Annotated in this window: 55 protein-coding genes and 4 pseudogenes (1 of these 59 only partly in view); 24 read left to right on the top strand and 35 right to left on the bottom strand. The window is 59.5% G+C overall.

Translation table 11 applies throughout. The features are described 5' to 3' along the window. Nucleotides 1-186 carry the beginning of a DUF748 domain-containing protein gene (locus tag V5B40_RS09975; RefSeq protein ID WP_332354358.1) on the bottom strand. The gene continues 3,195 nt to the left of window position 1, outside the view, so the window shows 186 of its 3,381 coding nt (coding positions 1-186); it begins with the start codon at nt 184-186; the stop codon falls past the left edge of the window. A gap of 114 nt (nt 187-300) precedes the next feature. Next, on the bottom strand, nt 301-1,062 hold the full coding sequence (gene gloB / locus V5B40_RS09970) for a hydroxyacylglutathione hydrolase (RefSeq protein ID WP_332354357.1): 762 nt from the start codon (nt 1,060-1,062) through the stop codon (nt 301-303). 27 nt (nt 1,063-1,089) lie between these two features. Between gloB and V5B40_RS09965 the strand changes: the two genes are divergently transcribed. The 4 genes from V5B40_RS09965 to V5B40_RS09950 all read left to right on the top strand — a co-directional run bounded on the left by V5B40_RS09965 (nt 1,090) and on the right by V5B40_RS09950 (nt 3,890). After that, nucleotides 1,090-1,812 carry a class I SAM-dependent methyltransferase gene (locus V5B40_RS09965; protein ID WP_332354356.1) on the top strand — a complete coding sequence of 241 codons (723 nt, stop codon included), beginning with the start codon at nt 1,090-1,092 and terminating at the stop codon, nt 1,810-1,812. Then, the gene (gene rnhA / locus V5B40_RS09960; protein WP_332354355.1) at nt 1,805-2,260 is read left to right on the top strand and encodes a ribonuclease HI; all 456 of its coding nucleotides are present in this window, start codon (nt 1,805-1,807) and stop codon (nt 2,258-2,260) included. The genes V5B40_RS09965 and rnhA overlap by 8 nt, the downstream gene beginning before the upstream one ends. Nucleotides 2,261-2,376: 116 nt before the next feature. Continuing rightward, on the top strand, nt 2,377-3,096 hold the full coding sequence (dnaQ, locus tag V5B40_RS09955) for a DNA polymerase III subunit epsilon (protein WP_332354354.1): 720 nt from the start codon (nt 2,377-2,379) through the stop codon (nt 3,094-3,096). Continuing rightward, nucleotides 3,069-3,890, top strand: a complete 822-nt coding sequence (locus tag V5B40_RS09950; RefSeq protein WP_332354353.1) for a NosD domain-containing protein — start codon at nt 3,069-3,071, stop codon at nt 3,888-3,890. Before dnaQ ends, V5B40_RS09950 begins: the two co-directional genes overlap by 28 nt. A 685-nt stretch (nt 3,891-4,575) precedes the next feature. Here V5B40_RS09950 and V5B40_RS09945 read toward each other — a convergent pair. The 9 genes from V5B40_RS09945 to ylqF all read right to left on the bottom strand — a co-directional run bounded on the left by V5B40_RS09945 (nt 4,576) and on the right by ylqF (nt 13,557). Next, a complete protein-coding gene (locus V5B40_RS09945; RefSeq protein WP_332354352.1) occupies nt 4,576-4,962 on the bottom strand; it encodes a hypothetical protein in 387 nt (128 codons plus the stop codon). Nucleotides 4,963-4,984: 22 nt separating this feature from the next. Continuing rightward, on the bottom strand, nt 4,985-5,188 hold the full coding sequence (locus V5B40_RS09940; protein ID WP_332354351.1) for a SlyX family protein: 204 nt from the start codon (nt 5,186-5,188) through the stop codon (nt 4,985-4,987). Nucleotides 5,189-5,287: 99 nt separating this feature from the next. Then, on the bottom strand, nt 5,288-7,534 hold the full coding sequence (locus tag V5B40_RS09935; RefSeq protein WP_332354350.1) for a metallophosphoesterase: 2,247 nt from the start codon (nt 7,532-7,534) through the stop codon (nt 5,288-5,290). Between the two features lie 116 nt (nt 7,535-7,650). Beyond that, nucleotides 7,651-8,913, bottom strand: a complete 1,263-nt coding sequence (locus tag V5B40_RS09930) for an inorganic phosphate transporter (RefSeq protein ID WP_332354349.1) — start codon at nt 8,911-8,913, stop codon at nt 7,651-7,653. Between the two features lie 109 nt (nt 8,914-9,022). Then, nucleotides 9,023-9,865, bottom strand: coding sequence for a TIGR00153 family protein (locus tag V5B40_RS09925; protein WP_332354348.1), 843 nt, complete (start codon nt 9,863-9,865; stop codon nt 9,023-9,025). A 340-nt stretch (nt 9,866-10,205) separates the two neighbouring features. Further along, nucleotides 10,206-10,664 carry a hypothetical protein gene (locus V5B40_RS09920; RefSeq protein WP_332354347.1) on the bottom strand — a complete coding sequence of 153 codons (459 nt, stop codon included), beginning with the start codon at nt 10,662-10,664 and terminating at the stop codon, nt 10,206-10,208. A 233-nt stretch (nt 10,665-10,897) separates the two neighbouring features. Then, nucleotides 10,898-11,578, bottom strand: a complete 681-nt coding sequence (locus V5B40_RS09915) for a hypothetical protein (RefSeq protein ID WP_332354346.1) — start codon at nt 11,576-11,578, stop codon at nt 10,898-10,900. Continuing rightward, nucleotides 11,578-12,294 (bottom strand): AAA family ATPase, encoded by a 717-nt coding sequence (locus V5B40_RS09910; RefSeq protein WP_332354345.1) that lies wholly within the window; start codon nt 12,292-12,294, stop codon nt 11,578-11,580. The genes V5B40_RS09915 and V5B40_RS09910 overlap by 1 nt, the downstream gene beginning before the upstream one ends. A gap of 297 nt (nt 12,295-12,591) precedes the next feature. After that, on the bottom strand, nt 12,592-13,557 hold the full coding sequence (ylqF, locus tag V5B40_RS09905; protein ID WP_332354548.1) for a ribosome biogenesis GTPase YlqF: 966 nt from the start codon (nt 13,555-13,557) through the stop codon (nt 12,592-12,594). Between the two features lie 191 nt (nt 13,558-13,748). Between ylqF and V5B40_RS09900 the strand changes: the two genes are divergently transcribed. The 3 genes from V5B40_RS09900 to galU all read left to right on the top strand — a co-directional run bounded on the left by V5B40_RS09900 (nt 13,749) and on the right by galU (nt 15,903). Further along, entirely contained in the window at nt 13,749-14,570 is an 822-nt protein-coding gene (locus V5B40_RS09900; protein WP_332354344.1) for a class I SAM-dependent methyltransferase, read from the top strand. Nucleotides 14,571-14,649: 79 nt separating this feature from the next. Next, the gene (locus tag V5B40_RS09895) at nt 14,650-14,967 is read left to right on the top strand and encodes a hypothetical protein (protein ID WP_332354343.1); all 318 of its coding nucleotides are present in this window, start codon (nt 14,650-14,652) and stop codon (nt 14,965-14,967) included. A 30-nt stretch (nt 14,968-14,997) separates the two neighbouring features. After that, nucleotides 14,998-15,903: a UTP--glucose-1-phosphate uridylyltransferase GalU gene (gene galU / locus V5B40_RS09890; protein ID WP_434735865.1), complete on the top strand. Its 906-nt coding sequence runs from the start codon at nt 14,998-15,000 to the stop codon at nt 15,901-15,903. Here the strand turns inward: galU and V5B40_RS09885 are convergent. From V5B40_RS09885 to V5B40_RS09875, 3 genes are all read right to left on the bottom strand, one after another. Further along, nucleotides 15,900-16,604, bottom strand: coding sequence for an RES family NAD+ phosphorylase (locus V5B40_RS09885; RefSeq protein WP_332354341.1), 705 nt, complete (start codon nt 16,602-16,604; stop codon nt 15,900-15,902). The genes galU and V5B40_RS09885 overlap by 4 nt on opposite strands. Further along, on the bottom strand, nt 16,604-17,041 hold the full coding sequence (locus V5B40_RS09880; RefSeq protein WP_332354340.1) for an antitoxin Xre/MbcA/ParS toxin-binding domain-containing protein: 438 nt from the start codon (nt 17,039-17,041) through the stop codon (nt 16,604-16,606). Before V5B40_RS09880 ends, V5B40_RS09885 begins: the two co-directional genes overlap by 1 nt. An 83-nt stretch (nt 17,042-17,124) precedes the next feature. Then, complete coding sequence (locus tag V5B40_RS09875) at nt 17,125-17,607, bottom strand: ecotin (protein WP_332354339.1); 483 nt, start codon at nt 17,605-17,607, stop codon at nt 17,125-17,127. A gap of 153 nt (nt 17,608-17,760) precedes the next feature. Here V5B40_RS09875 and V5B40_RS09870 point away from each other — a divergent pair, with 153 nt between their 5' ends. Continuing rightward, nucleotides 17,761-18,930 carry a hypothetical protein gene (locus tag V5B40_RS09870; protein ID WP_332354338.1) on the top strand — a complete coding sequence of 390 codons (1,170 nt, stop codon included), beginning with the start codon at nt 17,761-17,763 and terminating at the stop codon, nt 18,928-18,930. A gap of 63 nt (nt 18,931-18,993) precedes the next feature. On the opposite strand, the gene phoR is transcribed toward V5B40_RS09870, so the two are convergent. The 4 genes and pseudogenes from phoR to V5B40_RS25240 form a co-directional block, all read right to left on the bottom strand. Then, a complete protein-coding gene (phoR, locus tag V5B40_RS09865) occupies nt 18,994-19,824 on the bottom strand; it encodes a phosphate regulon sensor histidine kinase PhoR (RefSeq protein ID WP_332354337.1) in 831 nt (276 codons plus the stop codon). Between the two features lie 608 nt (nt 19,825-20,432). Continuing rightward, a pseudogene (phoB, locus tag V5B40_RS09860) lies at nt 20,433-21,155 on the bottom strand (phosphate regulon transcriptional regulator PhoB). Further along, the gene (locus V5B40_RS25245; protein ID WP_434735864.1) at nt 21,061-21,474 is read right to left on the bottom strand and encodes a PhoU domain-containing protein; all 414 of its coding nucleotides are present in this window, start codon (nt 21,472-21,474) and stop codon (nt 21,061-21,063) included. Before V5B40_RS25245 ends, phoB begins: the two are co-directional and overlap by 95 nt. Nucleotides 21,475-21,516: 42 nt before the next feature. After that, complete coding sequence (locus V5B40_RS25240; protein WP_434735863.1) at nt 21,517-21,744, bottom strand: phosphate signaling complex PhoU family protein; 228 nt, start codon at nt 21,742-21,744, stop codon at nt 21,517-21,519. Nucleotides 21,745-22,302: 558 nt separating this feature from the next. Between V5B40_RS25240 and V5B40_RS09850 the strand changes: the two genes are divergently transcribed. The 11 genes and pseudogenes from V5B40_RS09850 to V5B40_RS09800 all read left to right on the top strand — a co-directional run bounded on the left by V5B40_RS09850 (nt 22,303) and on the right by V5B40_RS09800 (nt 30,776). Next, complete coding sequence (locus V5B40_RS09850; RefSeq protein ID WP_332354336.1) at nt 22,303-25,110, top strand: monovalent cation/H+ antiporter subunit A; 2,808 nt, start codon at nt 22,303-22,305, stop codon at nt 25,108-25,110. Beyond that, on the top strand, nt 25,110-25,436 hold the full coding sequence (locus V5B40_RS09845; RefSeq protein WP_332354335.1) for a Na+/H+ antiporter subunit C: 327 nt from the start codon (nt 25,110-25,112) through the stop codon (nt 25,434-25,436). The genes V5B40_RS09850 and V5B40_RS09845 overlap by 1 nt, the downstream gene beginning before the upstream one ends. Further along, nucleotides 25,433-26,947: a monovalent cation/H+ antiporter subunit D gene (locus tag V5B40_RS09840; RefSeq protein ID WP_332354334.1), complete on the top strand. Its 1,515-nt coding sequence runs from the start codon at nt 25,433-25,435 to the stop codon at nt 26,945-26,947. The genes V5B40_RS09845 and V5B40_RS09840 overlap by 4 nt, the downstream gene beginning before the upstream one ends. Beyond that, a complete protein-coding gene (locus V5B40_RS09835; RefSeq protein WP_332354333.1) occupies nt 26,947-27,435 on the top strand; it encodes a Na+/H+ antiporter subunit E in 489 nt (162 codons plus the stop codon). The genes V5B40_RS09840 and V5B40_RS09835 overlap by 1 nt, the downstream gene beginning before the upstream one ends. Beyond that, entirely contained in the window at nt 27,429-27,698 is a 270-nt protein-coding gene (locus V5B40_RS09830; RefSeq protein WP_332354332.1) for a K+/H+ antiporter subunit F, read from the top strand. Before V5B40_RS09835 ends, V5B40_RS09830 begins: the two co-directional genes overlap by 7 nt. Continuing rightward, nucleotides 27,695-28,048 (top strand): Na+/H+ antiporter subunit G, encoded by a 354-nt coding sequence (locus V5B40_RS09825; RefSeq protein ID WP_332354331.1) that lies wholly within the window; start codon nt 27,695-27,697, stop codon nt 28,046-28,048. The genes V5B40_RS09830 and V5B40_RS09825 overlap by 4 nt, the downstream gene beginning before the upstream one ends. Nucleotides 28,049-28,234: 186 nt before the next feature. Then, nucleotides 28,235-28,498, top strand: a complete 264-nt coding sequence (locus V5B40_RS09820; RefSeq protein ID WP_332354330.1) for a hypothetical protein — start codon at nt 28,235-28,237, stop codon at nt 28,496-28,498. Between the two features lie 131 nt (nt 28,499-28,629). After that, nucleotides 28,630-29,020 (top strand): annotated as a pseudogene (locus V5B40_RS09815) (type II toxin-antitoxin system VapC family toxin). 251 nt (nt 29,021-29,271) lie between these two features. Then, the gene (locus tag V5B40_RS09810) at nt 29,272-29,553 is read left to right on the top strand and encodes a toxin-antitoxin system TumE family protein (RefSeq protein ID WP_332354329.1); all 282 of its coding nucleotides are present in this window, start codon (nt 29,272-29,274) and stop codon (nt 29,551-29,553) included. After that, nucleotides 29,546-29,923 (top strand): hypothetical protein, encoded by a 378-nt coding sequence (locus V5B40_RS09805; RefSeq protein WP_332354328.1) that lies wholly within the window; start codon nt 29,546-29,548, stop codon nt 29,921-29,923. The genes V5B40_RS09810 and V5B40_RS09805 overlap by 8 nt, the downstream gene beginning before the upstream one ends. A 499-nt stretch (nt 29,924-30,422) precedes the next feature. Next, nucleotides 30,423-30,776: a BrnA antitoxin family protein gene (locus V5B40_RS09800; protein ID WP_332354327.1), complete on the top strand. Its 354-nt coding sequence runs from the start codon at nt 30,423-30,425 to the stop codon at nt 30,774-30,776. A gap of 267 nt (nt 30,777-31,043) precedes the next feature. Here V5B40_RS09800 and V5B40_RS09795 read toward each other — a convergent pair whose 3' ends face one another. From V5B40_RS09795 to wecB (V5B40_RS09785), 3 genes and pseudogenes are all read right to left on the bottom strand, one after another. Further along, nucleotides 31,044-31,487 carry a TA system VapC family ribonuclease toxin gene (locus V5B40_RS09795; RefSeq protein ID WP_332354326.1) on the bottom strand — a complete coding sequence of 148 codons (444 nt, stop codon included), beginning with the start codon at nt 31,485-31,487 and terminating at the stop codon, nt 31,044-31,046. Further along, complete coding sequence (locus tag V5B40_RS09790) at nt 31,487-31,723, bottom strand: hypothetical protein (RefSeq protein WP_332354325.1); 237 nt, start codon at nt 31,721-31,723, stop codon at nt 31,487-31,489. Before V5B40_RS09790 ends, V5B40_RS09795 begins: the two co-directional genes overlap by 1 nt. Nucleotides 31,724-32,013: 290 nt before the next feature. Then, nucleotides 32,014-33,107, bottom strand: a pseudogene (wecB, locus tag V5B40_RS09785) (non-hydrolyzing UDP-N-acetylglucosamine 2-epimerase). 436 nt (nt 33,108-33,543) lie between these two features. Here wecB (V5B40_RS09785) and V5B40_RS09780 point away from each other — a divergent pair. Continuing rightward, nucleotides 33,544-34,011: a hypothetical protein gene (locus V5B40_RS09780; RefSeq protein ID WP_332354324.1), complete on the top strand. Its 468-nt coding sequence runs from the start codon at nt 33,544-33,546 to the stop codon at nt 34,009-34,011. 115 nt (nt 34,012-34,126) lie between these two features. On the opposite strand, the gene V5B40_RS09775 is transcribed toward V5B40_RS09780, so the two are convergent. After that, a complete protein-coding gene (locus V5B40_RS09775; protein WP_332354323.1) occupies nt 34,127-34,528 on the bottom strand; it encodes a hypothetical protein in 402 nt (133 codons plus the stop codon). A gap of 718 nt (nt 34,529-35,246) precedes the next feature. Here V5B40_RS09775 and V5B40_RS09770 point away from each other — a divergent pair. Beyond that, nucleotides 35,247-36,245 carry an IS110 family transposase gene (locus tag V5B40_RS09770; protein ID WP_332354322.1) on the top strand — a complete coding sequence of 333 codons (999 nt, stop codon included), beginning with the start codon at nt 35,247-35,249 and terminating at the stop codon, nt 36,243-36,245. 416 nt (nt 36,246-36,661) lie between these two features. Beyond that, nucleotides 36,662-37,885: an IS4 family transposase gene (locus tag V5B40_RS09765; protein ID WP_332354547.1), complete on the top strand. Its 1,224-nt coding sequence runs from the start codon at nt 36,662-36,664 to the stop codon at nt 37,883-37,885. A 437-nt stretch (nt 37,886-38,322) separates the two neighbouring features. Here V5B40_RS09765 and V5B40_RS25235 read toward each other — a convergent pair. From V5B40_RS25235 to V5B40_RS09740, 5 genes and pseudogenes are all read right to left on the bottom strand, one after another. Next, nucleotides 38,323-39,199: pseudogene (locus V5B40_RS25235) on the bottom strand (IS66 family transposase). Between the two features lie 819 nt (nt 39,200-40,018). Continuing rightward, complete coding sequence (locus V5B40_RS09755; protein WP_332354321.1) at nt 40,019-41,134, bottom strand: glycosyltransferase family 4 protein; 1,116 nt, start codon at nt 41,132-41,134, stop codon at nt 40,019-40,021. Continuing rightward, entirely contained in the window at nt 41,131-43,095 is a 1,965-nt protein-coding gene (gene asnB / locus V5B40_RS09750; RefSeq protein ID WP_332354320.1) for an asparagine synthase (glutamine-hydrolyzing), read from the bottom strand. The genes V5B40_RS09755 and asnB overlap by 4 nt, the downstream gene beginning before the upstream one ends. Nucleotides 43,096-43,370: 275 nt before the next feature. After that, nucleotides 43,371-44,477, bottom strand: a complete 1,107-nt coding sequence (locus tag V5B40_RS09745; RefSeq protein WP_332354319.1) for a glycosyltransferase family 1 protein — start codon at nt 44,475-44,477, stop codon at nt 43,371-43,373. 340 nt (nt 44,478-44,817) lie between these two features. After that, nucleotides 44,818-46,050, bottom strand: coding sequence for a glycosyltransferase (locus V5B40_RS09740; protein WP_332354318.1), 1,233 nt, complete (start codon nt 46,048-46,050; stop codon nt 44,818-44,820). Between the two features lie 154 nt (nt 46,051-46,204). Here V5B40_RS09740 and V5B40_RS09735 point away from each other — a divergent pair, with 154 nt between their 5' ends. Beyond that, nucleotides 46,205-47,191 (top strand): IS5 family transposase, encoded by a 987-nt coding sequence (locus tag V5B40_RS09735; protein WP_332354317.1) that lies wholly within the window; start codon nt 46,205-46,207, stop codon nt 47,189-47,191. 134 nt (nt 47,192-47,325) lie between these two features. Here the strand turns inward: V5B40_RS09735 and V5B40_RS09730 are convergent, their stop codons facing one another. Further along, nucleotides 47,326-48,465 (bottom strand): hypothetical protein, encoded by a 1,140-nt coding sequence (locus V5B40_RS09730; protein WP_332354316.1) that lies wholly within the window; start codon nt 48,463-48,465, stop codon nt 47,326-47,328. Nucleotides 48,466-48,893: 428 nt separating this feature from the next. On the opposite strand from V5B40_RS09730, the gene V5B40_RS09725 reads away from it, so the two are divergent. Next, nucleotides 48,894-50,177 carry an IS4 family transposase gene (locus V5B40_RS09725; RefSeq protein ID WP_332354546.1) on the top strand — a complete coding sequence of 428 codons (1,284 nt, stop codon included), beginning with the start codon at nt 48,894-48,896 and terminating at the stop codon, nt 50,175-50,177. A 133-nt stretch (nt 50,178-50,310) separates the two neighbouring features. Here V5B40_RS09725 and V5B40_RS09720 read toward each other — a convergent pair whose 3' ends face one another. From V5B40_RS09720 to V5B40_RS09690, 7 genes are all read right to left on the bottom strand, one after another. Continuing rightward, the gene (locus tag V5B40_RS09720) at nt 50,311-51,549 is read right to left on the bottom strand and encodes a lipopolysaccharide biosynthesis protein (RefSeq protein WP_332354315.1); all 1,239 of its coding nucleotides are present in this window, start codon (nt 51,547-51,549) and stop codon (nt 50,311-50,313) included. 216 nt (nt 51,550-51,765) lie between these two features. Next, complete coding sequence (gene wecB / locus V5B40_RS09715; RefSeq protein WP_169068275.1) at nt 51,766-52,845, bottom strand: non-hydrolyzing UDP-N-acetylglucosamine 2-epimerase; 1,080 nt, start codon at nt 52,843-52,845, stop codon at nt 51,766-51,768. Next, nucleotides 52,842-54,413 carry an aminotransferase class I/II-fold pyridoxal phosphate-dependent enzyme gene (locus V5B40_RS09710; protein ID WP_332354314.1) on the bottom strand — a complete coding sequence of 524 codons (1,572 nt, stop codon included), beginning with the start codon at nt 54,411-54,413 and terminating at the stop codon, nt 52,842-52,844. Before V5B40_RS09710 ends, wecB (V5B40_RS09715) begins: the two co-directional genes overlap by 4 nt. Beyond that, entirely contained in the window at nt 54,400-54,735 is a 336-nt protein-coding gene (locus V5B40_RS09705; RefSeq protein ID WP_169068277.1) for a hypothetical protein, read from the bottom strand. Before V5B40_RS09705 ends, V5B40_RS09710 begins: the two co-directional genes overlap by 14 nt. Continuing rightward, on the bottom strand, nt 54,726-55,319 hold the full coding sequence (locus V5B40_RS09700) for an acyltransferase (protein WP_169068278.1): 594 nt from the start codon (nt 55,317-55,319) through the stop codon (nt 54,726-54,728). The genes V5B40_RS09705 and V5B40_RS09700 overlap by 10 nt, the downstream gene beginning before the upstream one ends. A gap of 2 nt (nt 55,320-55,321) precedes the next feature. Then, a complete protein-coding gene (locus V5B40_RS09695) occupies nt 55,322-55,525 on the bottom strand; it encodes a hypothetical protein (protein ID WP_169068279.1) in 204 nt (67 codons plus the stop codon). 280 nt (nt 55,526-55,805) lie between these two features. Next, nucleotides 55,806-56,858: a Gfo/Idh/MocA family protein gene (locus V5B40_RS09690; RefSeq protein WP_332354313.1), complete on the bottom strand. Its 1,053-nt coding sequence runs from the start codon at nt 56,856-56,858 to the stop codon at nt 55,806-55,808. Nucleotides 56,859-57,111 lie beyond the last annotated feature (253 nt).

The raw sequence follows: 57,111 nt of genomic DNA, 5'->3' as shown, positions 1-57,111 counted from the left end.
GCTTTCCACTGCCACCGGCCGCTGCAAGGCCTTGCTCAGCTGGTCGACTAGTACCCACTTGGCAAGCAGCGGCAGAGCGAGAAAACCGAGCACGCTGAAAACGAGCATGGCAAGCGCGAGGCGCAGCGCGTATTTCTTCAGTTCGATGGAAGCCGTAGGCTTGGCAGTATCTGTTGTTTCGGTCATGGCAGCAGGCCGCAAGCTGGCTGGAAGAGGCGCGAATTTAGCACGAAGGCGAGCTTCCCGCATTCGCCGCGGCCATGAAAGTACCGCAACAGCCGAACCCAGCGGAAGGACGATTCAGAAGCTGTTCTTCCATTCGCGCAGCGCGGCAAACACGGCGACCTCATCGGCCGCCTTGGGTGCCCGGCGCCGCGCCGACGCGACCACTTCCGGCTCGGCGCAGCGCAGGAAGGGATTGCTTGCCTTCTCGATCGCGATCGTCGATGGCACCGTCGACCACCCCTTGGCGCGCGCCACCGCGACTTCATTGACCCGGCTTTGCAGACAGTGGTTAGCGGGTTCCACCGCCAGTGCAAAGCGTAGATTCGCCTCGGTATATTCATGCGCGCAATAGACCGCTGTCTGGTCGGGCAAGCTGGCCAACCGCGATAGCGAGTCGAACAGTTGCGCTGCGCTGCCCTCGAACAGACGTCCGCAACCGCCGGCGAACAGGGTATCGCCACAGAACAGACAGCCTGCGCCATAATAGGCGATGTGCCCAAGCGTGTGTCCGGGGACCGCGAGGACCTGGAACTCGACATCGCAGAAAGCCGCGCGAATCCTTTCTCCACCGTGCAAGGGTTTGGTCACGCCAGCAATCGATTCTGCCGCGGGTGCAAACACCTCGGCCGGGTGATGGGCAAGAAGACTCATCACCCCACCCTGATGATCGGCGTGGTGATGGGTGACGAAAATGGTGCGCAGCGACAGGCCTTCACGCTCAAGAACCTCGAGCACCGGGCGTGCATCACCAGGATCAACCACGGCCGCTGACGCGCCTTTGCGCAACAACCAGATGTAGTTATCCTTGAAGGCTGGAATGCGGATGACGTCGAACATCGCTCAATTTTGGAAGAACTGCGGAAAATGTCAATTGCTGGCCTCGACGCCTGGCTTCAAACGCCGCAGGGACGGTACGTCATGTCCTGGGAACAGACCACTGTCGACAAGATGGTGGCCGATGTGTTCGGCTACAATGCGATTCAGTTGGGCCTGCCACAATTCGACCTGCTCGCGCAGAACCGCATCCCCCTCCGCCAACTGGCGCACGACTCGGGCCAGGTCGACGTCCTCTGCGACCTGCGGCAACTTCCCTTCGCCGCTCACAGCATCGATCTGGTGGTCATGGCACATAGCCTTGAGTTCGACGACGACCCGCACCAGATTCTACGCGAGGTGGAACGTGTTCTGATTCCCGAGGGTGAAGTAATCATTGCCGGTTTCAATCCGATCTCGATCTGGGGCCTGCGTCGCCGGCTACCCAACTGCCCGCAACACTTTCCCTGGAACGGTCGCTACCTCTCGCTGCCGCGCCTCAAGGACTGGCTGCAATTACTCGGCTTTGAGGCCGAGCACTGTAGCTTTGGCTGCTACGCCCCACCCTTCCGAAACGACCGCTGGCTCAAGCGTTGGCATTTCCTGGAAGCCAGCGGCCAGCGCTGGTGGAATTTTGCCGGCGGCGTCTACGTACTGCGCGCGGTCAAGCGCGTGCATAGCATGCGCCTGATCCTGCCGAGCTGGAAACAAAAGGCCGCGCCGCGCAAGGCGCTTTCGGTGCTCAGAAAAAAGGAAATAGCAAGACATGAATGATCAGCAAGTGGTTATCATCCACGCCGACGGCGGCTGTCGCGGCAATCCCGGGCCGGGCGGCTGGGGCGCGCTCCTGCAGGCCGGCGAGAAAACGAAGGAACTGTGGGGCGGGGAGCGAGACACGACCAACAACCGCATGGAACTGACCGCCGCCATTTGCGCCCTCGAGGCGCTTAACGGACCCGCCACGGTGCACCTGCACACCGACTCACAGTACGTGCAAAAAGGCATCAGTGCCTGGATTCACAACTGGAAGCGCAATGGCTGGCGCACCTCGGACAATAAACCGGTGAAAAACGCCGACCTCTGGCAACGTCTCGATGAAGTGGCCAGCCGGCACCAGATCAAGTGGTTCTGGGTCAAGGGACATGCCGGGCATGCCGGCAACGAACGTGCCGACATACTCGCCAATCGCGGCATGGACGAACTGCGTACCAAGACCTCCTGAGCACTGACCTGCGCTCGGCTGCCGCCTGCCCAAGTGCCCGCACCAGCCCCCGCCCGCCCGCGCCGACCACAGAATCCGCGACATCGCGGGCTCTTCACCAGCAATGGACAATGCCCATGCGCCAGATCTTTCTCGATACCGAAACCACCGGCCTGGAGCACAGGCTTGGCCACCGCATCATCGAAATCGCAGGCGTCGAGATGTGCAACCGACGCCTGACCAATCACCATTTCCACCGCTACCTGAATCCCGAGCGGGATATTGACGCCGGCGCCCTGGCGGTGCACGGTATCAGCCGTGAATTCCTGCTCGACAAGCCGCATTTTGCCGACGTTGCCGCCGAGTTTCTCGATTTCGTGCGCGGCGCAGAGCTGGTCATCCACAACGCCGCTTTCGACCTTGGCTTTCTGAACGCTGAACTGGCCATGCTCGACATGGCTCCGCTGGATACCGTCTGTCACGCCGTCTGCGACACTCTGCGCATGGCCAAGGATCTGCACCCCGGCAAGAAGAACAACCTCAACGCGCTGTGCGACCGCTACGGGGTCGACAACTCGCACCGGACCCTACACGGCGCCCTGCTCGACGCCGAAATCCTCGCCGAAGTCTATCTGGCAATGACCCGCGGCCAGGAAAGTCTGATCATCGATCTCGGCGATGACAGCGCCAGCCGCATCGCAGCGGCCCGCCCGCTGCCCTCCTCGGGCGGGCGCAAAGCCCAGGTGGTCAGGCGCGCCAGCGACGAAGAAATCGCTGAACACCAGCAAGCGCTGGCAGACCTTGACGAAGCAAGCAAAGGCAAATGCCTGTGGCTGCATTTGGAGAGCAGCAGCTGATTCAACCCATTCAACCCATTCACCACCTTCACCGCATTCGGCACCTGCTCTTGCTCTCTGCGCGCGTGCGCAGCTTCCTGCTCGCAGCACTGCTGCCCCCTCTTCTCGCCTCGCTTGTCGCCCCGCATTTCTCAGCATTGCGCGCCGCGCACGCGGCGTTGACCGTGGCGCTGCCGCCGCTGCAAACCTGGATCGACCTCACCCCGACAGGGGGCCGCTTGCGAGCACCACCGGGCACCTATGCTGGCCCGACCGTGATCAGCCGCGCGATCATGCATTCCGTGGACGCCAGCGGTGCCGGCATCGCTCTCAAGGAAAGCGGCACGACGCTGGTTGAAGGCAATGAAATCATTCACCGTGCGGTTGGCCTGATGTCCGATTCGCCGACCCATCCGATCAACCGCATCACGGTGATCGACAATCGCATCGCCCACAACTTCACGGGAATCAGCTTCTACGGCGAGAGAGGCGGCCATCTCATCCTGCGCAACCGCTTCGAACACAATCTCTGGCCGGCACTGGTCGGCGAAAGTGGCCAAGTCGATCACAACGAATGGCGGGGAAACTACTGGGACAACTACCAGGGCTTCGACCGGAACGGTGACGGTGTCGGTGACAGCGCACACGAAATCTGGGCCTACGCGGACCAGCTCTGGATCGAAATGCCGATGGCCAAGTTCTTTAGTAACTCACCGCTGCTCGAACTACTCGATTTCCTCGAGCGCCTGGCACCGTTTTCTTCGCCGAAGCTGGTCCTGCGCGATCCGCAACCGCAAGCTCACCGGCAGCAATAGCTGCGGCAGGGAAATCTGGCGACAAACGCGCTGCAGACGCAAGCATCGACCGCGCAAGCGACCGCAACGGGTATCGAAGGTATCAGCTGTCGCTGGGCGTCTCGGGTGGACGTCTGGGCCGCCGGCCATGCCGCTTGGGGGTCGCCCTGGAATCGGGCGAACGCCCTTCAGGCGACGACGCCCCATCCGTGGCGCTTTCTGCCCGCGCGGCCGGCTGCCGCTGCTCCTGCTGGCGCGGAGGCCCAGCCGGGCGCGGGCCGGTCGGGCCGTTCTTGCGTTGCTCTGGTCGACGACCTGGCCCGGAGGCATTCTGGCGCTTCTCCGGTTGCCCTGGCAGGCGGTCGGAATTTCGATCGGACTCACGGTTTCCCGGAGCCAGGGTAATTTCGAGCTCGATAATTTCATCCCATTGCGGATCGCTGCGATCGCGCTCGGGGATGGAGAGAAGTTCACGGAGCCGACGACGCGGATCCTGGGGAGGTGATTCGTTCATTCCAGCATTATGACTCACAGCGCCGCCATCGTCCAACAACAAGCTTGCGCAGCCTCTCGGTGTCGGCTGTGGAAATGGCAGCCAGGAAAAAAAAGCCCGCCGCAGCGGGTCCTTCTTTCGTCCTCACACTGGACTTGATCAGCGCTAGGCAGACACGGCCAGCACGGACTTGAGCGTGGCAAGAACGGGCGGCTAGTGCTCGGCCCGAAGGCTGGCGGCAAAGGAGCTTTCCAGATTTGCCGGGAACTCGAAGCGGGTGAAAGCGCTGTGGATATCGGCGTCGTTGACGCCGCTGCTGGGGTCCTGAAAGCGAATCCCCAACTGGCGGCCATTGGCAGCCAGCGTGGCGAACGCGAAACGCCAGCGCTGGGCTTCTGCCAGGCGCTCACGCAACTCACGCTCGTTGCTGATTTCAACCCCGGCCTCTTTCAATGAATCCAGGAACTGGTCAAAAGACTCTTTGCTCACGCTACCCATTTTGTTCTCTCCTGTAGAAGGTTCGTTCTTGCGTCCCGCCCATGCAGCGCATAACGCTTGCTTGGGAGAGCGGTTGACACGAATCAACAAGAAACCGGCCATCTCACAGGCACACAGCTTTGAATCAGTAGTGCGGCGGGATTTCCTCGTCCGCACTGCGCTTCTCGAGCGCAGGCGGAGCCTCCTGCATTTGCCGGTAAAGGTGGCGCAACTGCTGCTGCAAGAGATCAATCTGCTGCTGCTGTCGATAGACAGTCAGGTTCAGCGCCTCGACCAGCTCTTCGGCAAGGTTTAGCCGTACTTCCAGCTCGACAAGGCGATGTTCCAAATTTGACTCCGCTGATTCTGTGGGCCCGGACGGGTAGTTGACAGACGATTAGGCGTTTGCCGCACGCATGGCCAGCCAGAAAGGCAGCTAGACCACAGGCTAGGTACCGCGCCGCCATCGTCTGGCAACGGCTTGCTGCTTTACTGCTGGTTCCTGATCTGAGCCGTCAGGCTCGACGCTGACCTCGCTGGGGTCGCCGGCCTCGGTCGGTTCGGCGGCTTTCCTGAATGCCATGGCGTTCAGGATCGGGGTCAATTCGTCCACCGGATAGGTCAATGGCACCATGACCTCCCCGACGAGGGTGAAGACGCCGACCTGTTTAGGGTTGGCACTGAACAGGACATGGTGATTGTCAATACCATCGACGTTCAGCCACAGGGTCTCCTCACGGTCCATTGGCGTGTGGCCGACGATGAAGGGAGCCTCCCGGTCAAGGTTCAGGTTTTTTCTGAAGCGCTTGACATCGCGCCGGCTGTAGCCTTGCGGTCGACTGGCCTTTTGCAGGCGGTTGTTGATCAGTTCGAGGATGAGTTCGGGTCGCTGGTAGAGCTGCACCAGGATTTTTTTGCTGACCTTGCTCTTTGGCGCAGCGGCATGGCAGGCGAAAAAATCCGGGGACATGACCACGTAGGGCAACAGGCGGTAAAAGTCGCCCATGGCCCTTTGATAGACCGCGCCGCGCAGCTCGCTCAGCTCCCTTGCCCACAGCAGGCCTTGCGGAACCCCTTCCTTGGCCAGATCCTCTGAAAACGAATCATGGTTGCCGCGGACGTAAAACACCTGCTCCGGAAAACGAAGCTTAAGGCGAAAGATGAGGTCCATCAGGATCATCGAGCTTTCCATCGCCCGCAGCTGACCGTCCACCTCGCAATGCACGGCATCGCCGAGAATCACCAGGGCGCCAGTTCCATCCTCCAGCGCTTCCAGGAACGCGTTCTGGGTCAAGACGGTGAGCAGGTTATCGATCTGCGCATGCATGTCCGCGATCACAATCGGAATCAAGCCGCGCGGCAGCACGAGCAATCCGCCAGGCAAGCCTCTATCGTCCCTGGGCCGATAGACCTCGTTCTGCATCAGCCGATTGACCTCATTGATGAGGTCCAGAGCCTCATCCCGCGGCACCAGGGTAATCGGCCCGCCGAAGATCGTGCGCAAGCGCTGCAACCTGTTCATGCGCAGCGCCCTGGCTTTGTCGAGCATCGGTGCTATCGGGATACCCTGGTCGAGCAGCCGGCTACGCTTGCGCAGCCGCCGCAAGCGCTTCAGGCGGATCACTTTTGGCTGTTCGACGATCGGCGCGATGGTCGTACCGGCGTCGCTGAGGTTGCGGAATACCAAACCGTCGCGGCCGTGGATCAAGGCCAGATGATGCCCGTCCACCGGTTCCGGGTAGTCGAATATTGCTTGCTGGACGCGGTCGTCCGAACCGAGGACCAGCCAGTTCCTGGGGCTCAAGCGCAGAAACCCGCCAATCTGGCGAAAGTGGGTGGCGGGGTCGACAATAACGAAACTGCCGACTTTGATCGCCTCTCCCAAGTGATTGATGCGCGTCTCGGGGTAGAGTCGGAGGCGCTTGTCATCCAGACCAAGGGTGATTTCGATGGGCAGACCGTCGAGCGTCACGCGGACTTTGCTGTCTCCCAGGCGATAGGCACCGCGCAAGCGGAGGTGACGACCAACGCCAAAGCCCAATCGCGCCGAGACCGCCTTCAGCCGGGAAAGGGCGTTCGCCAGGGAGAATCGGCGACGTCTGGGAGCGGCGCTTGCCGCCACGCCCGAGGAATCGACGAAGCGTTGCGGGACGCTTTCGACCGCCTCGCGAACGTAGACGTTGAAGCCCTTGCGGTGCAGGTAGTCGGCAACCTGGCGAAAGACTTCGATCTGTGCCGCGCAGATCTGCAGGCTGAGCCGCTCGTCTACCGGGTGCGTACTTTGCCGTGCGCGCATGCTGCGGCGCTGAAAGACCAGCTCAGGCGGAGGCAGCAGAAAATCAAAAATATAGCGTCGATACCAGTCGACGGAGAGGAAGAAAAGTTGCCGGGGCGGCAGGGCGATGCGCGCCAGGTCGACGCTCGGCAAGGGATCACAGTCGAGAAACTTGGCGTCATAAACCGACACCGCGTCGGCGAGACCGACCATGGGCAGACCCAGATGAATTTCGCGCGGTCGCACTGAAAGCATTTCGGATCGCCACCAGTATTTCCGGCTGATGTCCAGGTAGCCTTCCTCGGACCAACCGCCGAGGCGACGGATCATGGTGCTCTTGCCAGAGCCGGGAGGGCCGGTCACCAGGATCTGGCGAAAGCGGACATCGCTCGGGAAGGCGATCCCTTTGAAGTGCTGCAATGATTCTACGGGCTCGGTAGGCGGTTCCGGCATAGTTGGAAGTTGCAATCGAATCCTTGAACAAAAACCAGGCGGCGCCCCGGGAGGAGGCGCCGCCTGGAAGAGTTGCTATGAGGCTAGATGAAAATTGCTTTCAAGATGAAGAAAATCCCGGCCGCCAGGATAGCGCCAACCGGCACGGTAATGAACCACGAGAGAATGATACCGCCAATCACTCGCAGGTCCAGCGCACCAATGCCGCGCGCCAGGCCGACGCCCATTACCGCACCGACGGCGATGTGGGTGGTCGATACCGGCAGTCCCAAACCGGAAGCGAGCACCACCACGAAGGACGCGGCGATGGTCGCGCAATAACCGCGGGTCGGAGTCAGCTCGGTGATCTTGTTGCCGATGGTGGCCATCACCTTGTAGCCATAGGTCGCCAGACCGACGACGATACCGACGCCACCGACGAACAACATGAACGGCGTCACCGCCGACTTGGAAGACACCTGCCCGGTCTCGATCAACTGAATCACTGCGGCCATCGGGCCAATGCCGTTGGCAACGTCGTTCGAACCGTGCGCGAAAGCCATGGCAGCTCCCGTGAACACCATCAGCGGAATGAACAGTTTCTCGACGCTGGCGTAGTGGAAGTCCTTGTCCGCGCGCTCGTCGGTCTTGATACGGTTCATCATCATCTTGGCGACAATTGCCAGGGCAACGCCGATGACGACCGCCAGAATCTGACCTTCGGTTGCACCAAGATGGATGTTGATGTGCTTGAGGCCTTTGGTGATGGTCACCAACGACACCAGCCAGCCAACCAGGAAGGCGTAGAACGGTCCCCACTTGCGCGCCTGACTGATCGGGTCTTCGGTGTTGAGAATCAGCTTGCGAATGCTCAAGGTCAGCAGCAGAGCGAAGAAGCCGCCGAGCACCGGCGAGACGAACCAGCTGGCGACGATCTCGCCCAACTTGTCCCACTGCACGGCGTCCGTGCCGATCGCCGCGACGCCGACGCCGACAACGGCGCCGACGATCGAGTGCGTGGTCGACACCGGCCAACCGCGCATGCTGGCGACCATCAGCCAGATGCCGGCTGCCAGCAGCGCGGCAAGCATGCCGAGCATGAGCAGTTCCGGCACCGGCTTGAAGGCGTCGCCGTCGATAATCCCCTTCGAGATCGTCGAGGCGACCCCACCGCCCGCGAGATAGGCGCCAGCGAACTCCATGATGCCGGCGACGACGATCGCCTGCTTGACGGTCAAGGCGCCTGAACCGACCGAGGTACCCATGGCATTGGCCACGTCGTTGGCGCCGATCCCCCAGGTCATGTATAGGCCAAAGCTATAGGCCAGGATTAAGAAGATGGTTTGGTGCTGCGCAATGATTTCCATGTTTACGAACCTTAACTGTAGAGTCTGCTAGTGGCCATGCGAACGGAATGCCCTGGATCGGCAAGGCCGGGATGGCCAGGTCGTTTGCGACGCGCTCGAACGGCGGTGCTCAGCGAGCAATCAGCAAGCGCAGGCGGTCGCCGACCTTCTCGGCGTTGTCGGCGAGATTGCCAATCCACTGGATCAACTGGTACCAGAACATCACCGACACCGGTTTGATGCTGTCTTCCTGGGCAAAGAGGACGCCAGTCAGCGCCATGCCCATCACATCGGTATCGCTTTCCATGTGGCCAAGTTCCAGCACCATGGCGTTGACCTGGTCGACTTCACGGCCTCGAAAACCCATTTCCAGCAGTTCATCGAGCTCCTCGATGATTTTGTGCGCTTGCTCACAGGTTTCCACACAACGCGTCACGAAACGCATCAGTGGTTCGGCCATGCCTTCGGGCACTTCCATCTTGCGTTCGACCAGCAGGCCTGCGATATCCTGCGCGGTGTCGGCGATGGAATCCTGCATCGACAGCAGTTCCAGCAGGTCGCGCCGGTCTACCGCGAGCATCATGCTTTTCGGCAAATGGTCACGCAGATCATTCTTGAGTGCGTCGGCCTCACCCTCCTTGACGAAGATGCGGTCCTTGTGGGCTTCGAGCTTTGCGACATCCTGCTCGATGACGGCATTGAAAAGCCCCGGCATTTCTGCCACGCACTCGCAGACGATGCGCATATGTTGTTGCATTGGCTTGAAAGGCGACTTGCCGAACAAGGCTGCAATCGGATTGGTGGATAACATTTGTCCTCCGGTGTGGTTGTAAAAAAAAAAACGAAAAACACGACACAGCTCGGTTTTCGACACCCACGAAGACAGTTGCTTAGCCCCCGTGAAGCGCCCCTCCGCGCCTCTGAACCCTGGGCAAATTGTAGCCCTAAACACATCGAAAAGAGCAGGTGTCAAGTGGGTTTTCTAATGCAAGTACCCGAAATTGCAACTTTTTTTGATCATGCGCAGAGTCGGGCGATTTAGCGGTAGACGGGCATCGAGCACACCGTGTGGGTACCCGAACGACACGCAAGACGACGATCGACGCAACTGCCGTTGGACAGGCGTGGCCATACGCGGCGGACGCCGCCTGGTGGCATGCACGAAACGTACGGAGGAGGTGCTGCTTGGCGGAGAGGCAGGGTCAGGACGAGCCTGTTTGCGGACGAATTTCGCACTTTCTGGAGAGCCTGTCGGATTACCCGCCAGGCGAGCCGCATAGGGAGCGGATCATCGCCAGGCTGCGGCCGACGGCTCAGGGCATCAGCTTGCCCGGCAGCGCATCCTGCAAGCACTCGGCCAGACGGTCCAGATCCTGATAGCCCTCGAGGCGGATTCCCCGATTGTTCTTGAGAACCAACTGGATGTGCCGTAGCTTACCCCAGCGCCGGAACAAACGCAGCGCGCTCACCTGCTCAAACTCAAGTTCAGAGCATTGCCCGGCGGTCAGGAAGCGCAGCTTGCCAGCCACCACTTCCAGACAGTGATCGTCAATCAAACGCAGATAGCGCACGAGAAACACCAGGCTGCCCAAGTTGGCCGCGCCGAGGACCGAGGCCACAGACCACAACAAGAAGCTGCTATAGCGCGCCGGGTCGTGTTGGTGCTCGAAGGCAACCGTCGCAACCATCGCGCCACTGAACAGCAGACCCCAGCCAACGTTGATCCAACGCCGACGCTTTTCCTCTCTCCCGACTACGAAGCGTTCCGTCATTGTCCTGCTCTCGTCCATGGATCGTACAAGCGTCGCCATCGCGCAGCCACTCCGCCACCCGCGCCTCAGCTCAGCCGGCTTTGCAGCCACCAGGCGGTCGATCCGCAAGCAGCGACGACTTGCCGACCGGCAGCAGCGAAACGCTGCTCACCCTCCCGCACCGGAAAGTACCGCGCGGGCAACACTCACAGGCGGTGAGCCTCACCGCCTGTTTCGAGACCCGCGCCTGATTGTCAGCGCTTCTTTTTCTTCTTGTCTTTCTTCTTGGCCTTTTTCGCCGTCTTGGCATCCACAGCCGTGGCCAGCGAGCCGAGCAAGGCCTGCATTTGCTCCAGCTTCTGCTCCGCGAAGATCTGCACGCCAGCGCGCAGAATATCGGACTTGGTCGCCGCCCAACCGGCCACCCTGGACAGCTCATCGCGCAAGGCGTCGATCGCTGCTTCCTCACTCTTCAACAACTTCACCGAGTAACTGACCAGCTTGTCGCCTTTCTGCCTGGCCACTTTCTCGAGCATCGCGACCGTTCCCACGGGCTTGGCGGCCCTTGCCTTTGGCTGAGCACCCGTCGCGGCGGCTTTCCTGCCGCCGGCTGGCTGCGCCTCTGGCGCCGCGGCAGGCTCGGCCGCCGACGCCTGTACTGGCGGTTTTCTGGGGGTCGCAGGCCGCTTGGCAGCAGGCGCCTTGGCTACCGTCGCCGACCGTGGTGCTGCAGCCGGCCGCGCCGGAGCGCCGGGAGTGGCAGTAGCAGTGGCGGCGGCGCTGGTGGAAAGATCGAGGTCGGAAACATCGGTCTGATTCGTGGCGCCAATGGGAGCCTCGGTGCCCGCCAGCCGATCGGCCAGCGAATCGTCTTCCTTCTTCAGACTGGCCCGCAACGCGGTCTTGTTGCTGCTCGGAGGTGAGGATGTCGTCATTAGTTTTCTTCCAATTGTTTAAGAACGGCGGTGATTAGCTTGCGGACTTCGCCCTGGGCGGCGTCAGCACCCGATCCCAGCTGAAAAACAGAGGCACCGATCACCGCACTTTGCGCATAGGCGTTGCGCTGGCAAAGCATGGCATCGAGGATCGGCAAGGTAAATTCGTGCAACAATTCAAGCACATCGGTCGCCAGCGCGGTGTTCTGCACACGGTTGGGAACAATGCACCCGTGCAGGCGATGGCTCTGCTCCATGCGGGTCAGGATCAATCGCTCGACGGCCAGCGTCGACCATAGATCAGTCGGGCTGGGCACGGCCGGAATCAGCGCCAGATGCGCCACCGCCAGTGCCGCCAGGGTCGAGGGATGATAGATCGAGGGCGGTGTGTCGAGGACCACGTAATCCGCTTCCCGCTGCAACTCGCCGACATGCTTGATCAACTCGAGCCCGGACATTTTGCGGACATCGAGTTGCAGCTCCGAGTCCAGCAATGGCGCCGACTCCGCCCAGCGAAACGCGCTTTCCTGAGGGTCGAGGTCAACCAGCAATACCGACGCGCCGAGAGCATGAAAACCACCGCCCAACTGCATGGCAACCGTCGTTTTCCCGGCACCGCCTTTCTGCGAAACAACGGCGATTACCCTGCCTAGTGACATGGACATAAAACCTGCCTTATGAACAGCATGATGAGAGAAATGGGCATTGCCCGGCAATTATGCCATCAATGAGCGCAGAGCCAAGGCCAAAAGCGCCCGCAGGGAGCGACGGAACGAGCCATTTCCGGCCTGAATCGTCACTACCGGAGGCAGCCAACCGCGGCGCTTTTCGGAGGAGGAGACCAGTCCCCTCGTGGCCACCTGGCGTAATCACCGTTCGCCGGATCCCTGGGCACCGGCAAGCCCGGCGCGCCGCCTTCTGGTCTCGAGCACGCAGTTCCGGATGCTTCTCAAACGTTTCTTCGCCGTGCCGGCGCATGAACGGAAACTCCAGTGCCCAACACGCCGACCAACTTAGTCGTCGGAGCGCGTCTCCGGAACGCTTCCCCGGGGTTGCGATCCAGACTGTTGTTGTTCCCCGCCCGCCGCCTGCGGAGAAGCATCCTGCGCCGCTTCGCGGGCCAGCATCAGTCGACGCGTTGCCGGCGTCTCCAGGCTGATCCGTCCCAGCAGACCGTCACGATAGTCCTGTAGCAACACTTTCGCGGCTTTATCGAGATCTGCACCCCCGCCGCGCAGACGCAGGCCGCGCCGGGTGGCAATCCGCTCGATGACGTCCACCGCGTCGAGCTTCGCGAGTTCAGTGGCTGGCCAGCCGTAGCGACTCGCCAGCAGTGCCGGGTAGCGCGCCAGCAACAGGCCGGCAAGAAAGCCCGCCACTTCTTCATCAATCATCGCATTGCGACCGATGGCATTGCTGGCGGCGAGCATCAGACCATCGCTCGGATGGTCGATCCTGGCCCACATCAGCCCCGGCATATCGGTGATCGTGTGACGAACATCGAGCTGTGAGGTCTGTTGCTGGCGGGTCACCGCCGGTTCGTCGCCGACCTTGGCAATCTTGCGCTTGAACAGGACATTCATCAGCGTCGACTTGCCCACATTGGGAACACCCATGATCAGCATGCGTAGCGGCTTGACGTTGTCGTTGCGGTGCGGCGCCAGCGCCTGGCACAGCATCGGCAGGCGCGTCGCGTCGCCAGGCTTGCGGCAGGACAGCGCGACCGCGCGCACACCATGCTGCCGATTATAGTGATCGATCCATGCCCGCGTCGCCACGGGGTCAGCCAGATCAGCCTTGTTGAGGACTTTCAGGCACGGGCGCTGACGCTGCAGGCGAAGTTCGCGGACCAGCGGATTGGTGCTCGCCTCAGGCATGCGTGCGTCAAGCAACTCGATGACCACGTCGATCGAAGCCATCGTCTCGGCCGCTTTTTTGCGTGCCGAGTTCATGTGTCCGGGAAACCACTGGATGGTCATGAAAATCCAAAGACTGACTGAAGAAGCGGTCATTATCCCACTGCTTGGCCGCTATTGCCGTGCTTCGAGCACCCTTCTACCCCCCTCTGGCACGCTGCTCCGGCCTTTCTGTCGTCCGCCGCCACTTTCGTCACAGCAGTGCCGAAGGCGCTAGAATGCAGGTCTCTCGTCAATCAAGCCTCAGGACAAACTTGCCCCCGATCCCCGAAATCAGGCCCGGGCAGTCGATCGAACTGCTCAAGGAACTGCACCTCCTGACCCGCGACGGCAAGCTCAACCAGGACAGCCGGCGCAAACTCAAGCAGGTCCACCACCTGTTCCACTTCATCGAGCCACTGCTTTCCGAACTCGTCGCCACCGACAGCCGCCTGACCCTGGCCGATCATGGCGCCGGCAAGTCCTATCTCGGCTTTATCCTCTACGATCTATTCTTCAAGGCCAGGGACGACGGTCACATCTACGGCGTCGAAACGCGCCCGGAACTGGTTGATCGCTCACGCCAGCTGGCTCGACGACTCGGCTTCACGCGCATGTCCTTCCTCAACCTGTGCGTCGAGAATGCCATTGACTCTCCGGCCTTGCCCGAGCGAGTCGACATCGTCACCGCGCTGCACGCCTGCGACACCGCCACCGACGATGCCATTCGCTTTGCGTTCGAGAAACAGGCGCAGTTCATCGTTCTCGTCCCCTGCTGTCAGGCCGAAGTCGCCGCGCAGCTGCGCAGCAAGAAGAACGAGTCTTTCACCAAGACGCCGCTGTCGGAGATCTGGCGTCATCCAATCCATACCCGCGAATTCGGTAGCCAGCTGACCAACGCCCTGCGCTGCCTGCAACTCGAAGCGCGCGGCTATCAGCTAACGGTGACCGAACTTGTCGGCTGGGAACACTCACTGAAGAACGAGTTGATCATCGCCAGGCACACCGGGCAGGCGCGCGGCAACGCCGCCACGCGACTCGAACAGATCCTGCACGAACTGAATCTCGACGAGCTGCGCGAGCGCTTCATTTATTGACCACTAACTGGCCACTAGCGGGAAGGTCGAGGCCGCTGCCACCTCGACGAATAATCAGAATAGTCAGCAAGGAACTTGCATGGAAAAATGGATCACCCGCGCCGTCGCAGCCCTCGTCGCCTGCGGCAGCCTCTCCTTGTTCTGGACCTTTGGCGTCTTTCTTGCCGTACCCTGGCACGAGAGCCGCATGGGGTCGCTGAACAGCGTCGAATGGCAGGTGCTCGGCATTCCGCTGCTCGTTGGGCTGGCCGTCACCTGGGGGGCGCTGCACATCCTGGCAATCGCCGACCACGAGGATCGTCCACGGCTGTACTTCGCGATCTGCGCGCTGCTGATGATCGTTTCGGCACTGGCCGTTCTCGGCGGTATGGCGTGGAGCACCGAACGCATTGCCTGAACAGGCCGCCGCCCATTCAAACTGGAAACCATGATGAGTATAAAAAACCAAGACTTATGTGTTCGAAAAGCAGTCTTCCCGGTCGCCGGCCTGGGCACACGCTTCCTGCCAGCCACCAAGGCCAGTCCCAAGGAAATGCTGGCCGTCGTTGACAAGCCGCTGATCCAGTACGCGGTGGAAGAGGCCTACGCGGCCGGAATTCGCGAGATGATCTTCGTCACCGGCCGCAACAAACGGGCCATCGAAGACCACTTCGACACCGCCTACGAGCTGGAAGCAGAACTTGCCAGCGGCGGCAAGGACGAGCTGATGGCGCTGGTGCGCTCGATCAAGCCCGACGACATGGACTGCGTCTACGTACGCCAACCGCGCGCGCTGGGTCTCGGCCATGCAGTGCTGTGCGCCGAGGGTCTGGTGCGCGGCGAACCCTTTGCCGTCCTGCTCGCCGACGACCTGATGATTGGCGAACCACCGATCATGCAACAAATGATCGAACTGTTCGCCGAGCACCAGTGCAGCATCCTGGCCGTGCAGGAGGTGCCGAGAAACCAGACGCATCGCTACGGAATCGTCAAGGGCCAGCCACAGGGACCCGATCTGGTCGGAATCAGCGGCCTGGTAGAAAAGCCACAGCCGAACGTCGCCCCGTCGAACCTGGCGGTAGCCGGCCGCTACGTCCTGACCCCGGCGATCTTTGACCTGATTCGCCAACAGCCACGCGGCGCCGGTGGCGAAATCCAGCTCACCGATGGCATCGCCGCGCTGCTCAACGCCGAACAGGTACTCGCTTATCGCTACCACGGCACGCGTTACGACTGCGGCAGCAAGTTGGGCCTGATGCAAGCGAGCGTCGTACTCGGCGAAACGCACCCCGAACTCGGCGCTGACTTCTCGGCGTGGCTGCAGAGCCGACAAGCCGCGGTTAAGGAGCGTTAGGCGCCAGCGGAAATCGGCTCGATGACGGGCTGCGGCGCGCCGCTCCAGGTCAATCGGTAGGCGGCTCCACGGCGTAGATTGCCGACCAGCGCTGGCCGGAAGCACGCCAGGTTGCTTCCCCCTTCGCGCCGGACGCTCGGATAGACAATGCCCAGCGAACCGGCATCGAGCAACTGCGCGGCCAATTGCTGCGAAACCAGGTAACTGCCCGGGTCGAGACAGGCGACAAATGCCCCGCCATGACCCGCATCGCGCAGCTCATGGAACTGGCCACTGAAATCCGCCAGCAGCGCCTGATAGCTGACGCTATCGCAGAAATGGTCGATCTCCTGATACTCGACCGTCTTGTGGAAGATGATTTCGGCCATCGCCGTTTCCAGCTCGAAAGCGCAATACCAGGCGCCGCGATCACCATCATTGAAGCGACTGCCTTCCGGACGCGGGTAGGCGAAGGCGGCGTTGATGATCCGGAAGTTCGGCACGCCGAAAACCAGCTCATCAACACCTATTCCCGGCAGACCACCCTGCTCGGCGAGCAAGCGCTCGTTGGTGGCGTTGTCCAGATCGAAGAGGTCGCGCAGATGGTCGGTATTTTCTGCAAGGGCGCTCAGCACCGAGTCCTCCCGGTCGGCGAAGCGCGATGGAATCAGCCGCACCGTGTCGAACTGGCGCACAACGACGACTGCCGGCGTGGGCAGCATCAGACTCCACCACGACGCGCTTCGAGCAGCTTGCGGACGGTCTGCATGGCCAACAGGCCACCGCCGAGCATATAAGCCAACGGCGTGCGGCCGGCGAAGATGCGGTTTCGGTTGGGCAGGCTCAACCATTCGTCGGCGAGCAGATCGCCGTAAAGAATGTGCAAGGCCTTGTAGATACCGATCAGGTAGGAAATACGGGTGATGCGGTCAACTTCGAGCAGCCGCGCCGGGTTTTTCTTCCACTCGTAGAAAGCGCTGCTCGATAGACCACCGAGCAACTCACGCGCGTCGTCGTCACGCAGCTTCCAGGCTTCGGCCAACTTGAAGAAACCCTGCAAAGCCGACTTCGACAAGCGCTGCCGCTCCGAGCGGAGGTTCAGGTCGACGAGAATCGCCGGCTCGAAGCGGCTGGCGGGATACGCATAGGCAAGACTCATCACAACTCTCCTTTTCAGGAAAGTTTACACTCCGGAAAAGAAATTACAAGTCGCTTGGACGATCACTTGCGCACTGTAGCTGCTCAGCCCCTGTCGATCACGGCCGCCTCGGGGCTGGCTCGCCATAGTCGATAACGGACTTCGACGCCTTCGGGCGCGTAAACCACGATCGGCAAGCGACTGTTGTAGCGGATGAGATAGGGTTCGCCACCGAGGCTGATAAAGCGCCGGACTTTCGGCGCGTCCGGATTGATCGCCATCAGAGTGCCTGCCAATGGGCCAAACTGGCTGACGATGTAGCGCGGGAATCCCCAGCCGCTGATCGTTTCCGTGGAAATCCGACCGCTGAAGAAATAGCGATTCCCCGCGTCGACCTCGGCCATTTTGCCGACGACCAGTTCGACCTTCAAGTCGGCTTCCTCTGCCTGTTCCTGCTGCGGGAGCTGCAGAACATGGCGAACCATTCCCTGCTCAGCCGCGGGAAACGCTTTCAGGTTGTCCACAGCCTGAACATTGGGCAAAACGAAAAACAGGCACAGCACGGCCAGTAAACGAAGCGTGTTCACTTCCTCTCCTCGGAGCAAATCCTTAGGTGACAGCCGGACAGCCACTGCTTCCCCGTCCGCGGGAATCCCGGCGTCCGGCCAAGCTTGTTCGCCGACTATAATTGCAGCAGCGACGAGCGCTGAGAAAGCCCCCGTCCCGCCGCGCGCAAAAGGGTGATCAAGAACAAGGTGCAGACTTCATACTACAGGACCCGGCTCCTGGCGACCCATGCCCTGGTCGTCGCACTGCTGCTGTCCCTGGCCGGATGTGCGGCTCCCGAACGTTCGCCTGAACGGGATGCTACCGTCCACGTATCTGCGACTACCTGGCAGCAGGTCGATCACGACATTGCCAGCGCCTCCCTGGCTGCACAAGAAGCGGCTGAAAACTACGCGCGCGGCCTCATGGACGGATGGATGCGCCGGGTGCGCGAGCTCGGCGAGGAAGATTTCATCCCCTGGTATACGGGCTATTGGACCCAGCAATGGCTGTCGATCAAAGTGGCCTGGTACAAGATGGGGGATGGGGATGCGGATGGGGACGACGGGGGGGACGACCCGGCCGTACGACGCCTGGCCGCCTATCTGCAGGAAGAGTACCAGGAGCGCGTCCTCGAACCAGCGGCGGAGGAAGTGGACCCGAACGCGGTCAGCGAACAAGCGACGAGCCTGTATGTCAAGCTGCTGGCCGAACAACTGCAGGGTATCCCGCGACGCCACGACGTACCGACGGCCCAATTCGAGCACCGGCTGCAGGCCATTCCGGCGATTGCTGCCGCGACACCTGGCGCGCAGAACGCTTCGCTCTATCGCCTGGTTTACAGCGACCCCATTGCCGCCCTGCCGGCCTATGCAAGCTTGCTGGAGCACCTGCGCGAGCGGCGTGCCGGCTTCGCTGCCGGGCCGTCGGACGCGCGGCTGTCGCCGATCGCCGAACGCGCCGCAGAAAGCCTCATGGACCAGTTGGCGATCAAAAGCGGCGCCAGCGCTGCCGCGGCCGCCCTTGGTGGCGTCGCCGGAATCGTCGTCTCGCTGGGAGCAGCCGGTTTCGGTGCCATCGCGCACGCTCAGGAAAAGCCGGCGCTGGAAGCGCAGCTACGCGAGACCCTGGATGTAGCGCAGGAGGAAATGTGGCGGCAGCTGGTGGAAGATCGGGCGAGCGGTGTACTGGCCGGCATTTACCACATTGCTGAGCAGATCGAGCGCGGTCTCGCCAGCACGAGAGCGGAACTCAGGCCATTCGGACCGGCGCTGTGGGCGCCCGAGATCCCCGGCAACACGCCAGTCGACGACGGTGCCTACCCGACGCAGCCATTGCCCGCCGATTTCCCAGGCGGCGGCTAGTCCCGAAATCCAGGCACGCCGAGGCACCGCGCGCATGGGCAGGAAATCCGTTCGCGCCGGAGCTCACTTCCACGGCGGCAAGCGCCAGTCCGGAAAGACTGCACTAAAGGTGCTCCCTGCGCCGACTTCCGACGCGATGCTCAAGCTCGCCTGATGACGCAAGAGAATGTGCTTGACGATCGCCAGGCCGAGACCGGTACCGCCGGTGTCACGCGAACGGCCGCGGTCTACGCGGTAAAAGCGCTCCGTCAGGCGTGGCAAATGTTCAGCGGCGACACCGACACCGGAATCGCGAACCGAAAAAACGCCTGCCCCGTCGCGCACCGCCCACTCGATGACGATCTCGCCGCCTGCTGGCATGTAGCGGATGGCATTCGACACCAGGTTGCCAAAAGCGCTGTGCAGCTCCTTGCGATTGCCACGCAAGGCCGGCCCCTGGCAAATCACCTCGAGGCGATGCCGGCCGTCGCTGAGACTTTCCCCTTCGGCGCGCAGTTGCAGCAGCAGCTCAGCCATATCGACCGCCTCTTCGCTCGCTGGCGCGTCCTCTGCTTCCAGCCGCGACAGCGTCAGCAGGTCATCGACGAGAGTCAACATACGCGCCGTCTGCTCACTCATCCGCCGCGCGAATTGCCTGCGCTGCTCGGCGTCCAGCGCCCCATCGTCGATAAAATACTCGAGAAAGCCACTGACCACGGTCAAGGGCGTGCGCAGTTCGTGAGAGACGTTGGCGACAAAGGTGCTGCGCATCGATTCGACGCGCCGGGCATCGGTCACGTCCAGGCTGACCAGCAGCTTGTTGGCATCGCCGAGGGGAACGACGCGGATCGTGTAGACGCGTGTTCGTGCCGCCGACGTACCTGCAGCAGCGAAGGGGCTGTGCACAGTCCGCACTGGCCAGATACTCCGCGAAGCCCGGTGTGCGCACCAGGTGCTCGATCATCACCCCGCTCATCGCGCGGCAAGCGGATTCCCAGGTGCGCGCTCGGCGGCGCGATTGCTCCACTGGATGCGATGACCGGCGTCGACAATCACCAGTCCGTCAGGAACCGCGTCCATGGCTCCCGTGAACGAGCGTAGCAATCGTCGTTTCAACTTCCTCGCGGCGCCGCGCCTGGTCGTTATGCCAGCTTGTCAGCCAGTTTGCCCAGCACTTCGCCCCAGACACCGCCAGCCTTGCGGGAATTGGCTACTCTCGGTACTCTCCGCGAGAATCGAGCCAGGCGGCCAGTGCTGCCGACTGCCGGGCGTGCACGCAAACCAGCAGCGTGCAACCGAGCGCAGCGACGGCCCAGGCCCAGGCTGGCCCATGACTCAACCAGGCCAGTAAAGCGAAGCAGCCAACCGGCAGCAGGCCGCGCAGCAGAAGCTTCGCAAACCACACAGCAGAGCGGCTCACGCGGCCGGAAGCTTACTGTGAAAGTCGTGCAAGCGACTCACGAAACTCCCTTCCGCCACTGCAGGAGAAAGATCGGGGCGAGGGGAAACGAGCAAAGCTTTCATCATCGGGGGGTGCTCGAATGGCCGTGATCCTTGGCTCCGGGCCGGGCGCACAGCTTGTAGCCGGCGCCACGCACGGTTTCGACCATATGTTCGGCGGCCACGCCTAGAGCGACGCGCAGGCGCCGGATGTGGATATCGACCGTGCGGTCTTCGATGTAGACATGATCGCCCCAGACGCTGTCGAGCAGTTGCTGACGGGAGTATACACGCCCCGGGCTGGCCATCAGAAAGCGCAGCAAACGGAACTCGGTCGGCGTCAGAGTTATCGGCTGGCCGTCGACGCTGGCCTCGTGACTGACCGTGTCGAGCGTGATCGGTCCCGCGCTCAGGGTACCCCTTGGCGTGCTCCGGCGAGCAACGCCGCAGCACCGCCTGTACCCGAGCCAGGAGTTCCTTCGGACTGAAGGGTTTGACGACATAGTCGTCGGCACCGCCTTCGAGGCCGGCCACCCGGTCTGGCTCTTCGCCGCGCGCCGTGAGCAAGATAACCGGCAGGCTGCGCGTGCGTGGTCTCCTTGCGCAGCCTGCCGATCAGAGCCAGGCCGGACTGACCGGGCAGCATCCAGTCGATCAGAGCAAGATCTGGCAAGCGTCTCGCGCAGGAGAGTTTCGGCGTGCTCGGCACTGTCAGCGCAGAGCGGCTGGTAACCACCGCGTAGCAAGGCGAAGCGCAACAATTCCTGGATACCCTTGTCGTCCTCGACGACGAGGACGCGCGGCATGCTGATAGTCTCCGGTCGTTGTCACGCGTCGTCCGCTCTTCATGCGCGCCGCACCAGTGTGCCGAACATCATCGCCGCTGACGACGTAGATCACATTCTCGGCAATATTCGAGGCGTGATCGCCGATACGTTCGATGGCCTTCGCGATCCATATGATATCCAGCGCTTCGTTGATCGTCCGTGGGTCCTCCATCATGTAGGTAATCAACTGCCGCAGGATGGCGTTGAAAGCGGCATCGATCGCCTTGTCGGCGCCGATGACCTCGCGGGCGGTATCGACATCCATGCGCGCCAGCGAGTCCAGTGCACTCTGCAGCATGTCCGATGGCCAACTCCGCCGCAATGCTGGATGTCGGACAAGTCATGGAATACGTTGGCTACCGGCGGCGTGCAACTTGCGCGACATGCTGGCGATTTTCGCTGCCTTGTCGCCGACCCGCTCGAGGTCGGTGACAATGCGCGAAACGGCCATCACCAGGCGCAGATCGCGAGCTGTCGGCTGCCGACGGGCAATCAACAGGGTGCAGTCTTCGTCGATGCCAACCTCGTTGGCGTCGACTTCGTGGTCGCGTTCGACGACCTGCTGCATGGCAACTCCAGATGTCACCACTGCTGAAAGCTTCGATCGCTGACTGCACCTGACTTTCGACCAGACCGCCCATCTGCAGGATGCGGGTGCGAATGTGTTCAAGTTCCAGATCAAATTGTTTGCTGAGGTGATCACTCATGGGCTTGCACTCGTTTGTTTGCATTGCGAAGAACAGCCGGCACGCTACCCGGCCAATGTTTCGGCGCGATGACGCCGCCCCCGCCCACTCAGACGCGCCTTGGCTTCCCGACTTGCTGGCTTCCTGGCTTCGGCGTACGTCGGCCGCCCGCTGCGCAGAAGGTTATAATCCGCCACAAGGATCTTCGCAATGCCGGAGCTTCGCAATGCCGGATCTTCGCAATGCCGGACCTTCGCAGTACCGGTCGCGGCCTGAGCGAAACGACGGAGCTGGATAAGCACCGCCGCAAGCCCGGCAACGCGGGCGGACGAGCAAAGCTCGCCAAGATGAAGCGAGCGGACGACTCGCAGTTTCTGCAATAGTCGCACCTTCAGCACCTCCGAGTCACCCCCGGACAACTCAATCCTGGATCGGCCTTTGTGAATTCGAACCTGCTGCTCCTGGCAATTCCCGGCACGGCCTTTGCCGCGTTTCTGCTGCCGCTGCTCCTGCAGCGCTTCGGACGAGTCGCTGCCACGCTGGCCGCGGCAGCGGTCATCAGCAGCCTGTCTGGCGCTGGTGCTACGGCTGGCGCCCGCCGTCTTTCGCCGGCGCAACCCAAGTCGCGCAACTGGCCCTGGCTCCCCACCTACGGGCTGGACCTCAGCCTGCGCATGGATGGTCTCGGGCTTCTCTTCAGCCTGCTGATTTGCGGCATCGGCCTGCTGGTCGTGCTGTATGCCTTCTACTATCTGCCGGGAAGCGACCGCATGGGGCGCTTCTATTCGATTCTGCTGCTGTTCATGGCGGCGATGCTCGGCGTCGTGCTTTCCGAAAACCTGCTCTTGCTGCTGGTTTTCTGGGAGATCACCAGCCTCTCCTCGTTCCTGCTCGTTGCCTACAGCCACGGCAAGTACGAGTCGCGAATCGGCGCCCGCATGGCCCTGGCAGTCACCGGCGGCGGTGGCCTGGCATTGCTCGCCGGCATCCTCCTGCTCGGCCATATCGCCGGCAGCTACGAGCTTTCGGTGATTCTGGCAGCCGGCGACCAGATTCGAGCGCACGCGCTTTACGCACCGACGCTGATCCTGATCCTGCTCGGCGCGTTTACCAAATCGGCACAATTCCCCTTCCACTTCTGGCTGCCCAACGCCATGTCGGCACCGACGCCGGTATCGGCTTACCTGCATTCGGCGACCATGGTCAAGGCCGGCGTCTTCCTGCTCGCCCGCCTGCACCCGGCGCTCGGCGGTACCGACGCCTGGTTCTGGCTGGTCAGCGGCACCGGCGCGGTGACCCTGGTCTACTCCGCGGCGACGGCACTTTTTCGGCACGACATCAAAGGCCTGCTCGCCTACTCGACGATCAGCCATCTGGGCCTGATCACCCTGCTCTTCGGCCTCGATACGCCGCTGTCGATCGTCGCCGGCGTCTTTCACATCATCAACCACGCCATCTTCAAGGCCTCACTGTTCATGGCCGCCGGGGTCATCGACCACGAATGCGGCACACGCGACATGCGCCGGGTCAATGGCATGTTCAAACGCATGCCGATCACCGCCAGCCTGGCGATCATTGCCGCCAGTTCGATGGCCGGCGTACCGCTGCTGAATGGCTTCCTGAGCAAGGAGATGTTCTTCGCCGAAACGGTCGGTCACCCGCAATTCGAAGCCATTTCCTGGCTCCTGCCGCTGATTGCCACGATCGCCGGCATGCTCGCCGTCGCCTACTCCCTGCGCTTTGTTCACGACGTGTTCTTCAACGGCGAGCCGATCGACCTGCCGCGCCAGCCACACGAGCCGCCGCGCTGGATGCGCGCGCCGATAGAGCTACTGGTCCTGCTTTGTCTGCTGGTCGGCGTCTTCCCGGCATGGACCGTTGCCCCGCTGCTTGACGTCGCCGCGGCAGCCACGCTGCAAACACCCCTCCCGGCATTCGAACTGGCGCTGTGGCATGGATTCAATCGACCCTTGATGATGAGCCTGCTGGCGCTGGCGGGTGGCGTTTTCATCTACGCGCTGCGCGGTCCGCTTTTCGCCTGGCAGGCACAACTGCCACCCCTGCGCCCGCGCACCGCCTTCGAGCGCCTCTACCGATTGTTTGCCGCTGCTGCGCGACGGGTCGTAGCAGTGCTCGACAATGGCTCTCTACAGCGCTACAACGCGCTGTTGTTCAGCTTTATCCTGCTGCTCGGTGGCTGGGCCTTCTTTTCGGGAGCGGCCGCGACGCTCCGGCTACCTACCCAGCCGGCCGGCGAAGCCGCCTACATTGCCCTTTTCGCGCTGCTGCTGGGCAGCATGGGCGGCACACTCCTGTATCGAAAACGCTTGCTGGCGATCACCCTGGTCGGCGTCGTCGGCCTGGTCGTAGCGCTGATCTTCGTGCGCCTGTCGGCACCCGACCTGGCTCTGACCCAGCTGGCCGTCGAAACCGGGACCATCATCCTGATGCTGCTGGTGCTCTATTATCTTCCCGCACGCGAAGCGCCGCGAAGCAGCGCCAGTCGCCTGGGACGCGACCTGCTCCTGGCCTTCTTCGCCGGCGGCGGCATGATGCTGATCACCCTGAAGATGCTCGCCGCGCCCTTCGCAACGATCTCCGGTTTCTATCTTCGCGAAGCAGTTCCCGGCGGCGGCGGCACCAACGTCGTCAATGTCATCCTGGTGGATTTCCGTGGTTTCGACACCCTTGGCGAAGTCACCGTCCTGGCGATGGTCGCTCTGGCTTCACACGCCCTGCTCGAGCGGCTGGTTCTGACCGCGCCAAGCCACGATAGCGATGGTCGCCCGTGGTCGAGCGAGGCCCACCCGCTGTTCCTCTCGATGCTCGTGCGCCCCCTGCTGCCCTTGACGCTGACGGTTTCGGTGTACATCTTTCTGCGCGGTCACAATCTGCCCGGCGGCGGCTTCGTCGCCGGCCTTATCACCAGCGTCGCGCTGGTCGTGCAATACCTGGCCAATGGCAACCTCTTCGCGCAACGGCGCCTGCCACGAAATTCGGCCGGCTTGCTGTCGCTAGGACTGCTGCTGGCGGTCGGCGTCGGGATGGCGAGCTGGCTCTTCGGTCGACCTTTCCTGACCACCGCGCACGGCCATGTCTCGCTGCCGCTGATTGGCGAGTTCGAACTGGCTTCAGCAATGATCTTCGATCTCGGGGTATACGTGGTGGTGGTCACCGTCGTGGTCACCGTTCTATCCGGACTCGGCCGGCTTTCCGAACGTGCGCACAGCCAGGAGGCGGTGAACTGATGGAAGTACTGCTGTCGATTGCCATCGGGGTGCTGACTGCCTGCGGCGTCTTCCTTATCCTGCGCTCGCGCACTTTCCCGGTCCTGCTCGGCCTGACTCTTCTCTCCTACGCGGTGAACCTCTTTCTCTTTGCCAGCGGCCGCCTGCGCATCGATGCACCGCCGCTGATTCGCGCTGGCGCCAGCTATGCCGATCCGCTACCGCAGGCACTGGTGCTGACGGCCATCGTCATCGGTTTCGGGATGACGGCCTATCTGGCGATCCTCGCCTTGCGCGCCTTGTCCGAATCGGGTGCCGACCACGTCGACGCCCATAGGGAACCATGAACGCCAACGCGCCGATCCTGCCGATTCTGATTCCCCTGGCCGCAGCCCTGCTGCAGATGGCCTCCGGACGCCTGCGTTTCCAGCGCGTGGTGGGACTGCTGGCCACCGCCCTGCTGGTCCTGGTCACCGGCTGGCTGACACTGCTCGCCGACGATGGCGTGCTGCGAGTCTACGCGCTGGGAGACTGGCCGGCGCCTTTCGGCATCGTGCTGGTCGTCGATCGGCTGGCTGCGGCAATGACCCTGCTTACGGCCGTCCTCGGCTTCCTGGTGTTGCTTTATGCCAGCGCCGGCTTTGACGAGGAGGGAATTCATTTTCATCCCTTGTTCCAGTTTCAACTGCTCGGCCTGCTCGGCGCCTTTCTCACCGGCGACCTGTTCAATCTCTTCGTCTTCTTCGAAATCATGCTGCTCGCCTCCTACGTGCTGCTGGCGCACGGCGGCGGCCTGACGCGAACCCGCGCCGGCATCAGCTACGTGGTGCTCAATCTGGTCGGCTCGGCGCTTTTCCTGATCGCGCTGGGATTGATCTACGGTACGCTGGGCACTCTCAACCTGGCCGATGTGGCACGTGTTCTGACGCTGCCCGGCTACGATCGCGCGCTCGCCAGACTGGCGTTCGCACTGCTGATTACGGTCTTCGCCCTGAAAGCCGGGCTGTTGCCGCTATCCTTCTGGCTGCCACATACCTACAGCGCCGCCGGCGCACCAGTGGCCGCGCTCTTTGCGATCATGACCAAGGTCGGCATCGTCGCCATTTTGCGCGTACAGGTGATCGCCCTGGAACCGGTGATGCCCGACCTGCTCGACAACTGGTTGACCACCCTGGCCCTGGCTACCGTCGCCTTCGCCGCCCTCGGTGCGCTGGCGGCAAGCCGCCTGCACGCACTCGTCGCCTGGCTGGTGCTGCTGTCGGCAGGCACTCTGCTGGTAACGCCCGCACAGGCGAGCGCCGAAGTCAGCGCTGCGGCACTTTACTACCTGCTGCAATCGACGCTTGCCGGCGCTGCTTTCTTCCTGCTTGCCGGCCTCATCGCCGAGCAACGCGGCAAGGTCGCCGATCAGTTCCTGGCCGGCCCGCCCCTGCCTGCCACCTGGCTGAAAATCGCCTTCCTGCTTGCCGCAACAACGGCTGCCGCCCTGCCACCGTTCTCTGGCTTCGTCGGCAAGCTGATGCTGTTGACGAGCACCCGGGAAGTCGCAGCCGGACCGGCAATCTGGGTAGTAGTGCTGATCTCGGGTTTCATCGTCATGGCCGCACTGGCACGTGACGGCTGCGCCTTGATCTGGAAGCACAAGACGGCGGGAACACCCATGCCAGGCAACCCCGTCGGCTGGCAACGGGCGACGGCGACAGTGTTGCTGATCGCCGCCGGCCCGCTGCTGGCGATCGGCGCCCGCCCCTTGTCGGATTACGCCGCGCGCACAGCCGCACAACTGCATGCGCCTGGCGCCTATGTGACCGGCGTTCTCGGAGCAGGCACCACGACCGGCCGCGAGGCAGCACCATAATGCGCGCCATCCTGCCATTCCCGCGGCTATCGCTGATGGTCTTTCTGCTCTGGGCGGTGATCACCAACGCCGCATCGCTCGGTCAGCTCGTCCTCGGCGCCCTACTGGCGATCGTCATCCCCTTGCTGAGCCGCGATTTCTGGCCAGCCCCCCCGCCCCTCGTCCGCCCCTGGCGAGCACTGCGTTTCATGGGCGTCTTCGCGCTCGACATCGTCACTGCCAACTGGCGCGTTGCACGCCAGATCATCGGCCCCTTGCACCGTTTGTCACCGGCGTTCGTCGAAATTCCACTCGATCTGCGCGACCCGTTCATCGCCACCCTGCTTGGCAGCGTCGTATCGCTGACCCCGGGAACGGTGTCCATCCACGTCGACCAGCAGCGCTGGGTGCTACTCGTACACGCCCTCGATGCGCCCGATCCGCAGGCCCTGATAGACGAGATCAAGGAGCGCTACGAACAGGCGTTGAAGGAGATTTTTGCATGCTGAATGCCGCCATCGAAATCGCTTTCGTCCTGGTTGCCGTGGCCCTGGCGCTGAACATTTATCGCCTGCTCGTCGGACCCGATACGACGGATCGCATTCTGGCTCTCGACACCCTCGGAATCAACACCATCGCGCTCCTCGTGCTCTACGGCATCAGCAGTAACAGCACCGCCTACTTCGAGGTGGCACTACTGCTCGCCCTGCTTGGCTTTGTGGGCACCGTCGCGCTGTGCAAATATCTCTTGCGCGGAGACATCAGCGAATGAGCACCGCCACCGAATTCATCATCTCGGCACTGATCGTTCTCGGCGCACTCTTCGTCCTCCTCGGCTCCGTAGGTCTCGCCCGACTGCCCGATTTTTTCATGCGTCTGCACGGCCCGACCAAGGCCACCACCATGGGCGTCGGCGCAACCCTACTCGCATCGGCGATATTCTTTTCGGTACAGGACAGCGAAGGCATCAGCCTGCACGAGTTGGCACCGCTGTTCTTTTTGTTCATCACCGCGCCGGTTACGGCCTACCTGCTGGCCAAAGCGGCGCTGCACCGCAGATCGAGCGGACGCAATTCCCGGCAGCCAGCGCCGACAAGCGAGCAGCTGCCGGGACAGCACTGAAAGAAATCCCCGCCGGCGTAGCGCGCGATCACGGATCCCGCGCCGTCCGCTTCACCGGGCAGGGAGCGGCGACGTGAACACTCGCTGTGCGCATTCTCGCTGACCGCTTGCGCAGCGGGATGAGTCAGCCGCCGCTCGGCTGAAATGAGGAAAAATTGCTCACGAATCCCCTCCGTTTCGCCCAGTTTGACGAGCTTGCAGTGCGCCGTCACGTCCGGCACGCTGGCGGTCGGTGCGACAAACATCCCGGCACCGGCTTCGCCGAAAACCTTCATCCATATCCGGCGCGACCCGCAGACGGGCGAGGTTATCCTTTCTCGCAAGCCGATAATGTGGGAGGGCTTCTTTGCTGCCCTCAAGGAGGCCAAGCTTCCGGCAGACTTTCTGGCCGCCGAGGCGCGACGACAGGACGCCCAGGACCGTGACCCGCTTGACGGGTGGAAAGAATGACCCGGTACATGCTGGATACCAATACGGTGACGCACGCGACTCACGAAACTCCCGTCTCCCCTCGCGGGCGAAGGGTCAGGGGAAGAGGGAAACGGTCATGACTTTCATGATCAGGGGTGTCTCGACATGTCATGACCGTTAGCCACCTCATCAGGGAGCATCCGGCTGTTGTCCGGCGTCTGCTGGCCATGCCGATGGCGGCTGTTTGCACCTCGTCGATAACGAAAGCCGAGCTTGCTGTTCGGACTGGCGCGACGGCCTGAAGCGAAACGCTTGCATACTGCGGTGGGGAAATTCCTGCGGCGCGTCGATGTGCTGCCCTGGGATAGCGAAGTCGCGGAGCGTTACGGATCCACCCGTGCGGCCATGGAGCGGCAGGGCAAGATCCTCGGGCCACTCGACCTTCTGATTGCCTCGCACGGTCTTCGTGCGAAAGCGGTGCTGGTAACGAACGACCGGGCCTTTGCTCAGGTCGATGGGCTCAGGGTTGAAGACTGGACGGCTGACGCTGCATGGCGTTGAACACACGGTTCTGCAATCCGCAAGCACCGGACCGACAAGCGCACGCCGTGCTCGCCTGCCAGCAGCCATCGCCCGACAAATCGGGCTCCTACACAAACCGTCCCGAACCAGGCCACCCTGTAGCCTGTTCGCTCAGCTCTGCGAAGGCCGCTGACACCGACAAAGACAAATCCGTGGATCGCATCACCAGATAACACGCCCACGCGATACCGTGCTTTGCACCACAAGAAGACTATGGTGTAATTGACCATATGAAGGCTGTCGAACTCTTCAGAACAAAAGACGTTTACGCTCGGGGCATCGTCGAAATCGTGATCTGGCGCGTGCCGGAACCCGTACCGCCATCCGAACATCCATGGAAGTATCGACTGGTCTATGTCGTCGAAAGCGAACGGATCCTTGGCTTCGACAACGAGCGGCGGAAGGGCGACCATCAACACATTGCCGACGGTGAGGCACCCTGCCATTTCACCAGCCCGCAGCAACTGATGGCCGACTTCTGGGCGGCCGTGAAAGGAATCGACGATGAATGAAAGGATTCTGAATGTCAGGGTGGGGCAACCTGTGGAAGACAACCTGGAACGTGCAGCCGCCGTGATGGGTGCGCTGGACCATGGAGAAGACACTCCGCCCTACTTTGCAGTGGGCTTCGAGAGCACAGGCCAGATGCTCGCCGTGTTCACCCCGAAACGCTGGGAATTGCTCGCCTCGCTGCGTCAGGGGGGCAGCATGACCATCGCCGAACTCGCTCGACGGCTGGGTCGCAACTACAAGAATGTCCATAGCGACGTGGTAAAGCTGACCAAATGGCTGGCGGTGGAAAAAGACGTCCAAGGGCGAATCTTCGCCCCCTATTCTGAAATCATAGTGGACGTGCGGCTCCCTGAAGCAGTGGCCGCCTGAGCCTCGCAGCAATGCTCACCAGGAAGCAGTTAGAAGACAATCTGCAACCTGTGGCCGCGGTGATGGACGCGCTGGAACGTGGAGAGGAGACTCCGCCTCCTTCGCCGTTGGCTTCGCTCCGCTGTCAGGCTTGCTGAAAAGCGCGTCAGGAATGCGAACAAATGCGAAGGCGGCGCTACCGCACGTCATTGCGAGGAGGCCCAGGACCGTGACGCGTTTGACAGGTGGAAAGAACACGCGGAACGGGGCCACATCCGTGCGTGCGACAGGCTGCAAACGCAAGGGCTTGCCTGAACCTTGCCAGCAAGACAATCGTCTATACTGCGGCATGAACTTCACCTGGAACGACGCCAAGCGGCAGGCCAACTTGAAAAAGCATGGGCTTGATTTTGCCGAAACGTCCCGGGTATTTGCAGGACATACCCTGACGCGCCCGGATACGCGCTTCTCCTACCGTTAAGCGCGGTTTTCCGCGGTTGGTTTGCTGGGAGTTGAGGTGGTGCTGCGCACACCGAGGCCGCAGACACAATCCACGTCATTTCGATGCGAAAAGCGGAACGCCATGAACGAGAATACTACTTCACCAGGCTGTGACGACCTCGACGAAGCACCCGTCTGGTCATCTGATGATTTCGAGCAGGCAGTGCACCGGGTGGGCCTGCAGTCAGTGCCAACGAAAAAGCAGAAGATCAACATCACCCTCGATCCGGATGTCGTCGCCTGGTTCAAGCAACAGGCCGGTGCACGCGGATACCAAACCCTGATCAACGCCGCGTTGCGCGAGGCGATGCAGAAAAAGACCATCGAAGAAATACTGCGAAGGGTGATCCGGGAGGAATTGCACTCGGCCTGAGAAGCGATTCTCGTCAGCCCCCTGGCTTGGGGCTGCACCCGTGATGAGACTATCGGCAACCACCCCCGCCGACCGTCATTGCGAGGAACGCAGCACCAACCCACACCGTCATTGCGAGGAGCGCAGCACCAACCCACACCGTCATTGCGAGGAGCGCAGCGACGTGGCAATCCAGTTCCACCATCTGACTACTTGCAGCCACCGGACCGATAACGCGAAAAGCCCGACCTCTGGATTGCCGCGTCTGACGTGGTCCAAGCTGGGCTGTCATTGCCTGGACACGTTGAGCACCACCAGATGTTCGCCTTGCGCGCCTTGCACGGCAGATAGGGGAATGCCTTGGTCCAGCGTGACAAACACCCCATGGTTTTTCACCGCAAGCGCCAGTAAATAAGCATCGGTGATGTGGCGACCGGTGAGCAACTTGTTCCATTCCATCAAGCCAGGTGTCAGCAGGCTTACGGCATCTGGCCAGAAATGGTGCACCGGGTTGCGGGTGGCCTCAGCCAGGCGCGCCGCCACCTCGGCCGCGGGCGCACGGTTGGGGTACGCGGCTTGTGACAGGATACGGATGCACCCATTCTGGGTAAGTGGGCACGACGCCCACCCCGCATCCAGGTGCTCACTCAGCCAATGCGTTGCGACCGTGTGGTGCACGTGGTCAGCATCCAGCAAGGCAATAAGCACATTGACATCCAGCAGCGCGACCATCAAACGCCCTCGCGCTCGCGAAGGGCATTGACTTGGTCATTGCTGACCAACACGCCCCTTGCAGGCAACGGCCTGAAGCCGGCCACTGTCTGCGCGGACGGCTGCTGATCAACCCGCGCCGTCAACGCCAGCCGGGCAAGGCGGGAAATCACCTGCCCGGTCGTCAGGTGCTCACGACGTGCCATTTCCTTGGCGGCGACCAGCACGTCATCTTCAATGTCCAGGGTTGTGCGCATCTAGGCGTTACCAGATGTTGTGATGCGCAGATTGTACCTCATCAGAACACCACGCCTGGCCGCATTACTCACTTATCCAAACGCCCATCAGCGCGGCAATCCAGTTCCATCCCCTCACTATTTCCCCCGCCGCATTGACATGCTGACAACGCGAAAAGCCAAACCTCTGAATTGCCGCGTCGGCTGCTGTGTATTCCACGCAATGACGGTGGGTCGGGGGCAGCCGCAAGTGACAGCCGCAAGTGACAGCAAGTCGCAGCCGAAAGCCCCATCAAGAATGCAAAACGACCTCAGCCCAGCAAGCGCTGCAATTCCGCCACGATCCGCTCGGCCGCGCGCCCGTCCCACTTTTCCGGCACCGCGCCCTTCTTCCACTCGCCCGCCATCAGGCGCGCCAGCGCCGGGCCGAGCTTGGCCGGGTCGGTACCGATCAATTCATTCGTCCCCACAGTCACCGTTTCCGGTCGCTCGGTGTTGTCACGCAAGGTCAGGCAGGGCACACCCATCACCGTCGTTTCCTCGGTGATGCCGCCGGAATCGGTGATCACCCCTTTGGCGTGTTTCACCAGATAGTTGAATTCCAGATACCCCTGCGGATCGACATAGTGCAGCCCCGGAATCTGACCCGCCAGTTCGCGCAGGCTCTTCGCGGTACGCGGATGCACGGGAAACACCACCGGCAAACCCCCCGTGCCATCCGCAATGGCCTGCAACAGGCGCTGCAACTGCTGCTCGGCATCGACATTCGCCGGACGATGCAAGGTCAGCACGAAATACTGCCCCGGCCGCAAAGCCAATGCCGCCCAGAAATCCGGGGGCTGCAAGCGCGGCATCTGCGCGAGCAGGGTATCGATCATCGTATTGCCGACGAAGAAAACACGTTCGTCCGCCACCCCGGCGCGGCGCAGGTTCTCGTTGGCCGTCGTGCTGGTCGTAAAGAACCAGTTGCTAATCGAATCGGTCACCACCCGATTGATCTCTTCCGGCATGCTCCAGTCGCCGGAACGGATGCCCCCTTCCACATGCGCCACGGGCACCCCAGCTTGCGAGCAACGATCGAGCAGGCCATGGTCGAAGTGACATCGCCCACCACCAGGCACAGATCACTGCGCTTCTCGATCAAGGCCTTCTCGTAACGCACCATGATCGCCGCCGTCTGCTCGGCCTGCGTGCCTGAACCCACTTCCAGATTGATATCCGGTTCCGGTATCCCCAACTGCTCGAAAAAGCCACCGGACATGGCCTTGTCGTAATGCTGGCCGGTGTGGATAAGACGGTGCTGCAACGAGCCCCCCTGCGCCCGCGACGCCGTCAGCGCCTTGATGATCGGCGCGATCTTCATGAAGTTGGGGCGCGCGCCGGCAATGATGTCGATTGTTTTCATCGTAAATCCTCAAACTTCCTGCAAGCTTTCTGCAAGCTTTCTGCAAACGCAGGCAAACGCAGGCAAAAAAACGCAGCGCCGCTACAATCAGCGACGCGATAGGGCAATTCAACTCGCAGCGTCAATCACACGGTCCAGATTAGCGGCCGCTAGTGTAACGCTGTCGTCCTGCATTCTCGATCAGACTTTCGTCGATCCTCCCCCACCCACCCACCGTCACTGCGGGGAACGAAGCGACGCGGCGGTCCAGAGGTGTGGCTTTTCACGTGCTCAATGCGGCGGACGATAGTAAGAGGATGGCACTGGATTGCCGCGTCGGCTGCGCCTGCGGACAAACGACGTCGCGGGCGAATCGCCTTGACTCTCGCCAAAAACTTTCCTTCAATTCATTACCGTACGAAATGTTTTCGTACGGCCAAACCCGAGGAGAGCAAGCATGCCTGTGAATCGCATAAACGCCACCTTGACCGCCGAGCAGCGCGAAAAGGCCAAGACCGCCCTGGCCGCGCTGAGCGAGGCCCTTCCTTTTCTGATCGACCTCGGCTCCGAAGAGCGGACCTCGATGCCGAAGTTCGGTGAAGCCAACCGCTCCTTCGTCGTCAAGGCCCTGGCCATAGCCGAAGCGCATCCGGAAATTCTCCCCGGCAGCCTGAGCCTCGAAGAATTCCGCGTCGACGTCCAGCTCATCGAAGCGCTCTACCCCATTCGCCACGCCTTCGAAACCCTCTTCCGCAAGATCGAAGACAGCTATTTCGCCGCCGGCAGCGAAGCCTACGTCAGCGCCTTGCTGGTGTACCAGTACGCCAAAGTCCACAACCTCCACACCGGCGCACTCGAAGAAACCCTCGACGACCTCGGTCGCCGCTTTGCCCGCAAGTCCAGGAAGAGCACCGAAGCCCCGTAAAGCAAGCCCTCTGGCCGGCCGCGACCATTCCGGCCGTTGCCGGACAGGGGTGCCCATGCCATGGACGGATCGATCGATCGATGCCGAAGAAGCAAGGGTCCATGCCGACGATCGATCATTCCATGAAAAACATGGAATGTTCCATGTCGGCGATAGAACGTTTTATGAAAAAGATGGAACATTTCATCTCGCTGATAGAATGCTTCATCAAATACATGAAATGTTCCATCTCTGCGATCGACGCTTCCGTCGAAAATATGAAACGGTCAAGGTTGGCGACGAACCATTCCCTGCCAACGATAGAACGCTTCACCACCGCCAGGGGCGATTTGCCAAACTCGGCCAATTCTCCCGTGAGATCCTCAACGACTACGCCGCAATCGTCCAGCCACTGCACACTGCACAACCCCAGCCCGCCGCTCACCAACAATACGACCGAACCTCTCTTGCACCAAGGTGTCATCCCCCGGAGGCTGAGCTTCGGCAGCCGCAGCGCGCAGGGAACACGAGCCGTCAACAACCAACCCTCTCAATTTGGCGTTTCGCCATACCGGCTTGTAAGCGTGGTAAGGATGCGGCAGTCGAGGTTTGCCCGTCTCGCCATTCGCGCCATTCTTCGCCTCTATGTCGTTTCGCGTGGAACCGGCCGCCAGCCGTTGCTTCCAACCGAGGTGCTCAGCAACCCGGAGCAGCGGTGTTACCGGCGGCGAAGGCGCGGTCAACGGCGGGCGAAGGCTGGCGAAGCGTACCCTTGAGGGTGTCAGAAACGCCATTACGCTCGGGGGCTTGGGGCTGGTTGCAGTTTTTCGCCGCCAGCGACCGAGCCCGTCCAGCGGCAAGGACTTCACCGCCCTCGAGGGCGGGGCTAGGGTTGGGGGGCGCCCGCAGGGCTCGGCAGGGGCATCCGTCTCACCGGAGGCGGTTCCACACGAAACGACAAAAACGCCCTATGAGGCAGCCGGAGACCGTTGCTTTCACGTTAACGGTCATTGCAGTTGCGGCCGCCCCGGATCATGAAAGAAAATTCGAGTTGGGAAGCGATGGGTAGAGGTCGCGCAAAGCTTTAGCGGCTCGACCCCGAACTTTAACGTGACCCGCTGAACCGACTCGTACCCCGGATTGCTGCCATCGAGCGCATACATTAAAAGGGCCGTTGGCGACCTGTCGCCTTCAGGCAACTTCGGTTCTGGCACCCACCGCCTCCCGCTTTCAAGTTTATTGCGAAAGGAGACGGTATGGAACTGGTTCCGATCCACAAGCGGGTCATTGGACTCGACATTCATCAAGCCCAGATCACGGCGTGCGCGATCATCGAGGAATCGAGCGGCGAGACACGCTTCGAACAACGGCAATTTGGTGCCTTCAAACGCGATCGACGGGCGCTGGCGGCCTGGGCGGCGGCGCTTGAGCCTGAGGAAGTCGTTATGGAAAGCACAGGCATCTACTGGAAGAGTCCGTATGCGGCGCTGGAGGCGGTGGGTCTCCGGGCGACGGTGGTCAATGCCCGCCACGTCAAGCAGGTGCCCGGGCGCAAGACCGATGTCGGTGATGCCCAGTGGCTGGCCACCCTGGCGCGCGCCGGTCTGCTGCGTGGCTCTTTCGTGCCACCGGCCAAACTGCGCGAACTGCGTCTGATCGCCCGGCAGGGCGAATTGACCGCGAGTCATGTGTTCGTTCTCGACGAACTGTTGCGGCATATCGAGGGGCTTGAAGCGGCCATTGCCCGCTTCGACGCTCGACTGCTTGGCGAGCTGGCAAGTGAGATGAATGCGCTGGCGCTGCTGCAAACGCTACCGGGCGTCGACCTGATCGGTGCGGCCATGCTGCTGGTCGAGATCGGCAGCGACATGAGTGCCTTTGGCTCCCCGGATCGCCTCGCTTCCTGGGTCGGCGTTTGCCCGGGCAACAACGAATCCGCCGGAAAACGAAAGTCGGGGCGCGTGCGCAAGGGCAATCTCTACGTCCGCCGACTTCTCTGTGAGTTCGCTCACGCCGCCAGCCGGACCAAATCAGCGTTCCAGTCCAAGTTCCAGTCGCTGATCGTTCGCCGTGGTCACAAACGGGCCATCGTCGCGCTGGCTCACAAAATGTTGCGCACCATCTTCTTCATGCTCAAGCGTGGCGAACACTACCGGGATTCCGCCACCAACTATGAGCAGCTTTCCGTACAGCGCAACGCTTCTCGTTGGATCAAGGCTCTGACTCGCTTCGGCTTCATCCCCGCAGCCGCTTGATTCACGACAACCGTTTTGCATGACCCCAGGCGGTCAGGGGTTCCTGCGTCTTCCAACGAGCTTCTTTCAGATTAATGCGGAGGGAAAACTCTATCACGCAGCTTCAAGTAGGAGTTTTTGTACAACAGCTTCTTTACTTTTCCTGGGTCTCTGATCAGCACAAATAGGCGGGAGGCAAGCTGGCACACGAAGTTAACCACCCAGAGCACCGCCCGGCTCTCCAGATTCATCCGGATTAAGTAAGGCTCAATTCTCATACGCTCGGCCCAATCGACGCTACCAGGCAATCCTCTCAACTTAGCATAAATGCATAGATTGGATCACGGCTTGAACGATGCTCATTTTCATTGCATAATTGCGCTGTAACCTATTGTTTATAAAGGGAAATTATATGACGCCCCTCATATGCCAAAGTAATTACTGCGCTTTCTAACTACCTGTTTTCAAAGGAGTTGTTGGAGAACACCCGCCTCAAGCCGCAATATTTCACCCGCGACCGCACGCTCAGCTTCCCAACCATCCTGACCTTCTTGCTGTCCGGCGTGCAGAGTGCGGTCCAGTCTGAACTGGACCAGTTCTTCGCCAACCTCCGCAATCGTGCGGACTCGGTCCGCTTGGTGAGCGCTCAAGCGTTCTGCAAAGCGCGCTACAAGATTAGTGCGTTGGTGTTCGATGACGTCAATAAGAAGTTGATGGCCCTGGTCGAGGAGGAGCTGCCGGTGCCGCGATGGCAGGGCCTGCGGGTAGTGGCTGCCGATACCGCGCCGGTCCGGCTGACGACGATGAAAAATGGTGTCCGCTCGATCATCACGGGCGTGGCGTTTGGCCTGTACTTGCCGGGAATTGAGATGTTCCTTCACCTTGCGTTGCAGCAAGGAGCGTGTGACGAGCGCCAGATGCTCTACGAAGATGTCGAGCTGCTGCAGGTCGACGACCTGCTGGTCCTTGACCGCGGCTTTCCTTGCCGCTGGCTGGCCTCCGCACTGACCGTGCGCGGGATCCCTTTCTGCATTCGCTGTGACACTTCCCGTGGATTCAAGGTCGTACGTCAGTTCATGCACTCGGGACAGAGCGAGCAGTTGGTGAGCCTGCGGGCGCCGAATGCGCGCGATGCGCAGGACTACGAGTGCCCGGCGACGCCGACGACGGTTCGCTTGGTGCGGGTGCTCACGCCGAACGGGCGGGTGCATGTGGTGATGACTTCACTGCTCGACGCCGTCGCTTTCCCGGCGGCCGCGTTTGGCGCCTTGTACCACGGCCGTTGGCGGATCGAGGAGGCATTTCGCCGGCTCAAGCATCGCTTGGGACTCGAACATACTTCCGGCTTGTCCTGGCATGCGGCCAATCAGGATTTCGGCGCCAAGGCCGTCTTCGACAACCTCAATGCCCTGGCCGCCTACGTCGCCACCGACGCGCATCTGGACCCCGATTCGCCATGGAAGATCAACCGCACCTCGGCGATCGACAAGATCAAGCGCCAGATCGGTCGTTGGCTGCTCGCCGCCGGTGCGACGACGAGGCGGTTGAAGCCCCTTATCCAGGAGATCGCTGCAAACCTCCAGAAATTCGTCGCCGGCCGCTCCAAGCCTCGAATCCCGCAGCGAAAACCGCATCGCTACCACGCCTATAAGCCCGTATGACGAAATGCTAAGTTGAGAGGATTGGGTCCTGCTCGCGTAGAGCCCAACGGAGTTGGGGCGTCACTAGATGCTCACCCGACAGGCGTAGCACTCTCTCCCACTGTGCCGGGCTTTCTGGCAAGTCGGATGAATTCAGCGGGTGCCCGAGCGCACCACTCAAACACCGGCAAAGAGAACGGCAGGGAGTTACTGCACTACGTTTCCAACCGTATCCGGCCTTATTTTTATCCTTACCAGGCACGCTACCCATGGAGAAGCCTCAGTCGTGTCATACGTAAATAATTGGATCATTCAATAGAAAATCGGCAGGTGAGCTATGTACGCGTTCTATGACGCAAATAATCGGCCGCAAGAAATATTATTACAATAGCGCGAAAAACACTTGGCAAGAGTTTGAGTAAATGCTCTAAATTTGTAATCGTTTACTCCCCTATGCCTCAAGCCGGGATAGCCGGGAGCGCGGGGAGCGCTAAGCCTTTGCGAGCGGCAGCAATGACGGTGCCGAGGTACTGCCAAGCTGAAGCGCCACGGCGACGACAGGTCTCGATGACACTGGCCAGGAGAGCGAAGGCGCGCGATCCCTCTTCGGAACGGGTGCCGTGACTGATATAGCGCGAAATGACCCAGTGTCGCAACGCCTGTTCGGCGGCGTTGTTGGAGAGCGGCCGGAGAGGCTCCGCGACCGGACGCAGGATGACTTTCCAGTCATAGAGGAATTCGCGCACGACACTGCGCAGGGCCGGATGTTGATCCGTCTGATGCACCTCGCACAGGTGCCGCAACCGTTTGACCTCGGCGGCGTAGCGCTCGGGCAACGCGATCGGCGGCGGATCGATTCGCGCCGCGTAAATGGCTGCCATCAGCGTTTTCAGGAGACCTTCCATCTCCTGCCCAAGCCCGGATACCCAGCCATCACTCGATTCGGCCAGCCCGCGCAGTTTGCGCATCAGGTGCGGCCAACAGCACAGGCGGCTTTTTTTTTCGGTAGACGACGTAACCATCGCTGATGAGAATGCCGGTATACCCGTCTTGCAGGGCGTTCTCGAGCATCTCGCGGGTGCGTGTGCCGATGAGGTAGAACACCGTAGAGGTGCTGACCAGCGCCCACAACCACAGGAGCACGCCTGATTCCGACCACGACGTTTCATCGACGTGCAACTGCGCCGCCTGCACGATGTCGGCGACCAGGGCATCCTCCAGCGGGAAGCTGGCACGGCCGGCTTCCCGGATCGTCTCATCGATCACGCCGGTGCTCAGTGACAGGTCGAAGACTTCCCGCAGGAGCTCGCGAATGCTCGCTCGTGACAGGCGCATTCGCAGCGCGAGCAGAACGATCACGCCGGCCAGGCGAGGACCCACCAGACGCCATTCGCCCAGTTCAACCTTTTCCCATTGCGCGTCGGGCGGCGCCCGCCAGGGCATGGCACGGCTGACGTGCCCGCAAGCGCAGCGCACTTCAAGCAGCGTGTGGCGCGTGACGCTGAACATCAGCCCGATGCGGCCCTCGACTGGCGGCGCGATGTCGATCTCGTCCCAGGCCGTGTAAGCCTGCGACTCGGCATCCTCCGCCAGGACTTCACCACAAGCCGCGCAGTTCTCGGGCCGGTGCGCGCAATGGTCCGTAACCGCCAGTTTCTGCGTGCGACCATGGCCTTGACTGCCCAGTTGCTTGCCCGGCGGCTTTCCCGAGCCCTTTCGGGGCGATGGGCGTTCGCTTATGGGCGGCGTGGGCTCTTGCGCTGGCACCGAACCCTCTGCCGTTTCGGCAGCGGCTTCGCCAGCTCCGCTTTCGGTTGGTGCGCCGTTGCCCACGGCCGGGTCGGGCGCCTTCTCCCACGGTGCCTTTGTACTCGGCGGCCGCGAGCTATTGCCCGGGTTTTGGTTCAGCCGATCCTGTAACTCCTTGACGTCGTGCAGCAGTCGCTTCGATACTTCCAGCAATAGCTCCGCCGGCAGCTTCTTCAGCCACTCGTCGTCCATCTGGAAGAGATCATGCTTGCTCAGGCGCATCCTGTCGTGGCTGTCGCGGCGTTGTCAATGGAAAGAATTATGCTGCAAAATCATGGCCGTGGCGGCTTTTCTTAAGAGGGAGTGAACGGTTACAGAGGCTTTGAGCAGACAACGCAGCGGCGGTCAATCGCTCAGAGATTCCCTAATAGCTTTGAAATATTTACCAATTACGATTTTCTCATCGAATTGACGTTCCACCTTTTCTCGCCCCCGCAAGCCCATTGTTTCGCGCGCACTAGGCGACAAAGCCGCCATCATGGCCAACTTCTCTGCAAGATCAATCGCATTCTTCGGAAGACACAAGTAACCATTAATGCCGTCATCAACCACTTCACGGCAACCCACCGCATCTGTCGTCACAATGGGTCGTCCCATAGCTGCAGCTTCCAGTAAGGTACGTGGTGTTCCTTCCCGATAGGAGGGCAACACAACAACATCAACTTTGGCGATCTCATCTCGCACATTATCGCTGACTCCCAAATATCGAACAACCCCCTCGCTGACCCACTCACCGATCTGCGAACGCGAGATAGCTGTAGGATTATTGACATCCAAAAACCCTAACAAACACAGTTCCGCATCCACGCCACGCTGTTTAAGAATACGCGCCGCCTCGACAAACTCCCCCACACCCTTGTCCCAAAGCATCCGCGCGATCAACAAAAAGCGAACAGGCGATCCGCCAAAAAGGGGCACAGGCACAAAACTGGTCAGATCAATCCCAGACCCTGGAAGAATATCGGCAACATCGCCATTGACTAATCTCCCCGCAACGAACATCTGGCGATCTTCCATATTCTGAAAGAAAACCACGGCCGAGCGCGACAAGGACACTTTATAGAGTGCACGTACCAAGCGCGCCAACCAACCGTTGTCGATAAAAACGGATCCTAGGCCGGCTATGTTATTAATGGTTGGTATGCCCAAGGCGAGCGCGGCAAATGAGCCATAGACATTTGGCTTGACGGTAAAGCCGAGATAGACATCCGGCCGTTCTTTCTGAAATAGCCTCAAAAACCGGTAAAACAACAACAAGTCACGCCCGGGATTTGTACCTTTGTTATCCATGTGCAAGGAAATATAGCGACATCCCAAATTCGACAACCGATGGGCATACTCATCAAACGGAGCAATAGCTACAACGTCATAGCCTTCAGACACCAGCGCCCGAATAAGACCTGAACGAAAATTCACCAAATTCCAAGCGGTGTTGAGCGCAATGACGACTTTCGCGCTCAATGGCTCTGCTCCTCAAGCCATGCCTGAAACATCAGCACGTTCCAAAGATGGCTTTGCCAGTTACGTTGCTCTGACAGGTGCTCCGCCCACTTTTTGCGAATGGGTGCAGGATTGAAATAGCCCTCTTGGTGAAGGCGACCTTCGTCGAGTAGGCTTTCCGCCCAATCGCGGAGAGGGCCACGCAGCCAACTATCCAGTGGAATGCCAAAACCCATTTTCGGACGCTCGATCAGTTTCTTCGGCACGTGCCGGTACAGTACCTGACGCAACAGCCATTTTCCCTGACCATCGCGAATCTTCCACCGCAATGGCATGCGCCACGCGAGTTCCACCACGCGATGGTCAAGCAGGGGCACGCGGGTTTCGAGGCCGACCGCCATTGCGGCGCGGTCCACCTTCACTAGAATATCGTCTGGTAGATAGAGCTGAGCATCGATAGCCATCATCCAGTGTTCGAAGGAATTCGTTGTTGGCCAGGAAAGGCGCTCGCTCAACAGCGTCGTCGGCTCGTGACCGCCGATTACGATACTGACGGGGTCTTGCCAGTGGCTTGTCAATTGCCTAAAGAAAGACTCGCCATCGGCCAATGTGAGGACATCGGCAAGTTTGTGGGCTTTATCACCGGGATTGGCAATGTGTAGGCGCTTAGGCAGTAGCGACTTGGCGCTATCGAAAAGCCGGTCCCACATAGAAGGCGACACAGCTCGGAGAACGCCCGCTGCAGCACGACGGGCGCGCAAGGGTAAGCGTTGCATTTCGCCCCACGTCTGACGCGCCATCAAATAGCGGTTATAGCCGCCAAACAGTTCGTCACCGCCATCTCCGCTGAGTGCCACCGTCACCTGCTGCCGGGCCAGCTGGCTCACCAAAAAAGTTGGAATCTGAGAGCTGTCACTGAATGGTTCGCAGTACATGGACGGTAACAATGGAATGACGGCCAGTGCATCTTTCGGCCGAACATACAGTTCGGTATGTCTTGTCCCTAAGTGGTGCGCCACGGCCTTCGCATGGACCGCCTCGTCATAGCCAGCTTCGTCAAACCCGATGGTGAAAGTCCGTATTGGCTGCCCGCTCTGCGCTTGCATCAAAGCCGCGATCGCGCTGCTGTCGACACCACCGCTGAGCAATGCCCCCACGGGCACGTCCGCGAGCATCTGCAGGCCAATGCTCTGCTTGAGCTGGGCTTCCAGGGCATCGATCGCTTCGACTTCGGATCCGGAAAAAGGCCGAGCGTGGCCATCGGCGACCACCTCGTTAAGGCTCCAATACGGGCAGGGCTTAGGCTCGGAGCACGACGAATGCTCCGCCGGATTAACAGTCACCAAATGCCCTGGCGGCAATTTATGAATGCCGCGATAAATGCTATACGGGGCCGGAATACAGTTATGACGCAGCAGCAGAGCCAGCGCGTCGCGTTCGATTTCGCCGCAAAAGAGAGGGTGCGCTTTCAGCGCTTTCAGCTCGGAGCCAAACAGAAAGGTTCGCCCCAGCCAACCATAGTACAAGGGTTTTTCACCGAGGCGGTCGCGCGCCAAGGTCAAAGTACGCTCTTGGCGATCCCACAAGGAAAGCGCAAACATGCCCACCAATTCCTGAAGAGTCTTGCCGATCCCCCAGGCGACAAAGCAGCTTAGGAGCGTTTCTGTATCGGAGTGACCACGCCACCCAAGCACCTCAGCTTTCTTCTCCAGCCGAGCTCTCAGCTCCAAATGATTGTAGATCTCACCATTGAAAACGAGCACAAAACGCCCGCACACCGAATGCATAGGCTGCCGACCCGCTGGCGAGATGTCAAGAATCGAAAGGCGACGATGACCTAGCACAAGCCCTGCGGATTCGTCCACCCAGTAGCCGCTATCATCCGGACCCCGATGCTGGATTGAATCTGTCATACGCGTGATCTGCACTTGCGGCGACAAATTAGAAAAAGAAGATCCGAAAAACCCTCCAATACCGCACATAGACACCTTCCGATACTGACAAACTAAACAAGTTAGCATTCTATATAACTTGCTGATCAATTGACTGAAGATCGACCAACGCTATTCTCAGAAGTACCTCTCGTGACACCTCGCCCGGAGCTTTATCAATCTCGTGGCTGCTCGCCATATTGCCACGGCTCGTGCTTTTCGACGCACCCCCGACGATGAAGCGGGCAGCAGCTCTTCCTTATGGATGGCGCGCTCCGTAAAAACTCAATACCATGAGCAAACGTAGCGATAAAACTAGTCCTAACCTAAAACAGGCGAGAAATATCGCCGTACAAACGCGAAAGCAAACTAACCTTCGATATAAAAGGGGCCGCTGCCGCCTTGACAACCGCCCGCGAAGCCGATCTTGACGCAAAAGCAAAGGAAAGTATTTCAGCGAGGTCGACCGGCCCATTCCTGAAGTACGGAAATGACTCCGGCAGCCCAGCATCTCGATGCCCCGCGTAAACAGGCAGCCCTCCGTCAAGATACTCTCGTACTTTTAGCGTGCAGGCATCAGACATTCCTTGTCGATACAAGGCGAATGAGGATATCCCACACCAGGCCGAACGCATAACCCCTGTTAGCTCATTCGTGCCAAGCGGGCCATGAATCTGGATTCTCGCGTCATCGCAGCAGCGCCGAGCCAAAGCATCGGGAAGCGAGCCCACAAGATGCAAACTACAATGAGCGGAATCACGCTCCATCGCATCCAGCAGCAGGTCAAGTCCGTGCCAGTTAGAAAAGCTGGCCGCGACGAACAGGAGCTCAGGATGCTTGCCACGATTGTCTACCGGGCATTCCGGAGAGCACACTATTCCATTAGGGTACACCAATCCCGGTTTTTCAATTGGCTCAACTGCCAAACGCGATCTCTCGAATCGGAGTATCTCCTCGGTCACCGCCACGATCCCTCCACAAGCGTGCAGGGAACTTCGGCCGATGTAGTGCTCCAGGACAGCGCGAAGAGGCCCAAAGACATTCGAAGCACTTCTGAGCTCGGGCATTTCGAGGGTATGGTGAACCGTAATCAGCTTCCGCCCAATTTGGCCCGCCAGCCTGGCTTCAAAAACATCATGTACAGAATGTCGAAGCAACACGAGATCGTATTGCGTAGCCGTGTGCTCCAACCATTGGTAATACGCCTTGCGGAGAGCAAAATATCTCCTCAGCGCGCCCTGTGGAAGACCGTCGTGGCACACAACCACTGGTGACTGAACGATTTTTTGGGTATGTAGCGAAGTGTCCCACGGCAAGTCAAGTACGTCGGCCGCCCGTTGTTCCCATTCCATTTGCCTAGATACGCCCACACTCGGGTTCATCGAAACCGCCGTGTGAAGCACCTTCAACCGCCGCTTAATCATTTGAGTCATGCTCTCTTCTGGACTCTAGACGACGATTGCCCCCAACCATCCCCAACGCGTCTAGCTGGCCGCCAACAGCCGCACAAGCTAAAAAGCTGGTCAGCATCGAAACCTCCAGCACCGTCGTTCCAGACATCTCTCCAAGCGAACGCTCACCAATCCTCATCACTACTCCCAATGCGACATACTATCGCTCCTTGATACTGAAAGCCTCGAAGAGGTACCCACCTCCCGAAAACTGCAGCCCACTCCCCCACCAAATGCCGCATTTTTCCATCGGACGTTTATGACAGCCGCCCCGTGGCAGTCAGCCCACCTTTCGGCGCGAAATTAGACCCGTTAACGACTATTATTGATGATCGAAAAGCCCGCTCAAATGATCAGCGAACTTTCTATAATTCGTGTCAGCGTCGAACCTCTTTTCCCACAGCAAGCGAGCGCCGGAACGATAACGGTCATCAGGCGCTTGAATCGTTATGGCGGCGATGCCATCAGCCACTTCACCTGGCGTCGGTTGCGAGCTAAGGAGGATCCCAGAATCCGGCGTTACAATTTCGGCGATACCGCCGACATCTGGAGCAACGACGGGGATCCCAAACGACATAGCCTCCATCATCGACACCGGCAATCCTTCACTCTCGCTGAGATTTAAAAAACAATCCACAAAATTTTCTTCATAGAACTCGATAACTTGTTTATTACTTAGGTTTCCGGCAAAACCATAACGCAAATTAACAGCCCCCGCAAAACACTTCTCTGCGACCTCGGCAATATTTGAAGAAGATGCCCCGCTACCAATGTGCGTCCAAGTGAACTTGACTGACGGATACCGCAACGCCAGCACCGCAATCGCTTCGATGATACGGTCCAAACGTTTAACCCGATGGATAAAGGAGCACGAAACCAACGAAATGCTTTCTGACCCTCGTCGAAGCGAGCCACTCCTTGGTCGCCGAACTCCCAGCCGAGAAAGTACGACATTAGAGGTGCCAAACGAAGATTCAAGATGATTTTTGCCGTGAGCCGCTATACAGAAAACCGCGTCAAAACTTGCTATGATATCCTTCCGGAAAGGAAACTCCGGGAGAGCCCCTATGGTTTCGTAAAGATCCCACCTATGTGCTCGCGTAACGACTTTCAGGTTGTTATTAGCATTCTTCAACCGAACCAAGCCAACCGCCACCCCGCTAAACCAATATGAGTAGCACAGGACCGACTGGTATGATAGACCCTCGTTTCTTATTAATTGCCCGACTAACCTTTGCGTCAAACTGGCGTAGTACTCATCTGTCAGGAGTCGTTTGAAATACCTCCAGTTGAATCTAATGTCTTTTGCCCGCCGAAGGCATAGTACGATTGCGGAAATTAACTTAAGGAGCTTACCATGCCGACCAGCTTGCTCTCCGAGACCCGTGTACAGTCTTACATTTGCCGGCAAGGGGCGCCGCACACCGCACAATTTCTCTGGAACGATTATCACGCTATCCACAACGGCGGCAAGATACTCAATTTCCAACTCCAGAAACGACTCACCAACACCAAACGGGAATGTGCCAGTCAAGAGTATAATTGTTTTTGACATAAAAACTTTCTAATAAAGGCGAAAAAAACGAGCGTGGCGAGCTCGCGAATTACGTGGGCGCCGACACGATAAAAACACCTTAGGAAACGCTGATTTAATCGCCACATATACCTATGGTATAATTTGCCTATCAATCCTGCGCGAGCCACCCCCGATGAAGCAGATCAGTTTTTCCCAGGCCGAGTTTCAACGTAAGAAGCGACGGACGCGACGCGAGGTGTTTCTTGACGAGATGGAGCAGATCATGCCGTGGGCAGAATTGTTCGCGGTAGTCGAGCCGCACTACCCGAAGGGCGAGCGAGGCCGACCGCCGGTCGGGCTGGAGCGGATGCTGCGGATGTACTTCGTACAGCAGTGGAACGGTTTCTCGGACGAAGGCGTCGAAGACGCCATTACCGACAGCCAAGCACTACGGGCCTTTGTCGGAATCGACCTGTCCAGAGAGGCTGCTCCGGATGCGACCACCGTGCTGCAGTTCCGGCACCTGCTGGAGCAGCATGGTTTGACGAAGAAGCTGTTCGAAGCGGTCAACGCCGGGCTGTCCGCAGCGGGCCTCATGATGCGCGAAGGCACCATCGCCGACGCCACGATCATCGCCGCCCCGCCGTCGGTCAAGAACGAAGCCAACGCCCGTGACCCGGACATGCACCAGACCAAGAAAGGCAACCAGTGGTACTTCGGCATGAAGGCCCACATTGGCGTCGATGCCGAGAGCGGCTTGGTGCATACCCTCGTCGGTACTTCGGCAAACGAGGCTGATGTGACGCAAACCGAGCATCTGCTGCACGGCGACGAGAAGGATGTCTTCCTGGATGCGGGCTATGTCGGCGCCGACAAGCGGGAAGAACTGAAGGACCGGGACGTCAACTGGCAGATCGCCATGAAGCGCGGCAAGCTCAAAGCCGTCTCGGAAGAGAGCGGGTTTGGTCAGCTGCTGCGCAAACTGGAATCGCTGAAAGCCAGCATCCGGTCCAAAGTCGAGCATCCTTTCCATATCGTGAAGAACCTCTTCCACTACAAGAAGGTGCGCTACAAGGGGCTGGAAAAGAACACGGCACAGCTGCACACGCTGTTCGCTTTGGCCAATCTGATGATTGCGAAGCGAAAGCTATTGGCGCTCAACAGCCAAGTTGCGTCCTGAATAGGACGAAAGGCCCGGAAATGGGCCGAAAAAGGTAGAAAACCGCGGAATTTTGGGCAGTTTGACAAAAATCGCGGCGGGATGCAAAAAAATCCGCTGCCGCGCGGCTAGGTAACGCATCGGCAGCTAATTGATCAGCGCTTCCCTACAACACGAGGACATCCGAATACAACCAGGAAGAAAAGCAACCATACAACGAAGTCCCAATAGAAAGCTTTTGTAAAGAGAAAAGGAATGGATAGCGTGGCAAAGGCAAACTCGCCGGCTCTTAAAAGTAAAAAAAAGTACGCTCCAAACATTCCCACAGCGAACAGAAGCCCAAGAACTACCGATATATTTAGCGCAAGGCCAGCATCTTGAGGAGACAAACAAAAATCACAGAAACTTGACTTGAAACCGTCACCGACAACTAAGACACTATCAAGGATTCGGTAAAACTCTGCGTACGTTTCCACTTTAGAACCAGCACTGATCTGATCTAGGTCCGTCTTTTGTTCATATACCGCAAACCACCCGTCTATTAGATCTGCTGGCACTACTATAATAACGACCACTAATACCGTAAAAACAAGAACGACCCACCGCCACTTCCCAGATGAAAGAGCGGTTACGATTATTAGTAAAGCTGCGACGCCCCCTCCCCAAGCCGAAAGCGTAAAAATCATGCTCGCCGCGACAACAAGCACAAGTTGCGTACTTCTTCCTGGGCTTATTGCAACATAGATCATTAGCAACATATAAAGCCAATTGCTATAAGTACCCGGTTCAATATAAAAACCGGTGAGGCGCATAAAGCCGACATTTTGGTATATTCGTGCTTCACTCACCGGATATAATAGCTGATGAATGTCTAGCACAGACCCATTGTAAATGTAGACTACAACCTGCAAAAGAAGCGTCAATACAGAAAACGCTATCAGCAAAAGAAGAGATGTACGCAAAGTTTCTCGAAAGGCGGTGCTTTGTATGGCCGCAGAGGCGATCAAAACGCCAAAAGCCGCCGAACACGCCAACGCCAGAACACCGCCACTAAGACCACGGAGCGCGGCCATCGTAGAAAACACGAACAATAGCCCAAGATACGCGGCTGCTGTCTTGGTGATTTCGGGCCTGAATCGCAGGAGAACCAGCAAGACCAGACAGGTCGCGACGCCAAGTCTTAAAACTATAGCGAAGTTGCTCGCCCCAGCCTCGAAAGGAATAAGGCAGTATAGGAAAGCGACAAACAGAAAACTGGACATTGAGCCGTGCTTAAGAATATTGGTGCGCAGCATATTCGTTGCCATACCAAGTACTGACCTTTCTAACTGCGACTGAAGCAGCACTGAACGGGAAGGCGTAATCACCGGCCACCACTATCGGCAAAATGATGCCGCCGCCAACACGAACTCAGCCGAAAACGTTTGGACAGGGACCAGGAAAGCATCGATCGCTATTAAAATCCGCCTGGCACCAAATTGAGAGAAATCGGGCTCAACAACGACGGTCTCTTGAACGTACAAGCACTTACGGTGAAAACACACCTACTTATTCGCAACCAAACAGAAACATCAACGCCTCTTAGATATGACGTGACACGAAACCCAATGCCCCCAACCTAGCGCGCCATTGTCATAATTGAATCAGCAAACAAAGAAACGGATTGCGCGCCTGGAAGGCTCCCGGCAGACTCCGTATCCCATTGATACGGATGTAAAATTTTATATGCAGCGATCTTTATGTCAACGTCGCTAACTCATTTTCTAACTTCCTTTTTTCTCACGCTTTTTTCGTCAAGTCGCGTCTGACAGAAAAAGCGTTCTCACGAACAGGTGTCCTCAGTTTCCCCCGCCTGATCGCCTGCCTGCTCGGCGGATACACCTCCAAAGTGCAGTCTGAACTGGACGCGTTCTTTGCCAACCTGGCGAACCGCGCCGATCTGATGCGAGAAGTCTCGGCGCAGGCCTTTGCCAAAGCCCGAAAGCACGTCTCGGTCGCACCCTTTGAGGTCCTCAACGACCATTTCCTGGCCCTGGTCGATGCGCAGTTCGGCTTTCCCCTCTGGTACGGCCTGCGCGTCGTCGCCGGTGATGCCACAGTCCTGCGCTTGACCCTCTTCGGGAAGACCCGTGACGGCAAGCGATTCGTCCGCCACATAGTCGACGCCATTGGCTTCGCGCTCTATCTGCCCGGTAGCGAAATGACCCTGGCTGCCAAGCTCTATTCCCCCAACACCGGCGAGCGTCAGATGCTCTTCGAACACCTCGGCAAGCTCCGTTCCAATGACATCCTGGTACTCGACCGAGGTTACCCGGCCTACTGGCTCTTCGCCGTCTTGCTGCAGCGAGAACGCCATTTCTGCATGCGGGCCGATAGCCTCAATTTCAGCGCTATCCAAGCATTCCGCCGATCGGGCTTGGCCGAGCAGGTTGTGATGCTGCCAGCCCCCTGCAAACAGGACCCGCTCGACTACGAAATCGCCGCGACGCCGAGCGAAGTTCGCCTCATTCGCCAGGTGTTCGGCCACAAGGTGCGCGTCCTCGTCACCTCGCTCCTCGACATGAACGCCTTCCCCGCCGCCGCGTTCGGGGGCCTCTATCACTCTCGGTGGCGAATCGAGGAGGCGTTCAAACGGATCAAGCACCGTCTGGCACTGGAGCAACTCTCGGGCATGTCCTGGCTGGCCGCACAACAAGACTTCAGCGCTAAAATCCTCTGCGACAACATCAATGCTCTGGCCGTCCACGCCGCCAGTGAATCTCTCGATCCCAACATCTGCGCACGTTACTTCATCAACCGCGGCGACGCCTTCTCTCGTATAAAGCTACCCTCGGACGCTGGCTCCTCCAGGGTCGGGATGCTCTCGAAAATATCACCTCCGTCTTCGACGAACTCATCAAGAACTTCGTCCGCAAAAAACCAGACCGGTCATACCCCAGAAACGTCACTCAAAAGCCCCATCTATCCCACGCCTACAAAAAAACTGAGTATGACTATGTTCTGGTAAGTTGAGAGCATTGGGCGCGCAACCCGTTTCTTTGTTTGCTGATCGAATTATGACAACGGCGCGTTAGGTTGGGAGCATTGGTGTCAATACCCTACGGCGTCCCTCAGTTTTTTTCTCGGCAAACAACCGCGTCCTAACAAGGCACGTGGATTGCTGGGTCCCGAGGCGAAGAAGCCAAGCGATTCAGCCAAAAAAGATACGACAGAATAACAATACAAGATCCGCCCGAAAGAAACCCAAGCGCCATCGTAACACTACCAAAATAGCCTCCAATGAGAATTCCTGCCGCCTTAACAGCGGCGAAAACTATCTCGATTTTTAAGGCCGTGCGTTGACGGTTATACAATGCAGGCAACATTGCGAAAGTCGCCGAGAGGAAGTTTAACATCAGAAAAGGAGTAAGAATTTTCATGTACTCTCCCGCAAGCGCCCAATCCGGTCCGAAGACGAGGGAAAATATCTCTTTCCCAAAAAATAGAATGGGGGGCAATGCTAGTGACAACAAGGCAAGGCGGACAAGGTACCTACGGAAGATATGGTAGACACATCCACCCGAAGCGTACGCTTCGGCCAATTGCTGACTCACTACGTTGCCTACCGCGGAGGACAATAGGGACAGCGGTGCTTGCACAATCCGGAATCCGAAAGCATATAGCCCCACCACAGAATCCGGGAAGAACAACGGTAGCAGAAGCACCGGGAAGCTTGCGGATAACGAATTAATAAAAGCATGGGGCATATTGTACACAGGAAACGCTCGGTATCTTCTAGCCTGAACGACAATACGCTGGAGACTTATTGGCGCGCGATTTGCCCGATCAGCAGCATAAAAAACGCTTAGCATTAAAATGGATGAAACGGTATAGCCGCTAATTAGAGCAACAACCAAGCCAATGTCTAGTTTAAACAACAGGCCAAGCGCAACCGCCACCGCCCCGTCAACGGCAACACGAACTATGCGCTGCGCTGACATCACCCGATAGTTCTTCAGGCGATTGTTGTGGCGATCGAGCAGCGCTAACAGACTAATAAGCAAGACTGCTAACGGGAGCGTATAGTATATATTGGGCATGCCAATAAAGCCGCCCATAGCAATTAAGGCAAACCCGCAAATGATAGAAACAGCAATGATCAACCCGGCCGTAAGATATACGATGTGCAAAGCATGACTGTTGCGCCGCGGAAGCAGAACTGCGGATTCATACCGCCCAGTAGCCAGTGTGCTAATAGAAGAGGCAAGACCAATATAAAGAGCTGCATCCCCGAAATCGCTGGGGGTATAAGCGCGCGAAAGAATTGGGCTTAACAGGAGAGGAACTGCAAGAGCTACCCCTCCACCGGAAAGCAAGGTCAAGATGGCACGAGCACTCACCTCGGTAGCTCTCCGAACTCACGAGGAGCCGCACCCACTGGATATTGTTTCGTATGCGAGACGCGGTACCGGCTGCCCCCTCCCCCGCAGCACGGGAGCCAAAAACGATTGAGGATGCTGCTGCCCACGGAGTAGTTAGTCAGACGGCGTAAGCGTTGGCGCCGGTAGGGGGGAAAGTGTTTCATTGTTTCGTGCATCACGATATAGCAAATAAAATCACAGCAACTTACTAACAATATCATTGGCGGCCCTACCCTGCCCGTAAACGCCCGCACAAGGGATAAATGATGGGGTGTCAGCGATATTCGCGAACGCTACAGCTATTCGTGCCCTTGATGCACCTACCAGACAGTTCAAACCCGATTCCACTGTTTCCACCCACTCCGTCTCGTCACGCATGGTGATGCAGGGAACGCCATAGAAAAACGCCTCTTTTTGTACGCCTCCCGAGTCGGTGAGAATTACACGCGCAGACTGCTCGAGAGCCACCATATCCAGAAAAGCCAGGGGCTCAGTTACGATCAAGGCTGAAAGGTAGTCGGAGTAGCCGTATTCCTCAGAAAGCCTGCGTGTGCGTGGATGCAACGGGAAGACCACTGGAACCTGTTTTGCCACCTGGGTTAGTCCGGACAGAATCTCGCCCAATCGTTGCGGGTCGTCGGTATTTTCGGCACGGTGGCATGTCGCCAAGGCAAAACCTCGCTCTGATAAGGCTAAGCTCTGCAGGATGCGGCTGCGGCTACGGGCATGATCACGGTAATATAGTGCTACGTCGTACATTACGTCGCCGACGTTGCTTACTCCTTTGCGCAACCCCTCTGCCTTCAGGTTATTAACCGCCGTTTCGGTTGGACAAAATAGAAGAGAGGAAACACGATCGGCAAGCACGCGATTGACCTCTTCCGGCATGCGCATATTAAAAGACCGCAGCCCAGCCTCGACGTGAGCCACCGGGATATGCAGTTTCGCTGCCGCCAGTGCTCCCGCCAGAGTGGAATTGGTATCGCCGTAGATTAGTACCCAGTCCGGCACTTCCTTAACTAGCGTATTTTCTATAGCCTCCAACATGCGGCCAGTCATCGCTCCATGGTGCCCGCCGGAGATTTCTAAGTTGTATCTCGGCTTGGGAATGTCGAGTTCGTCGAAAAAATTTTGCGACATGTTCGCGTCGTAATGCTGCCCCGTGTGGACCAGCACTTCTTCAACTCTCCCGCCGCATTGGTCACGAATCACTCGTGATACGGCTGCGGCTTTGATGAACTGGGGACGAGCCCCGACAACGGTCAGGATCTTCATGCGACAGCCCTCACAACTGCCTCAATGATTCGCTCTTGCGCTCGTTGTTCAAGGTAGGGATGCATCGGCAGGCTCACCACGCGCGATGCGACGAGATCGGAGCAGTCCAGACTTCCGGAAACCCGGCACGACTCGTGGTAGGCCGGCTGGCGATGCAAGGGTACCGGGTAATGGACAGCTGTGGGAATATTGGCGGCAGTGAGTGCATGGAGGAAGGCATCGCGATCCGGCACTTGAATCGTAAACTGCGCCCAGACACAATTTCTGTCGGAACGTACAACCAGACGTGGTACTGCGGGGACATCTTCCAGGAGTCGCTGGTAACGCGCACCAAGCTTGAGACGCTGCTCAATTTCCTCATTGAAACGCTCCAGCTTGGCGAGGACGACGGCACATTGCAGGGTATCCATACGCCCACCAACGCCGATACGCGTATGCCAATAGCGCTTGCTCTGACCATGCACGCGGATTTCCCGGCAGGCGAGAGCGATGGCATCATCACTTGTAAAGATCGCCCCACCATCGCCATAACACCCTAGCGGCTTGCTAGGAAAGAAACTCGTGCAACCGATCGTCGACAGGTTGCAACTCTTTCTTCCCTTGTACTCCGCACCAAAACTTTGCGCCGCATCTTCGATTACCGGCAGCTTGTACTTGGCGGCAATGGCATTGATCTCGTCCATATCCGCGGGTTGCCCGTACAGGCTTACGGGCATGATGGCCTTTGTCTTTGGCGTAATGGCGGCTTCAATTCTGCTAGCGTCGATGTTGCAGGTATCGGGCTCGATATCGACGAACACCGGCTTCGCTCCGAGCAAGACGATGACTTCGGCAGTAGCGACGAAGGTGAACGGGGTGGTGATCACCTCGTCCCCCGCACCGACACCGAGGGCCATCAGGCTGATCAGCAGCGCTTCCGTGCCGCTGGCCACGGTGATGCAATGCTTGGCACCGCTGTACTCCGCAAGCTTCTCTTCGAGCGCCTTGACTTCCGGCCCCATGATGTATTGGCCGTGGTGTAGCACGATGTCGATATTTCGTTCGATCTGTGGTCGGAGCGCGACCTGCTGGGCCGCGAGATCAATGAAACTCAATGTTTCCTGCTCGGAGGTGCTCTCCTGAAGTAGCCATTCCAGCGCCTGTTTGGGCCTTTGAAAAGAAAACTCGCCCAAAGCGTCAAAAGCGGCATCGGACGAAACGATGCACACCTGCCCTGCTGAGATGCTGCGGGCGCTGGCGGCAAGCTGCGCATCTTCGAAGTCTGTGGATTTGGCGTACAACTCCGCCTGTTCGTAGCCGCGGTTGCTCAGGACCCTGACGCGGTTCAACAGGTCGAGCATCAGGCGCTTGACCAGGGAGCGAGCCACCGTGGGATCGATTCCTTGCTCCTTGCAGCGACGAACGGCGACGAACTCGAGTGTGGGAAGGCTTGCAGCGCTGACCCATAGAGACGTCCGCCCCTGCTCCGCGCTGGCGAACAGTGCCTCGGTCGCCATGGCACGTTCGGGGCGGAGCCATAGATCGAGAATTACGCTGGCGTCGAGGACGAGATGCTTATTGGCGGCCAAGAGACTTCTCCTCCAGCGCCTGATAGCGCAAGCGATCGAAATCTTCGTCGCGTAGCGCTGCGCCCGCGTGGAGTTGCTGTTTCCAGGGACCGAGAATTTCATCGATGGCCGTGCGGATGGCGCCCCCCGGTACAGAAACTTCTCGCGGCGATTGATCGGGCGTGCGGGCAAGACTAGCGGCGGTCTGATCATGCCCGCTGGGCGAGTCTGCCAAGACCTCGTCATCGGGAACGATGACGAGCACATTCACCACCGCGTGCTTGAGACGAAAGTTCGCCGGTAGTTCGAGGCGACCATGGTCATAAATGGCTTCTACTTGCATTCCAACTCCTTCTCGCTGGACAGATTGCCAGCATCCAGACGGTATTTCTTTCCCGTGGCCGGACAAACCGCACAGCCGTCACCTTCGATGGGTAAGGTCAAGCGCTCGCCATGATCGCTCATCCAGCCAATCTGTCGGGCGGGGACCCCAGCCATCATGGCGTAGGCCTTGACGTCGCGGTTGACGACGGCACCGGCGGCGATAAACGCGTGCATACCGATGGTTATGCCACAGACGATGGTGGCGTTGGCGCCAATGGTCGCCCCCCGTTTGACGAGCGTATCGCGATAGTCGTCTTTGCGATTTACCGCCGAACGTGGGTTGTAGACGTTCGTAAACACCATGCTCGGGCCGCAGAAAACGTCGTCTTCCAGGGTGACGTTGTCGTAAACCGAGACGTTGTTCTGGATCTTGACGTTGTTGCCGATGCTCACGCGATTGCCGACAAAGACGTTCTGGCCCAGCGAGCAGCCCCTGCCAATGCGAGCTCCGCCGCAGACATGAACCCAATGCCATACGCGGGAGTCCTCGCCGATCTGGGCGCCCTCGTCGACGATGGCTGTAGGATGGATTGTGGCGTTCATTTTCAATGCACCTTTCGTTGCAGTTTTTCAGCGCGGGCCGGGCTGGTCGTCCACTTGCCGACGAAGACAGTAAGCAGCTTGCCGTTGCGCTGAATTGCGTAATCACGACGAGCCGTGTTTGGGTCGCTGGCCGATTTGACGAGGGGCCGAGTTCCGGCGAAGGATTCGACAGTATCGGCCCCTGCGGTTGCCGAGTTGGCGATCATCCATCCGAGCATCGTGGTAGCGGAAGCCGCCAAGACGGTTTTCGGTCTTCAGTGCCGCAATGAATGACGTCGCCTGCGCCTTGCTTAGTAGTTCGCTTTTCGGGAGGACGGACTTGCCGGCCAGCCTATCGTAGCGCTTCAGTCCCATGCCAAGCATCCAGCGAGGACAGCGGCTAGCCCGATAGATGGGTAACACGATGGGGGCTAGGTGCCAGGCTGAACACAGGCCGTTGATCGTTGCTATCGCCCCCGATTACGGCGATTCTCATACGCGCGCCGCTCAGTATTCCAGCGGCAGAGAAATGGTATGGCCGTCGCGGGCGGAGAGATATGCGGCGATCAGCACTTCGAGTGAACCCAATCCCTCGCGCCCGTCGGTTTCGGGTTCGGCTTCGCCGCGCAAGACGTCGATCACATTCTTGTAGTACAAGGGATGGCCAAGACCATAGACAGACGTGGTTTCGTAGTTGGCTTCCTTGATGTTGGCGTCGTAGTCGCGGGGCTCGGCAAAATCCCAGACCTGGATGTCGTTGACGGCGACGCCACCGACCCGGACCGTTCCTTTTTCACCCAGGATGGTGATGGATCCTTCCAGGTTCTTCGGATAGGTGAGCATGGTGACACTCATGGAGCCAAGCGCGCCGCTACGCCAGCGAATGTTGAGGACGCCGGAGTCCTCCACCTGGATGTTGCGGCCGAGAGTTGCGGTCATGGCGTGCACGCTGGCGACGGGGCCGATCAGCCAGTCGATGAGATCGACGTAATGGCTGGCCTGGTTCATGAAGGCGCCGCCATCGAGTTCCCACGTACCGCGCCACTTCGCTGAGTCGTAGTAGTCCTGCGGACGAGTCCAGAAGACATTGAGCGAGACCATGTAGATCTTGCCGAAGCGCTTTTCTTCAACAGCCCGCTTAAGCAGTTGCAGGGTGGTATTGCGGCGGTTTTGCTTAACGACGAAGAGGTAGACCTCTGCCTGGTCGCAGGCCTTGACCATCCGCAGACCGTCTTTCCAGCGGGTCGCCATTGGCTTTTCGGTCATCACGTTGATGCCGTGGCGAGCTGCGGCTATCGCCTGCTGGGAGTGCAAGCCGCTCGGCGTGCAGAGCACAACCAGGTCAAGCTGCTCGGTGGTGAGCATATCCTCGAGACGTTGGTAGCCCGGCACCTGATGTTGGGCCTTGTGCAGCTCGAGTGTCGCAGCGTTGCTGTCACAAACGGCCACGAGTTCCAGATTGTCGGAATGGGTGGCAATGGAGGCGAAATGATTATTTGCAATACGACCGCAGCCAACGACCGCGATACGGATTTTTCTGTTCTGAATGATCTTCGCCATTGCTGATTGCCCTCAAATTGAAAACTGTACTCTGCGAACGATCGGGACGTAGGCGACCGGTGCCTCGCGCACTAGTCTGGCCGGCGATTCGTCCAGCGAATCGTCCAGCGAATCAAGACAGCCAGGCGTTCGGGCCGGTCGAGCTATCGAAGATTATTGTCCACGCCCAGCTCGGCGCGGATCGGATCGGGAGGCGGCAGATACGCGTACTTGAGTTTGTCCGCGGCGCCCGGGAAATTTATCGGGGGAGCTG

The organism is Candidatus Accumulibacter meliphilus, from assembly GCF_036625345.1.
In the GTDB taxonomy this organism is placed as follows: domain Bacteria; phylum Pseudomonadota; class Gammaproteobacteria; order Burkholderiales; family Rhodocyclaceae; genus Accumulibacter; species Accumulibacter meliphilus.
The sequence above is the reverse complement of the archived record's forward strand: the minus strand, read 5'-3'. Positions and strand labels throughout refer to the sequence as shown.

What these genes read in the sequence shown, in the direction of transcription:
- gloB (WP_332354357.1), bottom strand. Translation starts at nt 1,062, where the DNA reads ATGTTCGACGTCATCCGCATTCCAGCCTTCAAGGATAACTACATCTGG.
- V5B40_RS09965 (WP_332354356.1), top strand. Translation starts at nt 1,090, where the DNA reads ATGTCAATTGCTGGCCTCGACGCCTGGCTTCAAACGCCGCAGGGACGG.
- rnhA (WP_332354355.1), top strand. Translation starts at nt 1,805, where the DNA reads ATGAATGATCAGCAAGTGGTTATCATCCACGCCGACGGCGGCTGTCGC.
- dnaQ (WP_332354354.1), top strand. Translation starts at nt 2,377, where the DNA reads ATGCGCCAGATCTTTCTCGATACCGAAACCACCGGCCTGGAGCACAGG.
- V5B40_RS09945 (WP_332354352.1), bottom strand. Translation starts at nt 4,962, where the DNA reads ATGGCCGGTTTCTTGTTGATTCGTGTCAACCGCTCTCCCAAGCAAGCG.
- V5B40_RS09930 (WP_332354349.1), bottom strand. Translation starts at nt 8,913, where the DNA reads ATGGAAATCATTGCGCAGCACCAAACCATCTTCTTAATCCTGGCCTAT.
- V5B40_RS09920 (WP_332354347.1), bottom strand. Translation starts at nt 10,664, where the DNA reads ATGACGGAACGCTTCGTAGTCGGGAGAGAGGAAAAGCGTCGGCGTTGG.
- V5B40_RS09915 (WP_332354346.1), bottom strand. Translation starts at nt 11,578, where the DNA reads ATGACGACATCCTCACCTCCGAGCAGCAACAAGACCGCGTTGCGGGCC.
- ylqF (WP_332354548.1), bottom strand. Translation starts at nt 13,557, where the DNA reads ATGACCATCCAGTGGTTTCCCGGACACATGAACTCGGCACGCAAAAAA.
- V5B40_RS09895 (WP_332354343.1), top strand. Translation starts at nt 14,650, where the DNA reads ATGGAAAAATGGATCACCCGCGCCGTCGCAGCCCTCGTCGCCTGCGGC.
- galU (WP_434735865.1), top strand. Translation starts at nt 14,998, where the DNA reads ATGATGAGTATAAAAAACCAAGACTTATGTGTTCGAAAAGCAGTCTTC.
- V5B40_RS09885 (WP_332354341.1), bottom strand. Translation starts at nt 16,604, where the DNA reads ATGCTGCCCACGCCGGCAGTCGTCGTTGTGCGCCAGTTCGACACGGTG.
- V5B40_RS09880 (WP_332354340.1), bottom strand. Translation starts at nt 17,041, where the DNA reads ATGAGTCTTGCCTATGCGTATCCCGCCAGCCGCTTCGAGCCGGCGATT.
- V5B40_RS25245 (WP_434735864.1), bottom strand. Translation starts at nt 21,474, where the DNA reads ATGCTGCAGAGTGCACTGGACTCGCTGGCGCGCATGGATGTCGATACC.
- V5B40_RS25240 (WP_434735863.1), bottom strand. Translation starts at nt 21,744, where the DNA reads ATGCAGCAGGTCGTCGAACGCGACCACGAAGTCGACGCCAACGAGGTT.
- V5B40_RS09845 (WP_332354335.1), top strand. Translation starts at nt 25,110, where the DNA reads ATGGAAGTACTGCTGTCGATTGCCATCGGGGTGCTGACTGCCTGCGGC.
- V5B40_RS09840 (WP_332354334.1), top strand. Translation starts at nt 25,433, where the DNA reads ATGAACGCCAACGCGCCGATCCTGCCGATTCTGATTCCCCTGGCCGCA.
- V5B40_RS09835 (WP_332354333.1), top strand. Translation starts at nt 26,947, where the DNA reads ATGCGCGCCATCCTGCCATTCCCGCGGCTATCGCTGATGGTCTTTCTG.
- V5B40_RS09830 (WP_332354332.1), top strand. Translation starts at nt 27,429, where the DNA reads ATGCTGAATGCCGCCATCGAAATCGCTTTCGTCCTGGTTGCCGTGGCC.
- V5B40_RS09825 (WP_332354331.1), top strand. Translation starts at nt 27,695, where the DNA reads ATGAGCACCGCCACCGAATTCATCATCTCGGCACTGATCGTTCTCGGC.
- V5B40_RS09810 (WP_332354329.1), top strand. Translation starts at nt 29,272, where the DNA reads ATGAAGGCTGTCGAACTCTTCAGAACAAAAGACGTTTACGCTCGGGGC.
- V5B40_RS09805 (WP_332354328.1), top strand. Translation starts at nt 29,546, where the DNA reads ATGAATGAAAGGATTCTGAATGTCAGGGTGGGGCAACCTGTGGAAGAC.
- V5B40_RS09795 (WP_332354326.1), bottom strand. Translation starts at nt 31,487, where the DNA reads ATGGTCGCGCTGCTGGATGTCAATGTGCTTATTGCCTTGCTGGATGCT.
- V5B40_RS09790 (WP_332354325.1), bottom strand. Translation starts at nt 31,723, where the DNA reads ATGCGCACAACCCTGGACATTGAAGATGACGTGCTGGTCGCCGCCAAG.
- V5B40_RS09780 (WP_332354324.1), top strand. Translation starts at nt 33,544, where the DNA reads ATGCCTGTGAATCGCATAAACGCCACCTTGACCGCCGAGCAGCGCGAA.
- V5B40_RS09770 (WP_332354322.1), top strand. Translation starts at nt 35,247, where the DNA reads ATGGAACTGGTTCCGATCCACAAGCGGGTCATTGGACTCGACATTCAT.
- asnB (WP_332354320.1), bottom strand. Translation starts at nt 43,095, where the DNA reads ATGTGCGGTATTGGAGGGTTTTTCGGATCTTCTTTTTCTAATTTGTCG.
- V5B40_RS09745 (WP_332354319.1), bottom strand. Translation starts at nt 44,477, where the DNA reads ATGACTCAAATGATTAAGCGGCGGTTGAAGGTGCTTCACACGGCGGTT.
- V5B40_RS09740 (WP_332354318.1), bottom strand. Translation starts at nt 46,050, where the DNA reads ATGTCAAAAACAATTATACTCTTGACTGGCACATTCCCGTTTGGTGTT.
- V5B40_RS09735 (WP_332354317.1), top strand. Translation starts at nt 46,205, where the DNA reads ATGAAGCAGATCAGTTTTTCCCAGGCCGAGTTTCAACGTAAGAAGCGA.
- V5B40_RS09730 (WP_332354316.1), bottom strand. Translation starts at nt 48,465, where the DNA reads ATGCTGCGCACCAATATTCTTAAGCACGGCTCAATGTCCAGTTTTCTG.
- wecB (WP_169068275.1), bottom strand. Translation starts at nt 52,845, where the DNA reads ATGAAGATCCTGACCGTTGTCGGGGCTCGTCCCCAGTTCATCAAAGCC.
- V5B40_RS09705 (WP_169068277.1), bottom strand. Translation starts at nt 54,735, where the DNA reads ATGCAAGTAGAAGCCATTTATGACCATGGTCGCCTCGAACTACCGGCG.
- V5B40_RS09700 (WP_169068278.1), bottom strand. Translation starts at nt 55,319, where the DNA reads ATGAACGCCACAATCCATCCTACAGCCATCGTCGACGAGGGCGCCCAG.
- V5B40_RS09695 (WP_169068279.1), bottom strand. Translation starts at nt 55,525, where the DNA reads ATGATCGCCAACTCGGCAACCGCAGGGGCCGATACTGTCGAATCCTTC.
- V5B40_RS09690 (WP_332354313.1), bottom strand. Translation starts at nt 56,858, where the DNA reads ATGGCGAAGATCATTCAGAACAGAAAAATCCGTATCGCGGTCGTTGGC.